Annotated in this window: 54 protein-coding genes and 1 other RNA gene (2 of these 55 cut by a window edge); 28 read left to right on the plus strand and 27 right to left on the minus strand. The window is 74.1% G+C overall.

Translation table 11 applies throughout. The features are described from left to right. From panB to ABT403_RS18470, 3 genes are all read left to right on the plus strand, one after another. Positions 1-611, plus strand: partial view of a 3-methyl-2-oxobutanoate hydroxymethyltransferase gene (gene panB / locus ABT403_RS18460; protein ID WP_344153476.1) — the 3' portion only. It extends 250 nt beyond the left edge of the window; the window shows 611 of its 861 coding nt (coding positions 251-861); the start codon falls outside the window, past its left edge; the stop codon is at positions 609-611. A 101-nt stretch (positions 612-712) separates the two neighbouring features. Beyond that, complete coding sequence (locus ABT403_RS18465) at positions 713-1,735, plus strand: ATP-binding cassette domain-containing protein (protein ID WP_344153473.1); 1,023 nt, start codon at positions 713-715, stop codon at positions 1,733-1,735. Beyond that, on the plus strand, positions 1,732-2,574 hold the full coding sequence (locus ABT403_RS18470; protein WP_344153470.1) for an ABC transporter permease: 843 nt from the start codon (positions 1,732-1,734) through the stop codon (positions 2,572-2,574). Before ABT403_RS18465 ends, ABT403_RS18470 begins: the two co-directional genes overlap by 4 nt. Positions 2,575-2,633: 59 nt before the next feature. On the opposite strand, the gene ABT403_RS18475 is transcribed toward ABT403_RS18470, so the two are convergent. Then, positions 2,634-5,969, minus strand: a complete 3,336-nt coding sequence (locus tag ABT403_RS18475) for an AfsR/SARP family transcriptional regulator (RefSeq protein WP_344153467.1) — start codon at positions 5,967-5,969, stop codon at positions 2,634-2,636. A gap of 62 nt (positions 5,970-6,031) precedes the next feature. On the opposite strand from ABT403_RS18475, the gene ABT403_RS18480 reads away from it, so the two are divergent. Continuing rightward, on the plus strand, positions 6,032-6,832 hold the full coding sequence (locus ABT403_RS18480; RefSeq protein ID WP_344153465.1) for a site-2 protease family protein: 801 nt from the start codon (positions 6,032-6,034) through the stop codon (positions 6,830-6,832). 8 nt (positions 6,833-6,840) lie between these two features. On the opposite strand, the gene ABT403_RS18485 is transcribed toward ABT403_RS18480, so the two are convergent. Next, the gene (locus ABT403_RS18485; RefSeq protein ID WP_344153463.1) at positions 6,841-7,020 is read right to left on the minus strand and encodes a hypothetical protein; all 180 of its coding nucleotides are present in this window, start codon (positions 7,018-7,020) and stop codon (positions 6,841-6,843) included. 219 nt (positions 7,021-7,239) lie between these two features. Here ABT403_RS18485 and ABT403_RS18490 point away from each other — a divergent pair, with 219 nt between their 5' ends. Beyond that, a complete protein-coding gene (locus ABT403_RS18490; protein ID WP_344153460.1) occupies positions 7,240-9,297 on the plus strand; it encodes a TerD family protein in 2,058 nt (685 codons plus the stop codon). A gap of 44 nt (positions 9,298-9,341) precedes the next feature. On the opposite strand, the gene npdG is transcribed toward ABT403_RS18490, so the two are convergent. After that, positions 9,342-10,064: an NADPH-dependent F420 reductase gene (gene npdG, locus ABT403_RS18495; RefSeq protein ID WP_344153457.1), complete on the minus strand. Its 723-nt coding sequence runs from the start codon at positions 10,062-10,064 to the stop codon at positions 9,342-9,344. A 95-nt stretch (positions 10,065-10,159) separates the two neighbouring features. On the opposite strand from npdG, the gene ABT403_RS18500 reads away from it, so the two are divergent. Beyond that, positions 10,160-10,777, plus strand: a complete 618-nt coding sequence (locus ABT403_RS18500; RefSeq protein ID WP_344153454.1) for a hypothetical protein — start codon at positions 10,160-10,162, stop codon at positions 10,775-10,777. Positions 10,778-10,787: 10 nt separating this feature from the next. Here the strand turns inward: ABT403_RS18500 and ABT403_RS18505 are convergent, their stop codons facing one another. Then, positions 10,788-11,045, minus strand: a complete 258-nt coding sequence (locus ABT403_RS18505; protein WP_344153451.1) for a hypothetical protein — start codon at positions 11,043-11,045, stop codon at positions 10,788-10,790. A 74-nt stretch (positions 11,046-11,119) separates the two neighbouring features. Here ABT403_RS18505 and map point away from each other — a divergent pair, with 74 nt between their 5' ends. Together map and ABT403_RS18515 are read left to right on the plus strand one after the other, a co-directional pair. Then, entirely contained in the window at positions 11,120-11,977 is an 858-nt protein-coding gene (gene map, locus ABT403_RS18510) for a type I methionyl aminopeptidase (RefSeq protein WP_344153448.1), read from the plus strand. A 129-nt stretch (positions 11,978-12,106) separates the two neighbouring features. After that, entirely contained in the window at positions 12,107-12,754 is a 648-nt protein-coding gene (locus ABT403_RS18515) for a biliverdin-producing heme oxygenase (RefSeq protein ID WP_344153445.1), read from the plus strand. 12 nt (positions 12,755-12,766) lie between these two features. Here ABT403_RS18515 and ABT403_RS18520 read toward each other — a convergent pair whose 3' ends face one another. Beyond that, a complete protein-coding gene (locus ABT403_RS18520; protein ID WP_344153442.1) occupies positions 12,767-13,417 on the minus strand; it encodes a PhzF family phenazine biosynthesis protein in 651 nt (216 codons plus the stop codon). A 403-nt stretch (positions 13,418-13,820) separates the two neighbouring features. On the opposite strand from ABT403_RS18520, the gene efeO reads away from it, so the two are divergent. Genes efeO through efeU form a run of 3 tightly spaced genes read left to right on the plus strand, consistent with a single transcriptional unit; the run spans position 13,821 to position 17,175 of the window. Further along, a complete protein-coding gene (gene efeO, locus ABT403_RS18525; RefSeq protein WP_344153439.1) occupies positions 13,821-14,972 on the plus strand; it encodes an iron uptake system protein EfeO in 1,152 nt (383 codons plus the stop codon). A 31-nt stretch (positions 14,973-15,003) separates the two neighbouring features. Beyond that, the gene (gene efeB, locus ABT403_RS18530; protein WP_344153436.1) at positions 15,004-16,308 is read left to right on the plus strand and encodes an iron uptake transporter deferrochelatase/peroxidase subunit; all 1,305 of its coding nucleotides are present in this window, start codon (positions 15,004-15,006) and stop codon (positions 16,306-16,308) included. 30 nt (positions 16,309-16,338) lie between these two features. Beyond that, positions 16,339-17,175: an iron uptake transporter permease EfeU gene (gene efeU / locus ABT403_RS18535; protein ID WP_344153433.1), complete on the plus strand. Its 837-nt coding sequence runs from the start codon at positions 16,339-16,341 to the stop codon at positions 17,173-17,175. Between the two features lie 78 nt (positions 17,176-17,253). On the opposite strand, the gene ABT403_RS18540 is transcribed toward efeU, so the two are convergent. After that, positions 17,254-18,015, minus strand: a complete 762-nt coding sequence (locus ABT403_RS18540; RefSeq protein WP_344153430.1) for an SDR family oxidoreductase — start codon at positions 18,013-18,015, stop codon at positions 17,254-17,256. Positions 18,016-18,122: 107 nt separating this feature from the next. Between ABT403_RS18540 and ABT403_RS18545 the strand changes: the two genes are divergently transcribed. Further along, entirely contained in the window at positions 18,123-19,439 is a 1,317-nt protein-coding gene (locus ABT403_RS18545; protein ID WP_344153427.1) for a multidrug effflux MFS transporter, read from the plus strand. 9 nt (positions 19,440-19,448) lie between these two features. Then, positions 19,449-20,465, plus strand: a complete 1,017-nt coding sequence (locus ABT403_RS18550) for a small ribosomal subunit Rsm22 family protein (protein WP_344153424.1) — start codon at positions 19,449-19,451, stop codon at positions 20,463-20,465. A 48-nt stretch (positions 20,466-20,513) separates the two neighbouring features. Here the strand turns inward: ABT403_RS18550 and ddaH are convergent, their stop codons facing one another. Then, complete coding sequence (ddaH, locus tag ABT403_RS18555) at positions 20,514-21,326, minus strand: dimethylargininase (protein WP_344153421.1); 813 nt, start codon at positions 21,324-21,326, stop codon at positions 20,514-20,516. 151 nt (positions 21,327-21,477) lie between these two features. On the opposite strand from ddaH, the gene ABT403_RS18560 reads away from it, so the two are divergent. Both ABT403_RS18560 and ABT403_RS18565 read left to right on the plus strand, forming a co-directional pair. Continuing rightward, positions 21,478-22,116, plus strand: coding sequence for a TetR/AcrR family transcriptional regulator (locus ABT403_RS18560; RefSeq protein ID WP_344153418.1), 639 nt, complete (start codon positions 21,478-21,480; stop codon positions 22,114-22,116). Between the two features lie 164 nt (positions 22,117-22,280). Beyond that, positions 22,281-23,030, plus strand: a complete 750-nt coding sequence (locus ABT403_RS18565) for a bifunctional DNA primase/polymerase (RefSeq protein WP_344153415.1) — start codon at positions 22,281-22,283, stop codon at positions 23,028-23,030. A gap of 67 nt (positions 23,031-23,097) precedes the next feature. Here ABT403_RS18565 and yaaA read toward each other — a convergent pair whose 3' ends face one another. Both yaaA and ABT403_RS18575 read right to left on the minus strand, forming a co-directional pair. Beyond that, the gene (gene yaaA, locus ABT403_RS18570; protein WP_344153412.1) at positions 23,098-23,898 is read right to left on the minus strand and encodes a peroxide stress protein YaaA; all 801 of its coding nucleotides are present in this window, start codon (positions 23,896-23,898) and stop codon (positions 23,098-23,100) included. A gap of 258 nt (positions 23,899-24,156) precedes the next feature. Then, a complete protein-coding gene (locus tag ABT403_RS18575; RefSeq protein ID WP_344153409.1) occupies positions 24,157-25,113 on the minus strand; it encodes an ArsR/SmtB family transcription factor in 957 nt (318 codons plus the stop codon). A 223-nt stretch (positions 25,114-25,336) separates the two neighbouring features. Between ABT403_RS18575 and ABT403_RS18580 the strand changes: the two genes are divergently transcribed. Further along, entirely contained in the window at positions 25,337-26,779 is a 1,443-nt protein-coding gene (locus tag ABT403_RS18580) for an RNB domain-containing ribonuclease (RefSeq protein ID WP_344153406.1), read from the plus strand. Here the strand turns inward: ABT403_RS18580 and ABT403_RS18585 are convergent. Then, the gene (locus ABT403_RS18585) at positions 26,776-27,582 is read right to left on the minus strand and encodes a hypothetical protein (RefSeq protein WP_344153403.1); all 807 of its coding nucleotides are present in this window, start codon (positions 27,580-27,582) and stop codon (positions 26,776-26,778) included. The two genes, ABT403_RS18580 and ABT403_RS18585, sit on opposite strands and share 4 nt — an antisense overlap. After that, complete coding sequence (locus ABT403_RS18590) at positions 27,579-28,313, minus strand: MerR family transcriptional regulator (RefSeq protein WP_344153400.1); 735 nt, start codon at positions 28,311-28,313, stop codon at positions 27,579-27,581. Before ABT403_RS18590 ends, ABT403_RS18585 begins: the two co-directional genes overlap by 4 nt. Before the next feature lie 89 nt (positions 28,314-28,402). Between ABT403_RS18590 and rnpB the strand changes: the two genes are divergently transcribed. Together rnpB and ABT403_RS18600 are read left to right on the plus strand one after the other, a co-directional pair. Beyond that, an RNA gene (rnpB, locus tag ABT403_RS18595) (RNase P RNA component class A) lies at positions 28,403-28,804 on the plus strand. Between the two features lie 69 nt (positions 28,805-28,873). Further along, positions 28,874-29,224, plus strand: coding sequence for a hypothetical protein (locus ABT403_RS18600; protein WP_344153397.1), 351 nt, complete (start codon positions 28,874-28,876; stop codon positions 29,222-29,224). Between the two features lie 6 nt (positions 29,225-29,230). Here the strand turns inward: ABT403_RS18600 and ABT403_RS18605 are convergent, their stop codons facing one another. Genes ABT403_RS18605 through ABT403_RS18615 form a run of 3 tightly spaced genes read right to left on the minus strand, consistent with a single transcriptional unit; the run spans position 29,231 to position 32,462 of the window. Further along, entirely contained in the window at positions 29,231-30,862 is a 1,632-nt protein-coding gene (locus ABT403_RS18605) for a histidine phosphatase family protein (RefSeq protein ID WP_344153394.1), read from the minus strand. Further along, positions 30,862-31,605, minus strand: coding sequence for a zinc ribbon domain-containing protein (locus tag ABT403_RS18610; protein WP_344154801.1), 744 nt, complete (start codon positions 31,603-31,605; stop codon positions 30,862-30,864). The genes ABT403_RS18605 and ABT403_RS18610 overlap by 1 nt, the downstream gene beginning before the upstream one ends. Then, the gene (locus ABT403_RS18615) at positions 31,602-32,462 is read right to left on the minus strand and encodes a Nif3-like dinuclear metal center hexameric protein (protein ID WP_344153391.1); all 861 of its coding nucleotides are present in this window, start codon (positions 32,460-32,462) and stop codon (positions 31,602-31,604) included. The genes ABT403_RS18610 and ABT403_RS18615 overlap by 4 nt, the downstream gene beginning before the upstream one ends. A 282-nt stretch (positions 32,463-32,744) precedes the next feature. Here ABT403_RS18615 and ABT403_RS18620 point away from each other — a divergent pair, with 282 nt between their 5' ends. After that, positions 32,745-33,842 carry a hypothetical protein gene (locus tag ABT403_RS18620; RefSeq protein ID WP_344153386.1) on the plus strand — a complete coding sequence of 366 codons (1,098 nt, stop codon included), beginning with the start codon at positions 32,745-32,747 and terminating at the stop codon, positions 33,840-33,842. A 107-nt stretch (positions 33,843-33,949) separates the two neighbouring features. Here ABT403_RS18620 and ABT403_RS18625 read toward each other — a convergent pair whose 3' ends face one another. The 4 genes from ABT403_RS18625 to chsH3 all read right to left on the minus strand — a co-directional run bounded on the left by ABT403_RS18625 (position 33,950) and on the right by chsH3 (position 37,988). Then, positions 33,950-34,843 (minus strand): Vgb family protein, encoded by an 894-nt coding sequence (locus ABT403_RS18625; protein ID WP_344153383.1) that lies wholly within the window; start codon positions 34,841-34,843, stop codon positions 33,950-33,952. A gap of 156 nt (positions 34,844-34,999) precedes the next feature. Further along, the gene (locus tag ABT403_RS18630; protein WP_344153380.1) at positions 35,000-35,941 is read right to left on the minus strand and encodes a 3-oxoacyl-ACP reductase; all 942 of its coding nucleotides are present in this window, start codon (positions 35,939-35,941) and stop codon (positions 35,000-35,002) included. A gap of 14 nt (positions 35,942-35,955) precedes the next feature. Next, positions 35,956-37,032: a Zn-dependent alcohol dehydrogenase gene (locus tag ABT403_RS18635; protein WP_344153377.1), complete on the minus strand. Its 1,077-nt coding sequence runs from the start codon at positions 37,030-37,032 to the stop codon at positions 35,956-35,958. Between the two features lie 83 nt (positions 37,033-37,115). Continuing rightward, positions 37,116-37,988, minus strand: coding sequence for an enoyl-CoA hydratase ChsH3 (gene chsH3 / locus ABT403_RS18640; protein ID WP_344153374.1), 873 nt, complete (start codon positions 37,986-37,988; stop codon positions 37,116-37,118). Positions 37,989-38,225: 237 nt separating this feature from the next. On the opposite strand from chsH3, the gene ABT403_RS18645 reads away from it, so the two are divergent. Next, entirely contained in the window at positions 38,226-38,606 is a 381-nt protein-coding gene (locus ABT403_RS18645; RefSeq protein WP_344154798.1) for a response regulator, read from the plus strand. A gap of 82 nt (positions 38,607-38,688) precedes the next feature. On the opposite strand, the gene ABT403_RS18650 is transcribed toward ABT403_RS18645, so the two are convergent. Continuing rightward, the gene (locus ABT403_RS18650) at positions 38,689-39,990 is read right to left on the minus strand and encodes a cytochrome P450 family protein (protein ID WP_344153371.1); all 1,302 of its coding nucleotides are present in this window, start codon (positions 39,988-39,990) and stop codon (positions 38,689-38,691) included. A gap of 186 nt (positions 39,991-40,176) precedes the next feature. Between ABT403_RS18650 and ABT403_RS18655 the strand changes: the two genes are divergently transcribed. Further along, positions 40,177-41,361, plus strand: coding sequence for an amidohydrolase family protein (locus ABT403_RS18655; protein WP_344153368.1), 1,185 nt, complete (start codon positions 40,177-40,179; stop codon positions 41,359-41,361). A gap of 53 nt (positions 41,362-41,414) precedes the next feature. Here the strand turns inward: ABT403_RS18655 and ABT403_RS18660 are convergent, their stop codons facing one another. Beyond that, positions 41,415-42,599 carry a thiolase C-terminal domain-containing protein gene (locus ABT403_RS18660; RefSeq protein ID WP_344153365.1) on the minus strand — a complete coding sequence of 395 codons (1,185 nt, stop codon included), beginning with the start codon at positions 42,597-42,599 and terminating at the stop codon, positions 41,415-41,417. A 12-nt stretch (positions 42,600-42,611) separates the two neighbouring features. Then, the gene (locus ABT403_RS18665; RefSeq protein ID WP_344153362.1) at positions 42,612-44,744 is read right to left on the minus strand and encodes an acyl-CoA dehydrogenase family protein; all 2,133 of its coding nucleotides are present in this window, start codon (positions 44,742-44,744) and stop codon (positions 42,612-42,614) included. 118 nt (positions 44,745-44,862) lie between these two features. On the opposite strand from ABT403_RS18665, the gene ABT403_RS18670 reads away from it, so the two are divergent. Continuing rightward, positions 44,863-45,213 (plus strand): hypothetical protein, encoded by a 351-nt coding sequence (locus ABT403_RS18670; RefSeq protein WP_344153359.1) that lies wholly within the window; start codon positions 44,863-44,865, stop codon positions 45,211-45,213. 40 nt (positions 45,214-45,253) lie between these two features. Here the strand turns inward: ABT403_RS18670 and ABT403_RS18675 are convergent, their stop codons facing one another. Continuing rightward, positions 45,254-46,246 (minus strand): helix-turn-helix transcriptional regulator, encoded by a 993-nt coding sequence (locus tag ABT403_RS18675; protein WP_344153356.1) that lies wholly within the window; start codon positions 46,244-46,246, stop codon positions 45,254-45,256. A gap of 114 nt (positions 46,247-46,360) precedes the next feature. Between ABT403_RS18675 and ABT403_RS18680 the strand changes: the two genes are divergently transcribed. The 5 genes from ABT403_RS18680 to ABT403_RS18700 all read left to right on the plus strand — a co-directional run bounded on the left by ABT403_RS18680 (position 46,361) and on the right by ABT403_RS18700 (position 50,865). Next, on the plus strand, positions 46,361-46,771 hold the full coding sequence (locus tag ABT403_RS18680) for a DUF3224 domain-containing protein (protein ID WP_344153353.1): 411 nt from the start codon (positions 46,361-46,363) through the stop codon (positions 46,769-46,771). Between the two features lie 141 nt (positions 46,772-46,912). Next, complete coding sequence (locus tag ABT403_RS18685) at positions 46,913-47,557, plus strand: class I SAM-dependent methyltransferase (protein ID WP_344153350.1); 645 nt, start codon at positions 46,913-46,915, stop codon at positions 47,555-47,557. A gap of 119 nt (positions 47,558-47,676) precedes the next feature. After that, positions 47,677-48,654 carry an N-acetylmuramoyl-L-alanine amidase gene (locus ABT403_RS18690; protein ID WP_344153347.1) on the plus strand — a complete coding sequence of 326 codons (978 nt, stop codon included), beginning with the start codon at positions 47,677-47,679 and terminating at the stop codon, positions 48,652-48,654. Positions 48,655-48,762: 108 nt separating this feature from the next. Beyond that, positions 48,763-49,548, plus strand: coding sequence for a DUF5336 domain-containing protein (locus tag ABT403_RS18695; protein WP_344153344.1), 786 nt, complete (start codon positions 48,763-48,765; stop codon positions 49,546-49,548). A gap of 306 nt (positions 49,549-49,854) precedes the next feature. Beyond that, positions 49,855-50,865: an LLM class F420-dependent oxidoreductase gene (locus tag ABT403_RS18700; protein ID WP_344153341.1), complete on the plus strand. Its 1,011-nt coding sequence runs from the start codon at positions 49,855-49,857 to the stop codon at positions 50,863-50,865. Here ABT403_RS18700 and ABT403_RS18705 read toward each other — a convergent pair. Both ABT403_RS18705 and ABT403_RS18710 read right to left on the minus strand, forming a co-directional pair. After that, complete coding sequence (locus ABT403_RS18705; protein WP_344153338.1) at positions 50,862-51,239, minus strand: hypothetical protein; 378 nt, start codon at positions 51,237-51,239, stop codon at positions 50,862-50,864. The two genes, ABT403_RS18700 and ABT403_RS18705, sit on opposite strands and share 4 nt — an antisense overlap. A 96-nt stretch (positions 51,240-51,335) precedes the next feature. Next, positions 51,336-51,977, minus strand: a complete 642-nt coding sequence (locus tag ABT403_RS18710; protein WP_344153335.1) for a hypothetical protein — start codon at positions 51,975-51,977, stop codon at positions 51,336-51,338. 181 nt (positions 51,978-52,158) lie between these two features. On the opposite strand from ABT403_RS18710, the gene ABT403_RS18715 reads away from it, so the two are divergent. Beyond that, positions 52,159-52,461, plus strand: coding sequence for a hypothetical protein (locus ABT403_RS18715; protein WP_344153332.1), 303 nt, complete (start codon positions 52,159-52,161; stop codon positions 52,459-52,461). A 27-nt stretch (positions 52,462-52,488) separates the two neighbouring features. Here the strand turns inward: ABT403_RS18715 and ABT403_RS18720 are convergent, their stop codons facing one another. The 3 genes from ABT403_RS18720 to ABT403_RS18730 all read right to left on the minus strand — a co-directional run. Next, positions 52,489-53,577 carry a prenyltransferase/squalene oxidase repeat-containing protein gene (locus ABT403_RS18720; RefSeq protein WP_344153329.1) on the minus strand — a complete coding sequence of 363 codons (1,089 nt, stop codon included), beginning with the start codon at positions 53,575-53,577 and terminating at the stop codon, positions 52,489-52,491. Next, positions 53,574-54,308, minus strand: a complete 735-nt coding sequence (locus ABT403_RS18725) for a class I SAM-dependent methyltransferase (protein WP_344153326.1) — start codon at positions 54,306-54,308, stop codon at positions 53,574-53,576. The genes ABT403_RS18720 and ABT403_RS18725 overlap by 4 nt, the downstream gene beginning before the upstream one ends. A gap of 182 nt (positions 54,309-54,490) precedes the next feature. Then, on the minus strand, positions 54,491-55,323 hold the 3' portion of the coding sequence (locus tag ABT403_RS18730) for a glycosyltransferase family 4 protein (RefSeq protein WP_344153323.1). 487 nt of this gene lie beyond the right edge of the window; the window shows 833 of its 1,320 coding nt (coding positions 488-1,320); its start codon lies beyond the right edge, outside the window; its stop codon occupies positions 54,491-54,493.

Genomic DNA, 55,323 nt, shown 5'->3' on the forward strand with positions numbered 1-55,323 from the left:
ACGAGATGACCCTGCTGTCGGCGGCCGTCGTACGGGGCACCAGCCGGGCGCTGGTCGTCGGCGACCTGCCGTTCGGCTCGTACCAGGAAGGCGCCGTACAGGCGCTGCGCAGCGCGACCCGGCTGGTGAAGGAGGCCGGGGTCGGGGCGGTCAAGCTGGAGGGCGGCGAGCGCTCGCTGGCCCAGACCGAGCTGATCGTGCAGTCCGGCATCCCGGTCATGTCCCACCTGGGCCTGACCCCGCAGTCCGTGAACGCCATGGGCTACCGGGTGCAGGGCCGGGGCGACGAGGCCGCGCACCAGCTGCTGCGCGACGCGAAGGCCGCGCAGGACGCGGGTGCCTTCGCGGTGGTGCTGGAGCTGGTCCCGGCCGAGCTGGCCGCCGAGGTCACCCGGTCCCTGCACATCCCGACCGTCGGCATCGGCGCGGGCGCGGAGTGCGACGCGCAGGTGCTGGTGTGGACGGACATGATGGGCCTGACCGGCGGGAAGATGCCCCGGTTCGTGAAGCAGTACGCGAACCTGCGCGCGACCATGGGTGACGCGGCGAAGGCCTTCGCCGAGGACGTGGTCGGCGGAACGTTCCCGCAGCCGGAGCACGCCTTCCACTGAGCACCCTCCGACGGCCCGCCGGCATCCCCCTCCGGGATGCCGGCGGGCCGTCGGTCCGCTGTCGGCCGGCTGTCGGGGCTTTGTCAGTGACGGCTGGTCCCATGGTGGACATGACGCGAAACGACAAGAACTCCCACGCCGTCGAAGTGCGGGGGCTGGTGAAGCACTACGGCGAGACGAAGGCCCTGGACGGGGTCGACCTCTTCGTCCGCGAGGGCACCGTGCTCGGTGTCCTCGGTCCGAACGGCGCCGGCAAGACCACCCTGGTGCGCTGCCTGTCCACCCTGATCGTGCCCGACGCGGGCACGGCGACGGTCGCGGGCTACGACGTGGTCCGCCAGCCGCGGCAGCTGCGCCGCACCATAGGCCTGACCGGCCAGTACGCCTCGGTCGACGAGAAGCTCTCCGGCTGGGAGAACCTCTACATGATCGGCCGGCTGCTGGACCTGTCCCGCAAGGAGGCCCGGTCCCGGGCCGACGAGCTGCTGGAGCGGTTCTCGCTGACCGAGGCCGCGAAGAAGGCCGCGATGCACTACTCCGGCGGTATGCGCCGCCGGCTCGACCTGGCCGCCTCGATGATCGGCCGCCCCGCCGTCCTCTACCTGGACGAGCCGACCACCGGTCTGGACCCCCGCACCCGCAACGAGGTGTGGGACGAGGTGCAGCGGATGGTCGCCGAGGGGGCCACCGTCCTGCTCACCACCCAGTACATGGAGGAGGCCGAGCAGCTCGCGAGCGAGCTGACGGTCATCGACCGCGGCAAGGTCATCGCCAACGGCAAGGTCGACGAGCTGAAGGCGCGCGTCGGCGGCCGCACCCTGCGGATCCGCCCGGTGGCCTCCGCCGACCTGCCGGACATGGCCCGCGCCCTGTCCGAGGCCGGTCTGGACGGGGTGGCCGGCGCCCAGGCCGTGCCCGACGAGGGCGTGCTGCTGGTCCCGATCCTCAGCGACGAGCAACTGACCGCCGTCGTGGGCCTGCTGGCCGGCCGCGGGTACGCGATCGCCGACCTCGGCACCTACCTGCCCAGCCTCGACGAGGTGTTCCTGTCCATCACCGGACAGCGGCCCGCCCCGTCCGAGGACTCCGTTCCCACCGAGAAGACCGAGGAGGTCGCGGTATGAGCACCGTCACCACCACCAAGCCCGCGGCCCCCCGGACGGCCTCGGCGGCCCCGTCCGAGGACGGCCGGATCGGCCTGCGGGGCAACCTGCGGCACATCGGCGCCCTGGTGCGCCGCAACGCCCTCCAGATCAAGCAGGACCCGGAGTCGATGTTCGACGTCCTGTTCATGCCGATCATCTTCACGCTGCTGTTCGTGTTCGTCTTCGGCGGCGCGATCTCCGGCAAGGGCAACCAGGGCGAGTACGTCAACTACGTCGTCCCGGGCCTGATGGCGATGATGGGCATGAACATCGCCATGGGTGTCGGCACCGGCGTCAACGACGACTTCAAGAAGGGCGTGATGGACCGCTTCCGGTCCATGCCGATCGCCCGGTCCTCGGTCCTCATCGCGAAGATCGTGGTGGAGCTCGGCCGGATGATGGTCGCCATCGCGATCCTGCTCACCGTGGGCTTCATCCTGGGCCTGTCCATCAAGACCTCGGTGCTGGACCTGTTCCTGGCCATCGGGCTGTCGGCCGTCTTCGGCGCCTCCCTGATGTGGATCTTCATCCTGCTGGGTCTGACCATGAAGACGGCGCAGGCCGTCCAGGGCATGGCGATGCTGGTGCTGATGCCGCTGCAGTTCGGCAGCTCGATCTTCGCCCCGCCGACGACCATGCCCGGCTGGCTGCAGAGCTTCACCGACGTCAACCCGCTGTCCAACCTGGCCGACGCGGCCCGGGGGCTGATCAACGGCACCCCGCTGGGCAGCTCCGTGTGGATCACGCTGGCGTGGTCGGTGGGCATCACCGCCGTCACCATGCCGATCGCGGTGCGCAAGTTCCGCCAGAAGACCTGATCCGGCCGGACGGTCCGTTCCGGATCGCGTCCCGGACCGGGCCCCGCGCGGGGGGCGGGTCAGTAGAGGGCGGCGGCCTCCTCCATGGTGAGGCCGCCGCCTTCGGCGCGCGCGGACTCGTACGCCGCGTCCCCGAGCGCCGCCCGTGCCAGTTCCTCGGCGCGGGCGGCGTCCTCGCGTTCCACGGCGACCGGGACGTGCCGGGGCGGCAGGTGCGCCCGGTACGCGCCGACGAGACGCGCCGCGTCGTACGCCCGCTCCCGGCCGCCGAGGGAGGCGAGGGAGACGGCGGCCGTCACCAGGAACACCGCGGGCAGCTGTGGGGCGACCATGGTCGCCAGCGGGTGGCGCATGGCCTTGCGGGCGTCGTGGATCCGGGTCAGGGCGTCCTCGTACTTGCCCTCACGGTTGTCCAGCCAGGCGGTCGTGGCGTACAGGAACACGTCGAAGACGGCGAACGCGCCGAGGGCGAACTCCTCGCGCAGGATCTCGATCTGAGCGCGGGCCTCGGGGATCCGGCCGGTGCGGCCGAGGAGTCCGGCGTAGAACATGCGGGCGGCGGGCATGGCCTCGTTGCCGAACCGCTGCTCGGTGGCGGTGATCCCGGCGAGGATCTCCTCGGCCTCCTCCAGCCGGCCGCTCTCGATGAACGAGCCGGCCATCCGTACGCGCAGCACCGTCACCTGCGCGCGGGCGCCGAGCCGTTCGGCGTACTCGATGGCTTCGAGGTAGTCCTGGCCGGCGAGGTCGTAGGCGCCGCTCTTCTCCCGGGACTCGGCGCGCGCGGACAGCGCCTCGGCACAGCCCCAGTCGTCGCCGAGCTCACGGAAGAGGGCGAGGCTCTCGTCGGCGTCGCGGGCGGCGTCACCGGCCCAGTCGGCCCGGTTGGCCAGGACGTTGGCCCGCAGCTGGAGGGCGGAGGCGAGCTCCCAGGTGTAGCCGAGCTCGCGGGACGCGGCGACGGTCTCGTCGACGACCCGCTTCAGCAGCCCGGCCTCTCCGGCGATCATGACGGCGTAGATCCACAGGGAGCCCGGGGTCCGGCAGGTCTGCGGGAGGCCGGGCCGGTAGGTGGCGAGGACGCCCTCCACCTCGGCGCGGACCTCCGGGCTGTCCCAGGTGCTGGACGTGTGGTCGCGGGAGGACAGGCGCACCAGGTGCAGGGCGCGCCAGGCCTCGGCGAGGACCTCGCCGGAGTAGGGCGGGGGCGAGTCGAGGAGCCGCTCGTGGACGGGCCCGGCCGGGATGTGGGGCGGGGCGAAGGGGTCGGGGCCGAGTGCGGCGGCGGCTTCGGTCCAGTGCCGGATCTCGGCGCGCAGGTCCTGCATGTGCCAGTACCAGCTCAGGGCGTGGACGAGGCACAGCACCTCGCCGGCGTCCCGGACGGCGAGGGCGCGGCGCAGGGCGGTGCGGAGGTTCTCGTACTCGGTGGCCAGGCGGTCGGCGGCGGCGCGCTGGCCGTGGCCGCGCAGCAGGGGCTCGGTGGTGCGGGCGAGTTCGCGGTAGTGGACGAGGTGGCGCTGCCCGGTCTCCTCGCGGTCGGCCTCGCCCAGTCGCTCGGCGGCGTACTCGCCGACGGTCTCCAGGAGCCGGTAGCGCATGTCGCCGGCCGGGCCCGGGGCGGCGACGACGAGCGACTTGTCGACGAGGGCCGCCATGACGTCGGCGACGTCGAGCCCGCCGCCGTCACCGCAGACGGCCTCGGCGGCCTCCAGGTCGCAGCCGCCGGCGAAGACGGACAGCCGGCGCAGGACGGCCCGTTCGGGCTCGTCGAGGAGGTCCCAGGACCAGTCGACGACGGCGCGCAGGGTCTGCTGGCGGGGCAGTACGGTGCGGGCGCCGCCGGTGAGCAGCCGGAAGCGGTCGTCGAGCCGGTCGGCGATCTGGCGGGGGGTCAGGAGCCGCAGCCGGGCGGCGGCCAGTTCGATGGCGAGCGGCAGCCCGTCCAGGCGGCGGCAGATCTCGGCGGCCGCCTCCGGGTCGTCGGCGATCCGGAACCCGGGCCGCGCGGCGGCCCCCCGGTCGCCGAGGAGGCGCAGTGCGACGGGGTCGGGGAGCGGTTCGACGGGCCGCAGCTGCTCTCCGGGCACGGCGAGGGGTTCCCGGCTGGTGGCGAGGATCCGCACGCTGGGGCAGTCCGTGAGGATCCGCTCGGCGAGTTCGGCGGCGGCGCCGATCACGTGCTCGCAGTTGTCCAGGAGCAGCAGGAGCCGGCGGCGGGAGCAGTGCTCGGCGAGGCGGTCGAGGGGCCGGTCGCCGGCGCGGTCGGTGAGGGCGCGCAGTTCCTCGGCGGCGGCGCCGCGCAGCTTGGTCTCGCGGGCGCCGAGGGCGGCGAGGGCGGCCTCGGCGACGTCCTCGGGGTCGTCCACGGGCGCCAGCTCGACGAGCCACACCCCGTCGGGCCAGTCCCCGGCGGCGTGCGCCTCGGCGGCCTCCTGCGACAGCCGCGTCTTCCCGGCCCCGCCGGGCCCGAGCAGCGTGACGAGCCGGGCCCGGGAGAGGTCGTCCCGGATGACCCGGATGTCCTCCTCCCGCCCGACGAAGGTGGTCAGCCGCGCCCGCAGGTTCCCGGCGGCGGAGCCGGGGGCGGCGGGGTGGCCGGACGGGCCCGGGTGCGGGGCGGTCGGCCGGGCCGGGGCGCCGGAGTGCGGGGACGCGCCGGGGATGGTGGGGGCCGGCGGGGTGGTGCCCGTGAGGAGTTCCGTGTGGAGGGCGCGCAGGGACGGGCCCGGGTCGGTGCCCAGGCGGGCGCCGAGCTCGCGCCGGACGGTCTCGTAGGCGGCCAGGGCCTCCGCGGGACGGCCCGCGGCGCTCAGGGCCCGGATGCGCAGGCTCTGCAGGGACTCGTCCAGGGGGTGCCGGGCGCACAGTTCGGTGAGCTCCGGCAGGGCCTGTTCCGCCTCGCCCAGCGCCAGCGCCGCGCCCAGCCGGCCCCGCCGCGCGTCCATCCGTACGGCTTCCCAGCGGGCGGACTCGGCCGCCGGGTCGGGGAGGGAGGCCAGCGCGGGCCCCCGCCACAGGGCGAGCGCCTCGTCGTACAGGGCCGCCGCCCGGGCGGGGTCCGGGTCGGCCGCTGCGGAGCGCACGAGCCCTTCGAAGCGGTAGAGGTCGACGTCCTCCCGGCGCGCCTCCAGCAGGTAGCCACCCTCGGCGGACCGCACGGCCGCGTGCCCCAGGGCCCGCCGCAGCCGGGCCACCAGCGCCTGGAGCGCGGCGACGGCGTCGCCCGGCGGGTCGGCGTCCCACACCTCGGCGACCAGCAGCCCGGCGGACACGGTCCGGCCCGGCCGCAGCGCGAGGGCGGTCAGGAGCGCCCGCAGGCGCGCTCCGCCGACGGCGACGGGGGTCCCGTCGTCGCGGATGGCCTGGGCGGTGCCGAGAATCGCGTAACGCACCGGCCCATTGTCCCCGGGCCCCGGGGCGCCACGGGCCGCGAGGCCGGGATAGGTTTCGCGGCATGGTTCACCAGGGCAGCCGCGGCGAGCGGCGCATCAGTTCCGTTTTCCTCGGCATCGTCGCCGTCATGGCGGTCACCGGCTGGGCGGTGTGGACGGGGTACGCGTCGAGCCCGGGGCTGGCCGTGTTCCTTTTCGTCACCTCGGCGTGGGTGGTGTCGCTGTGCCTGCACGAGTACGCGCACGCCCGTACCGCCCTGCACGGCGGTGACATCACCGTCGGCGCGAAGGGCTACCTCACCCTGAACCCGCTGAAGTACACGCACGCGCTGCTGAGCATCGTGCTGCCGGTGATCTTCGTGATCATGGGCGGGCTGGGCCTGCCCGGCGGGGCCGTGTACATCGAGCGGGACCGGATCCGGGGCCGCTGGCGGCACAGCCTGGTCTCGGCGGCGGGGCCGCTGACGAACGTGGTCTTCGCCGCGGTCTGCACCGCGCCGTTCTGGCTGGACGCCCTCGACGGGGTGCCGCCTGCGTTCCGCTTCGCGCTGGCGTTCCTCGCGCTGCTCCAGGTCTCGGCGGCGATCCTGAACTTCCTGCCGGTCCCGGGCCTGGACGGCTACGGGGTCATCGAGCCCTGGCTGTCCCACCGCGCCCGCCGCGAACTCGCGCCGCTGGCGCCGTTCGCGCTGATCGGGGTGTTCGCGCTGCTGTGGATCCCGGAGGTCAACGCGGTCTTCTTCGACGCGGTGCGGGCCGTCCTGCGCGCGCTCGGGGTCTCGGACCTGGAGACGTACTGCGGCCGCGACCTGTACCGCTTCTGGACCGACCAGGACGGCTTCTGCGCCGTCCCGACCGACTGACCGAAGGCTTAGGCCGTGCGCCGCTTCTCGGCCTTGGCCTTGCGCACGTAGAACCAGGCCATGTTGGACGTCACACCGGCCAGCAGCACCCACACGATCCCGAGGAAGCTGCCCTCCACGAAGGCGACCACGGCGGCGGCCACGGCGAGGACGCAGACGACAACGGCGAACACGGCAAGGCGGGGCATGCGGAACAGCTCCTCGGCGACACGGAACGGGGTAGAGCCCCTCCAGTGTCCCCCATCCGCCCCGCGTCCCCGCAGGGGCTCATTTCCCGCTTTGCCTGATCTTCCGCACTGCTCCCGGTTACGGTTCGCCGGACGCGCGGATCCGATCGCGCGTCACCGGAGCGACAGCCCGGCCCGCCGGCCACGTGACGGCGCCTCCGGGCAGGTGGGGGGAGTGCGATGCAGGAGATCCGCAAGGGTGCGAACGTCAGCCTGAACGCCTTGAGCGAGGACGTCGGCGCGGTCGTGTTGAGCCTGGGCTGGACCAGCGCGTCGGGTGCGGGGGACGCGGACGTCTCCGTGCTGCTGGTCGACGAGAACGGCAAGATCCGCAGCGAGAACGACTTCTACTTCTACAACAACCCGGCCGCCCCGGACGGGAGCGTGCAGCTCCTGGGCAAGACGGCCACCGACAGCGGCGACGAGGACCGCATCAGCGTCGACCTGACGGCGGTGCCGGCGGACGTGGCACGGATCGTGGTGGCGGCCAGCCAGTACGGCGGGGCCCGCTTCGGCGACCTGGACGACCTGCGGATGACGGTCGCCGACCGGTCGGGGGAGCCGCTGGTGGGCTTCTCCATCGACGACGCGGGCGTGGAGACGGCCTTCATCTTCGGGGAGCTGTACCGGCGGGGCGAGGAGTGGAAGTTCCGCGCCGTGGGCCAGGGGTACGAGACCGGGCTGGCCGGACTCGCCACGGACTTCGGCGTCGTGGTCGACGAGTCGGAGGAAGCCGACGGGGCGGATGGGGCCCCCGAGGCCGACGTGACGGGCGAGGGCGACGGCTCCGCGGACCGCGCGGCGGGCCCGGCCGACCCCGCGAAGGGGGCCGACCCGGCCGCTGGGGCCGACACGGCCCCGGACTCCGCCGACGGGGCCGGGGACGTCCCCGCCGCGCCCGTTCCGGCGCAGACGCGTGGCAGGAGCCCGCGGACGGCCCGGAAGAAGATCACGCTGCCCAAGGTCTCCGGCAAGTCCCTCGCCGAGAACGACTCCTGGCGGCCCGCGCGCCTCTTCCCCGTCCCCACCCTCAAGAGCGACCGGGAACGCGAGGTGCGCGCCACCTCCGTGCTGCTCGCCGTCATGGCGCAGGTCCCCGAGCTGGGGCGCCGACTGACCGCCGGGTTCGGTGCGCCCGCCGGGCGGATGCAGACCTTCACCGAGGTGTCCCTGCCCCACGGCGACACGCCCCGGCGCCCGGACGGGGTGATCCGGGTCGAGCGGGCGGGCAAGCTGTGGACGGCACTCGTCGAGACCAAGACCAACGGGAACCCGCTGCGGGCCGAGCAGGTCCAGGAGTACATGGACATCGCCGCGCGCCGGGCCTACGAGGCCGTGATCACGCTCTCCAACGACGTGGCGCTCGACGGGTCCCCCGTGGTGGACGTCAGGACCGACGGCCGGCGCAAGCACAAGGTCAGCCTGTGGCACCTGTCGTGGGCGGAGGTGGCGCACCAGACGCAGCTGCTGATCCGGCACGAGGGCGTGGCCAACGCCGCGCACGCCTGGCTGCTCCAGGAGCTGCTGGAGTACCTCCAGCACGAGAACTCCGGCTGCCACGGGTTCCAGAACATGGGGCCCGCCTGGGTTCCCGTGCGCAAGGGGATCGACGACGAGACGCTCAGCGTCGGGGATCCGCGTGCGGTGGAGGTGGTGGAGAGCTGGGAGCGGCTGATCCGGCAGGTCTGCCTGCGCCTCGGCGGGGAGCTGGGGCAGAAGGCGCTGCCGGTGCAGCGGGCACGGCGCGGCAGTGACCCGCAGGCGCGGCGGGTGGCCGCGGCGGAGCGGCTGTGCCGGGAGGGCCGACTGGCGGCGGAACTGCGCATAGAGGGGACGGACCGGGTCATCGCGGTCACGGCGGACCTGCGGACGGCGAAGGTCCGCACCTCCGTGGACGTCCCGGCGCCGGCCGGCTCCTACCCGCTGACCACGGCGAAGCGGCTGCTGCGGATGCTGGCCGAGGCCCCGGCCGACCTGCACGTGGAGAGTCTGGTGGAAGGGGGCGGCGGGCCGCGCGGCACTCTGGAGCGGCTGCGGCCGGAGCCGGCGGACCTGCTGCCCAAGGGCGGTGCTCAGCTCACCGGGTTCCGCTTGTCCCTCGTCAAGGGGACGGGCACGACCCGGGGCAACGCGGAGTCCGGGTTCATCCGCAGCGTGGACGAGGCCGTGGAGCGGTTCCACCACGGTGTGCTGGCGCACCTGGGCGGCCTGGAGCCGCGCACCGCTCGCAAGGGCTGAACCCCGCGCCCCGGGCCCGGTACGGGGCCCGGGTGCGGTGGGGCTCAGACGTCGGTGAGGCGCAGGCCCGCGTGGGCCTTGTAGCGGCGGTTCACCGAGATGAGGTTGGCGACCATCGCCTCCACCTGGTGAGCGCCCCGCAGACGGCCCGCGAAGACGCCGCGCATGCCGGGGATGCGGCCCGCGAGGGCCTGGACCAGGTCGGTGTCGGCGCGGGACTCGCCGAGGACCATGACGTCGGTGTCGATCTCCTCGACCGAGGTGTCCTGGAGGAGGACCGCCGAGAGGTGGTGGAAGGCGGCGGTGACGCGGGAGTCCGGGAGCAGGGCGGCGGCCTGCTGGGCGGCGCTGCCCTCCTCGACCTTGAGGGCGTAGGCGCCCTGCTTGTCGAAGCCCAGCGGGTTGACGCAGTCCACGACGAGCTTGCCCGCGAGGTCCTCGCGCAGGGCCTCCAGGGTCTTGGCGTGGCCCTCCCAGGGCACGGCGATGATCACGATGTCGCTGCGGCGGGCGCAGGTGGCGTTGTCCGCGCCCTCGACGCCGAGGCCCAGCTCGCGGGCAGCGGTCTCGGCACGGTCGGCGGCGCGGGAGCCGATGATCACCTTCTGGCCGGCCAGGGCGAGCCGGTAGGCGAGGCCGCGGCCCTGGTCGCCGGTGCCGCCGAGGACGCCGACGACCAGGCCGGAGACGTCGGGGAGGTCCCAGGGGTCCTTGGCCGGCGGCTTCTGCGTGCTGTCTGAGGAGGTCGGGGAAGTCGAGGAAGTCATGGGGGCGAGCGTACTGCCGGGTAGGCGGGGGCCGAAGGGGTGGCGCGGTGGGGAAGCGCCTTCCGCGGCGCGTCGGGTGCGGCAGGATGCGGGCCATGGATGCCGTGAGGGTGGCTCTGTTGCGCGAGGTGCTGGCGGGGACGCCGTGGCCGGGTGAGGCGCGGAGGTTCGCCGGGTCGCTGCGGCGGGCGGTGCTGCCGGCCGGCGGGGGCCTGCTGCTGGTGGGGACGGAGCGGTACGAGCCCTGGCACCTGGCGGCGCACCTGGTGGACGAGGCCGCCTGGTCCGGCCGGGCGGAGCTGGCGCCGACGCTCGTGCGGCACCGCGTGCTGCCGGACGCGCCGCCGCACCTGTCGGTCGGGCTGAGCAGGCTGGAGGCGGCCCGGCGCGGGCACACCCTGCTGGTGGTGGCCCCGGGGCCGCCGGGCGAGGGGCTGCTGGAGCGGGTGCACGACGCCCGGCGCGCGGGGGCGACCGTACTGTCCCTGGACGGCGGGGACGCGGACCTGGGGGCCCTCGCGCACGACGCGCTGTCGGTGCCGGCCGAGAACGGCGCCCTGGACCTGGACACCGTGCAGCACCTCGTCGGGGCCGCCGCCGGGGAGAACGGGCTCCCGGTGCGGCGGGGCGGGGGCACGGGCCGGCGCCGGCTGCGCGACCGGCTGGCGCGGCTGGCCGATCAACTGGCCGCGCCGCCGCCCAGCCGCTGGTAGGGGGGAGGCGTCAGGGCGTCGCGGTGCCCGTGCCGTCCCCCTCCTCCCCCTGACCCTCGCGGGTCTTGTCGTTCCAGTTGGGATCGTTCTGCCATTCGAGGTTGCGCTCCTGGGCCGTCTCCATGGCGTGCGCGGCCTCCTCGGGGGTCGCGTACGGGCCGAAGCGGTCCTTGGCGGGGCACTCGGGGCCCTCCTCGACCTTGTGGTGGACCAGGCAGTAGTACCACTCGCCCGGTTTGCCCACCTGGCGCTTCTTGAACAGGGCCATCGTCTCCCGGCTCCTCTCGGTCCTCGTTTCTCCAGCGCCATGCTGCCCCATGCCCGCTGGATACACTCGCTTGCATGTCTGGCCAGTCGCTGCTCGTACCAGGCGAGCTCTCTCCCGCCCGTTCCGTTCCCGGAAACATCCGCCGGCCCGAGTACGTGGGCAAGCCCGGCCCCAAGCCGTACACCGGCCCCGAGGTGCAGTCCGCCGAGACCATCGAGGCCATGCGCGTCGCCGGCCGCATCGCCGCGCAGGCGATGGAGGAGGCCGCCAAGCACATCGCGCCGGGGGTGACCACGGACGAGCTGGACCGGGTCGCGCACGAGTACATGTGCGACCACGGCGCGTACCCGTCGACGCTCGGCTACCGGGGCTTCCCCAAGTCGCTGTGCTCCTCGCTCAACGAGGTCATCTGCCACGGCATCCCCGACTCGACGGTGCTGCGCGACGGCGACATCGTCAACCTCGACGTGACGGCGTACATCGGGGGCGTGCACGGCGACAACAACGCCACCTACCTGTGCGGCGAGGTGGACGAGGAGTCGCGGCTGCTGGTGGAGCGGACCCGGGAGTCGCTGAACCGGGCCATCAAGGCGGTCAAGCCCGGCCGTCAGATCAACGTCATCGGCCGGGTCATCGAGTCGTACGCGAAGCGGTTCGGCTACGGCGTGGTCCGGGACTTCACCGGGCACGGCATCAACTCGTCCTTCCACTCCGGCCTGATCATCCCGCACTACGACAGCCCGCACGCGACGACGGTCATGGAGCCGGGCATGACGTTCACGATCGAGCCGATGCTGACCCTGGGCACGCACGAGTACGACATGTGGGACGACGGCTGGACGGTCGTGACCAAGGACCGCAAGCGGACGGCGCAGTTCGAGCACACGCTGGTGGTCACGGAGACGGGGGCGGAGATCCTCACCCTGCCGTAGCGGCACGCGCCGTAGGGGATTTTTTACCGACAACGCGTCGGGAACACATTGACTTAGGTATGCCTAAGCAGGAAGATCGGGCGTGGCGGCGGTGTCGCCGCGCCCGATTCCTCTCCCCGGAGGTCCGTTGTGGACGCCTTCTCCACGGTCATCCGCGTCGCCTCGCACGAGCAGCACACCGAAGCCGAGACCTCCACGTTCATGAGCGACCTGCTCGGCGGGCGGCTCGGGGTGGACGCCTACACCCGCTACACCGAGCAGCTGTGGTTCGTGTACCGGGCGCTGGAGGACGCGGCCGACGCGCTGCGCGCGGACCCGGTGGCGGGCCCGTTCATACGGCCGGAGCTGATGCGCGTCGCCGAGATCGAGCGGGACCTGGCGCACCTGGCCGGGCCCGGCTGGCGGGAGGCGGCGACGGCGCTGCCCGCGACGGAGGCGTACGCGGCCCGCGTGGCGCACTGCGCGCGGAGCTGGCCGGGCGGGTACGTCGCCCACCACTACACCCGCTACCTGGGCGACCTCTCCGGCGGGCAGATCATCCGGGACAAGGCGGAGCGGACCTGGGGTTTCGCGCGCAAGGGCGACGGGGTGCGGTTCTACGTCTTCGCGGACATCGCCAATCCGGCGGCGTTCAAGCGGGAGTACCGGGAGCTGCTCGACGCGATCGCCGCCGACGATCTGGAGAAGCGGCGGATCGTCGACGAGTGCAAGCGGGCCTTCGACTTCAACGGGGCCGTGTTCCGGGAGCTGGGCGAGGAGTTCCGGATCAGCGCGTAGGGCGCGTAGGGGCTACGACGCGAAGCGGACCCGGCCGCCCAGTTCCACCGTGCCGTCCGGGGCCGGGGCCGTCAGGAGCTGGGAGCCGGCGCCCTGGGTGATGTTCAGGGCGCGGTTCAGCTCGGCGGTGAGGAGGATCGCCGCCGAGCCGGTGGCCTCGTCCTCCGCGATGGCCCCGTCGGGGCGGCGCGGGAAGCCCCGGGCGCGGATCCGCCCGGCGGGCTCGTCCTCCCAGGCCCAGGCGTAGAGCCAGCCCTCGCCGGGCGGCGGGGTGGGCAGCGCGTCGACCTCGGCGGCGCTGGCGTACTGCCGCGTGCGCTTGGCGGTGACCCACTCGGGGCGGGCCGTGATCCAGGTGAACTCGCCGTCGTGGCGGGCCCATACGGATCCGGCGGCCGGCTGGAGCTCCTCGATGTCGAGCAGCCAGGCGAGTCCGACCAGCGGGTGCCCGGCGAAGGACATGCGCGTGCCGGGGGTGCGGATGTCGACGACGCCGCGCTCGGGGTCGTCGACGAACACCGTCTCGCTGTAGCCGAGTTCGGCGGCGAGGGCCTGCCGGGCCGCGTCGTCCGGGACGGTGCGGCCGTCGCGGACGACGCCGAGCAGGTTGCCGTGGCGGCCGTCAGCCGCGCAGAACACCTTGATCACGTCGAGATCGTTCACAGCGGCATTCAAGCACGGGCCGGCCGGACCCCGGTTCCGCGCGGCGGGGTCGCAGCCATGGCCGCGGCCATGGCCGCCACCGGGGTCAAGGGCCTCGCGCGGCGGCCGGTGGAGGTGCTCCCGCGCCCCGCGCACCGGTGCGCCCCCCGGTGCTCCCCGGCGCGGGCGAGACCGGGCGAAACCGGACGGTGACCCCGGTCCCGCACGGAATGCGGACGGGGACTTGACCCGCGCTTGACTTTCGCTTGAGCCGGTCATGGAGCGGCCGTGACGGCCCCGTGTCCGGGGCCGGAAGGTGAGAGCTGAATCACTGGACGAGTGGGTATCGGTCAGGTAAGCCTCGGTTAAGTTAGGTCCGCCTCACCAAGGCCGCCCCACGCCTCCACCCTCGCCAGGAGCCCCTATGCGCCCCGCCCGCCTCACCGTCCTCACCGCGGCCGCAGCCGTCGCCGCGCTCACCGCCGTCACCGGCTGCGCTGAGAAGAGCGACAAGGGCGGCTCGGACGCGATCCACGTGAACGCGACCGACAGCGCGTGCGAGGTCTCCAAGACCGACTTCCCGGCGGGCAAGGTCTCCATCGAGGTCGAGAACAAGGGCTCCAAGGTCACCGAGCTGTACGTGCTCTTCCCGGACGACCGCATCGTCGCCGAGCGCGAGAACATCGGCCCCGGCACCAAGGCCACCATCACCGCCGAGATCAAGGCGGGCGACTACCTCTTCACCTGCAAGCCCGGCATGAAGGGCGACGGCATCCGCACCAAGGTCAAGGCCACCGGCAAGGGCGGCGCCGAGAAGCGCAGCCCCGAGCTGGACGCCGCCGTGGCCGCGTACCGCAAGTACGTCCAGGAGCAGGCCGACGAGACCCTGCCGAAGGCGCAGGCCTTCGCCGACGCCGTCAAGGCCGGCGACCTGGAGGCCGCGAAGAAGGCCTACGCCCCCTCCCGCCTGGGCTGGGAGCGCACCGAGCCGGTCGCCGAGTCCTTCGGCGACATCGACCCGAAGGTCGACGTCCGCGAGGACGGCCTGGAGGCCGGCCAGGACCCGGCGAAGGACTGGACCGGCTGGCACCGCCTGGAGAAGTCCCTCTTCCAGGACAACAAGATCGACGACAACGACAAGAAGCTCGCCGACACCCTGATCACCGACCTCACCGCCTGGCAGAAGAAGGTCGGCGAGGCGGAGATCACCCCGACCTCCATGGCCAACGGTGCCAAGGAGCTCCTCGACGAGGTCGCCACCGGCAAGGTGACGGGCGAGGAGGAGCGCTACAGCCACACCGACCTGGTCGACTTCAAGGGCAACGTCGAGGGCGCCGAGAAGTCCTACGAGCTCCTCAAGGCCGTCACCGCGAAGAACGACCCCGAGCTCGCCAAGCAGCTGGACACCCAGTTCGCCGCGCTGAACACCCTCCTGGACAAGTACCGGGCCGACAAGAACACCTACGAGTTCACCTCGTACGACAAGGTCGGCGAGGCCCAGCGCAAGGAGCTCTCGGACGGCGTCAGCGCCCTGGCCGAGCCGCTCTCGAAGCTGGCCGCAGCGGTCGCCAAGTAGTCCACAGCCAGGCAGAGCGGGAGATCCCACCATGACCGACGCCCAGGAGCCGAAGGTGTCCGAGGCCCAGGAGTCCGCCCAGGAGTCCGCCCAGGAATCCACCGGGGGCGCGACCGCGCCGTCGCGCCGTTCCGTCCTCGGCTGGGGCGGTGCCGGGCTCGCGCTCGGCGCGGCCGCCGCCGGCGGCGCCGTGGCCGCCCTGGGCGGCGGCTCGGACATCGCGCCGGCGGCCTCCGCCGGCGCGGCCGTGCCCTTCCACGGCGAGCACCAGGCGGGCATCGCCAGCGCCGTCCAGGACCGGCTGCACTTCGCGGCCTTCGACGTGAAGACGAAGGACCGCGAGGAGCTCGTCAAGCTCCTCAAGGACTGGACGGCCGCCGCCCGGCTGATGACGGCCGGCCTGCCCGTCGGCGACGTGTTCGAGGGCGTGCCCGAGGCCCCGCCGACCGACACCGGCGAGGCCCTGGGCCTCAAGCCCTCCCGCCTGACCCTGACCTTCGGCGTCGGCCCGGGCCTGTTCGCCAAGGACCGCTTCGGCCTGGAGGGCAAGCGCCCCGAGGCCCTGGTGGACCTGGAGGCCTTCCCCGGCGACAACCTGGACCAGGCCCGCTCCGGCGGCGACCTGTGCGTCCAGGCCTGCGCCGACGACCCGCAGGTCGCGGTGCACGCCATCCGCCAGCTGGCCCGCATCGGCTTCGGCAAGGTCGCGGTCCGCTGGTCGCAGCTCGGCTTCGGCAAGACCTCCTCGACCACGCCCGACGAGCAGACCCCGCGCAACATGATGGGCTTCAAGGACGGCACCCGGAACATCTCCGGCACCGACACCGCCGCCCTCGACAAGCACGTGTGGGTCGGCGCGGGCGACGGCAGCGACTGGATGACCGGCGGCTCGTACCTGGTCGCCCGCCGCATCCGGATGCACATCGAGACCTGGGACCGCACCTCCCTGCGGGAGCAGGAGGACATCTTCGGCCGCGACAAGGGCGAGGGCGCCCCGGTCGGCAAGTCCAAGGAGCGCGACGAACCGTTCCTGAAGGCGATGAAGCCCGACTCGCACGTGCGCCTCGCGCACCCCGACAGCAATGACGGCGCGACCATCCTGCGCCGCGGCTACTCCTTCACCGACGGCACGGACGGTCTGGGCCGGCTCGACGCGGGCCTGTTCTTCCTCGCCTACCAGCGCGACGTCCGCAAGGGCTTCGTCGCGATCCAGCGCCGGCTGTCGAAGAACGACGCGCTGAACGAGTACATCCAGCACGTGGGCTCGGCCGTCTTCGCCGTCCCGCCGGGCGTCCGCGACAAGGACGACTGGTGGGGCCGGGCGCTGTTCGCGTAGTCGCGTAGTCCCTTCCGGAGAGGAAACGCCGTGTTCGGCAACTATCTGATCGGCCTGCGCGAGGGCCTCGAAGCGAGCCTGGTCGTCTGCATCCTGGTCGCCTACCTGGTCAAGACCGGGAACCGGGCCGCGCTGCGGCCCGTGTGGCTCGGCATCGGCATCGCCTGCTCGATCTCGCTGGCCTTCGGCGCGCTGCTCACCTTCGGCACGCAGGAGCTGACCTTCGAGGCGCAGGAGCTGCTCGGCGGCAGCCTGTCGATCGTCTCGGTCGGCCTGGTGACGTGGATGGTCTTCTGGATGAAGAAGACCGCCCGGCACCTGAAGAGCGAGCTCCAGGGCAAGCTCGACGCGGCGCTCGCCATGGGCACCGGCGCGCTGGTCGCGACCGCGTTCCTGGCGGTGGGCCGTGAGGGCCTGGAGACGGCGCTGTTCGTGTGGGCGTCGGTGCGGGCCAGCGGGGAGGGTTCCTCGGCGCCGCTGATCGGTGTGCTGCTGGGCATCGGGACGGCGATCGTCCTGGGCTGGCTGTTCTACCGGGGCGCGCTGAAGATCAACCTGTCGAAGTTCTTCACGTGGACCGGCGGGATGCTGGTCATCGTGGCGGCGGGCGTCCTCGCGTACGGGGTCCACGACCTCCAGGAGGCCGGGTTCCTCGGCGGCCTGCAGAACAAGGCGTTCGACATCAGCTCGGCGGTCCCGCAGGACAGCTGGTACGGGGTGCTCCTCAAGGGCGTCTTCAACTTCCAGCCGGACCCGACGGTGGCGCAGGTCGTCGTCTGGACCCTGTACCTCGCGGCGGTCCTGACCCTGTTCCTGCTCCCGGCGGGCGTGCGCGGCGCGGCCAAGACCCCGGCCGCGGTGAAGTAGCCTCCGCCCGAAGAGCCCGGCGCCCGGTTCGCTCCCCCCTCCGCGGGGACGAACCGGGCGCCGTTTTCCGTTCCGCGGCTAGCCGCGGCCGATGTACGGCATGGCGGTCGCCATCACGGTGGCGAACTGGACGTTGGCCTCCAGCGGGAGCTCGGCCATGTGCAGGACCGTGCGGGCCACGTCCGCCGCGTCCATGACCGGCTCGACCGCGAGCTGCCCGTTCGCCTGGAGGATCCCGGTCCGCATCCGCGCCGTCATGTCCGTCGCCGCGTTGCCGATGTCGATCTGCCCGCAGGCGATCCGGTACGGGCGCCCGTCCAGCGACAGGGACTTCGTCAGGCCGGTCATGGCGTGCTTGGTCGCGGTGTAGGCGATCGAGTTCGGGCGCGGGACGTGGGCCGAGATGGAGCCGTTGTTGATGATGCGGCCGCCCTGCGGGTCCTGTTCCTTCATCACCCGGAAGGCCCCCTGCGCGCAGAGGAAGGCCCCGGTGAGGTTGACGTCGACGACCTGGCGCCACTCCTCGTACGCGATGTCCTCCAGCGGGACCCCGGCCGGGCCGAAGGTGCCGGCGTTGTTGAACAGCAGGTCGAGGCGGCCGTACCGCTCCCGTACGGTCTCGAACAGCGTGGTGACGTCGCCCGGGGCGCTCACGTCCGCCCGTACCGGAAGGACGTCCGCGCCCTGACCGGCCGCCGCGGCGGTCTCCTCCAGGGGTCCGGTCCGGCGCCCGGCCACGGCCACCGACCAGCCGGCCCCCGCGAGGGCGAGGGCCACGGAGCGGCCGATACCGGAGCCGGCCCCGGTCACTACAGCGATCTTGTTCCCACGTGCGCTCATGGGGCCGCAGAGTACGTCACACCGGACATCCGTCCCGGAACGTTCCGCCAGCTGAGAGCATGGGTCGGTCAGGGGCACATAAAGCAGATGAAAAGACTGGAGTGCGTATGTCGGAGAGAGGCCCCTCGGCGGCCCCCTCGCACGGGCCGCAGCCTTCCCCCGTGGCCCCCGCCACCGTCCCCCTGACCGCCGCGCGCCGCACCGGCCTGCTGGTCACCTTCATCCTCGGCGGCCTGACCGCTCTGCCCCCGCTGTCCATGGACATGTACCTCCCGGCCCTGCCGGAGGTCACCACCGCCCTGGGCAGCCCGGCCGCGACCGTCCAGCTCACCCTGACCTCCTGCCTCGCCGGCATGGCGCTCGGCCAGCTGGTCATCGGGCCCATGAGCGACAAGTGGGGGCGGCGCCGGCCGCTGCTCACCGGTATGGCCGTCTACGTCCTCGCCACCGCGGTGTGCGCCCTCGCCCCCTCCGCCGGACTGCTGATCGGCTTCCGGCTGCTCCAGGGCCTGGCCGGGGCGGCGGCCATCGTCATCGCGCGGGCCGTCGTCCGCGACCTGTACGACGGGGTCGAGATGGCCCGCTTCTTCTCCACCCTGATGCTCATATCCGGCACCGCCCCGATCATCGCCCCGCTGATCGGCGGCCAGGTGCTCCGCTTCGCCGACTGGCGCGGGGTGTTCGTCGTCCTCACCGCCGTCGGCCTCGCGCTGACCCTCGTGGTCTGGCGCGGCCTCGGCGAGACGCTGCCGCCGGAGCGGCGGCAGACCGGCGGCGTGGGCGCCGCCCTGCGGACCATGCGGGGGCTCCTCGCCGACCGGGTCTTCGCCGGCTACACCCTGGCGGGCGGGTTCGCCTTCGCCGTGCTCTTCTCGTACATCTCCGCCTCGCCCTTCGTCGTCCAGGAGATCTACGGCGCCTCCCCGCAGGCCTTCAGCCTGCTCTTCGGCCTCAACTCCGTCGGGCTGATCGTCGTCGGCCAGGTCAACGGCAAGCTGCTGGTCGGCCGGGTCAGCCTGGACAAGGTCCTCGCCGTCGGCATCGCCGTGCTCACCACGGCCTCGGTGGCCCTGCTGCTGATGTCCACCGGGGTGTTCGGGGAGACCGGTCTGGTGCCCGTCGCCGCCGCCCTGTTCGTGCTGATGTCGGCGATGGGCCTGGTGCTGCCCAACACCAACGCGCAGGCCCTGATGCGCACCCCGCACGCCGCCGGATCGGCGTCCGCGCTCCTCGGCACCTCCTCCTTCCTCGTGGGCGCGGTGGCCTCCCCGCTGGTCGGGATCGCGGGCGAGCACACGGCCGTGCCGATGGCCCTGGTCCAGCTGAGCTGCTCGCTGCTGGCGGCCGGCTGCTTCCTCGCCCTGTGCCGCCCCTGGCGGGACCGGGAGCCCATGGCCGTACCGGGCGCCCCGGCCGCGCCGTAAACTTCGCTGGTGAACGCCACCGCCCCCACCACCGCCGAAACCCTCCGCAGCGCCCTCGGCGGGCTGCTCGACGGACTCCCGCCGAAGCAGGCCACGGCCGCCGTCGAGCGGCTCATCGCCAACTACCGGGGCACCATCCCCACCGACGCCCCCGTCCTGCGCGACCGCTCCGACGTCGCGGCGTACGCGGCGTACCGGATGCCGGCCACCTTCGAGGCCGTACGGTCGGCGCTGGACGGGCTGGCGGAGGCCGCGCCCGCGTGGGTGCCGGGCTCGCACGTGGACGTGGGCGGCGGGACGGGCGCCGCGACCTGGGCGGTGGACGCCACCTGGGACGGGCCCCGCACGACGACGGTGCTGGACTGGGCGGAGCCGGCCCTCGCCCTCGGCAAGGAGCTGGCCGCCCGCTCGGCCTCGGACACCCTGCGCGCGGCCGACTGGCGCCGGGCCGTCATCGGGACCGGGATCGCCCTGCCCGACGCGGACCTGGTCACCGTCTCGTACGTACTGGGCGAGCTGACCGAGCCGGCCCGCCGGGCGGTCGTCGCGGAGGCGGCCCGCGCCGGGCAGGCCGTCGTCCTGATCGAGCCGGGCACGCCCGAGGGGTACCTGCGCATCCGTGAGGCCCGCGACCAGCTGATCGCCGCTGGGCTGAAGGTGGCCGCGCCCTGCCCGCACGACGGGACCTGCCCGATCGACGTGGGCCGGGACTGGTGCCACTTCGCGGCCCGGGTCAGCCGCTCCTCCCTGCACCGGCAGGTCAAGGGCGGCTCCCTGCCGTACGAGGACGAGAAGTTCGCCTACGTGGCCGCGACCCGTTTCCCCACGGCGCCCGTCCCCTCCCGGATCACGCGCAAGCCGCAGATCCGGAAGGGGCTCGTCCTGCTGGACCTGTGCGGTCCCGAGGCGGAGGGGCTGGGCCGGGCCACCGTCACCAAGCGCCACGGCGACCTCTACAAGGCGGCCCGGGACGCCGAGTGGGGCGAGCAGTGGCCCCCGGCGGACGCCCCGGACCGGGACCTCTAGGGGTCCCGGGGGGGGCGGGGCGCCGCGGCCCCGGGCCGCCGGGCCGGCCTAGGCCGGCCGCAGCTCCTGGGTGCAGCACTTCACGCTGCCGCCGCCCTTGAGCAGCTCGCCCAGGTCCATGGGGACCGGTTCGAAGCCGCGCTCGCGCAGCGGTGCCAGCAGCCCGGTCGCGGCCTGCGGGAGCAGCACGTGCCGCCCGTCGGAGACGGAGTTGAGGCCGAAGGCGGCCGCGTCCGGGGCGTCCACGAGCAGGGCGTCCGGGAAGAGCCGGCGCAGCACGGCCCGGCTGCCCGGGGAGAAGGCCGGCGGATGGTACATGATCTCGTCGCCGTCGAGCACGCACAGCGCCGTGTCCAGGTGGTAGTAGCGCGGGTCCACCAGGTCGAGGCCGATGACGGGGCGGCCGAAGAACTCCTGCGCCTCGTCGTGCGAGAGCGGGCTGGAGCGGAAGCCGCGGCCCGCCAGGATCCAGCTGGCGGTGACGGCGAAGTCCCCCTCGCCCTCGTTGACGTGCGAGGGCTCGTGGACGTCGGTGAAGCCGTGCGTCCGGAACCAGTCGAGGTGGATCTCCGCCTCGGCGGCGCGTTCCGGGTAGGCGAAGCGGGCGCCGAGGACCCGGCCGTCGACGACGAGGGCGCCGTTCGCGGCGAACACCATGTCGGGCAGGCCCGGGTCCGGTTCCAGGGTCTCGACGGTGTGCCCGAGGGAGAGGTAGCGGTCTCGCAGGTCCTCCCACTGCGCGAGGGCGAGGGGCAGGTCCACCGGTTTCGTGGGGTCCATCCACGGGTTGATGGAGTACGTGACCTTGAAGTGTGCGGGTGGGCACATCAGGTAGCGCCGGGGTGTGGCGTCTCTGCGCAAAGAAGGCTCCTCACGACTGCGGACTCACGGTACGGGTGTGTACGCAGAGAATCGTCCCTCCTCGGGATGCGGTCGCACAGTGAACCGATCGGGTGGTTTACCACAACGGCCGGGAGACGAGACGTCTCGCCGGGGTTGGTACGTTGGGCCGGTGACCAAGGCCCCCGACTCCAGCCGCCGCAGCGAGCACTCCCGGCGCGCCATCCTCGACTCCGCCCTCGCCCTCGTCGGCGAGGTCGGCTACAACAAGCTGACCATCGAGGCCATCGCCGCCCGCGCGGGCGTCGGCAAGCAGACCATCTACCGCTGGTGGCCCTCGAAGGCGGCCGTCCTGCTGGACGCCTCGCTGGCGCTGTCCGGGGAGGCCTGGACGGACACGGGCTGGTCCGGCTTCCCCGATACGGGTGACCTGGCGGCCGACCTGAAAGCCGTCCTGCGAGCCACCGTCGACGAGTTCTCCGACCCCCGCTACGAGGCCCCCGCGCGCGCCCTGACGGCGGCCGGGGCGACCGACCCCGACCTGTCGGCGCGCTTCACCGAGCAGCTGCTGGAGCCCCAGCTCGCCCTGTACGAGGCCCGGTTGCGGGCGGCCCGGGACGCCGGCCAGCTCGCGGCGGACGCCGACCTGCGGCTGGTGACGGAGATGCTCGTGGGGCCGCTGACGTACCGGTGGCTGCTGCGGACGGCGCCCCTGACGCACGCCTTCACGGACGCGCTGGTGGATTCCGTGCTGGCCGGTGTGGGCGGCGCGGGGGGTGCGGACGGCGTGGCAAAAGTCACCGTCCGATAGCCGGACGCCCCGTGACCTCGGCAACGCCGGGAACATATGGCCGGATTGTGCGTTTTTGGCGGGAAGTAGGGGCTGGGGCGGGAACGGGGGGTGCGGTCACCCGGCCCTCGGGATGGTGGGACCATGGATCGGTCTGCCGGGGCAACGGTGAGGTGAGGGGATAGATGGGGTCTGAGTCCGGCCGCGTCAAACGCGGCGAGCAGAGCAGGATTTCCCAGTGGCTGCGCCGCCGCTCGAAGGCCGCTCCCGAGGACCCCGGCAGGGAACGCGAAGCGCTCCTCCTGGCCGTCGCCGCCGCCGGCCTCCCGGTCGCCCCGGCCGCCCATCCCGCCGGCTACCGATGTTCGTGCGACCGCATCGGCTGTCCCACGCCCGCCCGGCACCCGGTCTCCTTCGCCTGGCAGACCCAGTCGACCACCGACCGCGCCCAGATCGAGCGCTGGGCCCGCAACCAGCCCCAGGCCAACTTCATCACCGCGACCGGCATGGTCCACGACGTCCTGGACGTCCCCCTCGAAGCCGGCCGCAGCGCCCTGGAACGGCTGCTCGCCGCAGGCGTCGAGGTCGGCCCCGTCGCCGAGTCGGGCGGTACGGGCGACCAGGCCCGGATGCTCTTCTTCACGGCCACCCGGGGTACGCCCGAGGACGAGGACGAGTGGTGGCCCTGCGAGCTGGACTGCCATCCCGAGACGATGGACGAGCATCCCGGTCTGCGGTGGCACTGCCGTGGCAGCTACGTGCTGCTGCCGCCGGCGGCGCTGCCGGGTGACTTCGCGGTGACGTGGGTGCGCGACGTCCGCCACCCGCTGCCGGACCCGCTGACCCTGCTGGAAACCCTCACGGACGCCTGCGCCCAGTACGCCGGCACGGCGGACCAGACCCCGTCGGCCGTCGCCTGGCCCCTCGGGCGCTGAGCCGCTGAGCCGCTGAGCCCCGTCTCAGACACCGCCGGGGCTCCGCGGGGCCCCGGCGGCGACCGGTTCAGTGGATCTGGGTGACGACCACGTCGAGGGACCACGCCCGCCCCGCCTTCGCGGGAGCCCCGGCCTCGACCACGTACCCCAGGTCCCGCAGCGCGGCCACCAGCTCCGCCGGGTCCCCCGGCTCGATCCCCGCCACCAGCAGGTCCCGCACCAGCCGCCCCTTCGTCGCCTTGTTGAAGTGGCTCACCACCGACCGCTTCTCCACCCCGTCCACCGTCTGCGAGTGCAGCACCCGCACGGTGGCCGTGCGCCCGGCCGTCTCCCCCTTCGGCTTCCACGCCGACGCGTACGCCGACGAGCGCAGGTCCAGCACCAGCCCGTCCCCCGCCGCCTCCGGCATCACCTCGGCCATCGGCGTGCGCCAGTACGCGCCCAGCGCCCCGAGCCCCGGCAGCTTCACGCCCATCGAGCACCGGTACGAGGGGATCCGGTCGGTCACCCGCACCGCGCCCCACAGCCCGGAGAACACCAGCAGCGTCCGCTCGGCCAGCGCCCGCGCACCGGCGGGCAGGCCGGCCAGGTCCAGGGCGTCGTAGAGGACCCCGGTGTAGATCTCCCCCGCCGGCCGGGCCGGCGCCGACCGCAGGCCCGCGTTCTTGGCGACCTCGCCGCGCAGCCCCTCGCTGAGCCCCAGCACCTCGCGGGCCTTGAGCTCGTCGCCCGCGCACAGCTCGACCAGCTCCTCCAGCACGGCCGCCCGCGCCCCGGCGAGCCCGGGCAGCGACAGCGAGGCGGGGTCGAGCGGAGCGCCGGAGCCGCCGGCGGCCTTTCCCTCGGAGGGCGGCAGCAGCACGAGCACGGTGGTTCTCCTATCGATGGCACGACGCGGGGGTGCGGCCCCCGGGCCAGGGTAGACGGCCCGCCGTCGGCCGGTCACGGGCGAACGGCCACGGCCGCGCCCGGGCCACTGGGGCCGGGGCGGGTCGTGGCCGCCGGTGGGGGGTCCGTGGTGGGCGGTGCCTCGTCGCCCTCGTGCTGCGGTGCAGGACGACTGTCCGGCCCGCCACCGGTCCCCGTCCAGGTGTTTCGAGCAGGTTCGAAAGAGCTGGACGCCGCCTCACCCGCGCAGTAGGAGGGAACCCAGGGAGGTCACCGCGTGCAGCACCGAGTTCCGGTGCCGGGTCGAGCTGATCAGGCCCGCCGCGCGCAGCACCGAGGTGTGGTGGCTGACCGAGGCCTGGGACATGCCCACCAGCCGGGCCAGTTCCGAGGTGCTGCGGGAGCCCTCCGAGGTGTGGTGCAGGATCTCGCTGCGGGTGCGCCCGATCAGCGGTACGAGTTTCCTCCCGGCGGAGTCGTCCGGGGAGACGGTGCGCCGGGCGGGATAGGTGAGGACCGGCGGCAGCTCCGGGTCGAGGAGCGAGACGGGGGTGCGGGCGCGGAACAGGGTGGGGACGAGGAGCAGGCCCCGCCCGGCCAGGTGCAGTTCCTGGTCGACGGGGTACTGGACCTCCAGCACGGGCGGCCTCCAGCGCATGCCCGGCCCCAGTCCCGCCAGGACCCCCTCGATCCCCGATTCGGCGGCCGTCTTCGCCTGCGCCGCGTACTCCGCCCGGACCGTCGTCCGCATCGTCTGCTCCAGCGGCGCCACCGCCGCCGCGTGGTAGCCGCGCAGGGCTCCGGCGAGCCCCCGCAGCGCGTCGGGGCGGCCGGCGCCCAGGTCCCGCGTCCAGGAGGGCAGGGTGCCGCCGGAGGCGAGGACCTCCAGGTCGCCGCTGAGGTGGCGGGCGGGAGTGGCGGCCAGGGCGTCGAGGCCCCGCTCGATGTCCGGGGACCCGTCGGACGGGGTGAGGAAGTCGGGGAAGTAGCCGAGCGGGCGCACCAGGGGCAGGAGCGTCCGCAGGCCCTCGGGCCGCCGGGCCAGGACCGCCCGGCCCCAGGCCTCGGCCGCCGGGTTGCCGGTGCGGTGCTGGAGCATGCGCAGGCTCAGCACCGTCTCCCACAGGGGGTCGGGCCGGCTGGCCACGCTCGTACGCGCCAGGTCGGCGCCCGTGAAGTGAATCCGCAACAGCATGTGCCGCCCCGTGGATGAGTTCCGATCGGTTCCGGTGGTTTCGGGTGATCCGCCCACCACATTGCGCCCCGGCCGGGCTCCGCGTTCCAGGAGGTTTCACGCCGTCGTGCGCGGCCGTTCCGCGCCGTGTTCCGCTCACCGGAACACGGCGCGGGAATCCGGACAGCGGCGGGCCGCGCGCGGCCGCCGAGAAGATCTCCCGGGCAGGACATACGCTCGGTCCATGCCACGCCGTCACATGCACATGGCCGGTGCGGACGGTGCCGCTCTGGGCGCCGCGCTGCGTGAGCTGCGGACGCGTCTGGGCGTGCCCGACGCCTTCCCGGCGGAGGTGCTCGCCGAGGCCGAGCGGGCCGCCGGCGCTCCCCGGCTGCCCGACGAGGACGCCACCGACCTCCCCCTCTTCACCATCGACCCGCCGGGCTCGGTCGACCTCGACCAGGCCATGCACCTGGCGAAACGGTCCGGCGGGGGCTACCGCGTCCACTACGCGATCGCCGACGTCGCCGCCTTCGTCATCCCGGGCGGCGCCCTGGACGGCGAGGCCCACCGCCGGGTCACCACCCTCTACTTCCCCGACGGGCGGGTACCCCTGCATCCGCAGGTGCTCTCCGAGGGCGCGGCCAGCCTGCTGCCGGACCGGACCCGTCCGGCGCTGCTGTGGCGGCTCGACCTGGACTCCGACGGCCGGGTGCAGGCCACCGACGTCCACCGCGCCCTGGTCCGCAGCCGGGCCAGGCTCGACTACGACGGCGTCCAGAAGGCCATCGACACCGGCACCGCCGAACCCGCCCTGGCCCTGCTGAAGGACATCGGGACCCTGCGCGAGGCACTGGAGGCCGAACGCGGCGGGATCTCCCTCAACGTCCCCGAGCAGGAGGTCGTCGGACAGAACGGCTCCTACCGCCTGGCGTACCGGGCTCCGCTGCCGGCCGACGGATGGAACGCCCAGATCTCCCTGATGACCGGCATGGCCGCCGCCGACCTGATGCTGGCCGCCGGCACCGGGATCCTGCGCACCCTGCCGGCCGCCCCCGACGGCGCGGTGGGGCGGCTGCGGCGGGCCGCGCAGGCCCTGCGGATCGACTGGCCGCACCACGTCCCGTACGCCGCGCTGGTGCGCTCCCTGGACCCGCGCGTCCCCGCGCACGCCGCGTTCCTCCAGGAGTGCACGGCCCTGCTGCGCGGCGCCGGGTACACGGTGTTCACCGGCGGGGAGCGGCCCGAGCACGCCGTGCACGCGGCGGTGGCGGCCCCGTACACGCACTGCACGGCCCCGCTGCGGCGGCTCGTCGACCGGTACGCGGGCGAGCTGTGCGTGGCGGCGGTGGCGGGGGCGGCGCCGCCCGCGTGGGCGGTGGAGGCCCTGGCGGGGCTCCCGCACGAGATGCGGGAGGGGAGCAGGCTGGCCAACTCCGTGGAGCGCGAGTGCGTGGACCTGGTCGAGGCGGCCCTGCTCAAGGACCGGGTCGGGGAGACCTTCGACGCGACGGTCATCGACGTGGAGGAGCGGGACCCGCAGGCCGGGACGGTGCACCTGGAGGACCCGGCGGTGGTCGGCCGGGTCGAGTCCCCGGCGGGCCCCCTGCCGCTGGGCGACCGGATCCGGGTCCGCCTGACGCGGGCGGACCCGGGCACGGCCAAGATCCTCTTCGCGCCGGCCTAAGCCGCCGCCTTCCGCAGGGCGGTGACCAGGGCGCGGGGGTCGTCGGCGTGGAAGCGGACCGTACGGGCCCGCGCGCGGGCGCCGAGGGGGCGGCGGAAGTCCAGCGGGCGGTTCAGCTCCAGGGTGACCGTCGTCTGGCTGCCCACGATCAGGTCGAGCACGCCGTCCTCGGTGAGGGTGACGAGCCGCCCCTCGGGGTAGCGGCGGTCCACCCGGGCCGAGGCCACCGCGTCCGGCGGGACGGTGAGGTCGAACAGGGCCCCGTAGCGGATCCGCAGCGTCCCATCCGGCCGTACGACGTGCGGGCGGGTCACACAGGCGGCGTGCAGGGCCAGCACCAGCAGCACCCCGTAGACGTCGAGGACGAGCACCACGCGGTGCACAGCGGGCCAGGGGATGAGCAGGGCGAGCCCGACGGTCTCGATCACCGACACGAAGAGCAGCCCGTACATCATCGCCGTCTGCGGCCCGGTGTAGGCGGCGGCGAGGTCCCCCGGCCGCACCCCGTGCGGGCGGCGCGCCACCCACCGGCCGAGCGAGGCGCAGGCCCGCAGCTCGTGCAGCAGCAGCCGGCGCACCGGCTCCGGCACCACGGCCCGTACGGCCTCCCGCCAGGAGCCGGTGCGCCGTCGCAGCGAGCCCAGCACCCACCCCTCCAGCAGCAGCACCCCGAGCACCAGCCCCTCGACGCCGCCCGTCACCCAGCCGGGCGGGCGCACCCCGGCCGCGAGGCACAGGACGAGGACCAGCTCGCCCGGTATCGCGGCGGCGGCCCCGAACCGGGCCGCGCGCACGGCGCTCACGCGGGCCCCCTCCCCACGAAGGCCGCCATCACCCGGCGGACGACCTCCGCCTGGGCGGGGGCGTACTCGGCGAGCAGCGCCTCCCCGAAGCCGGGGACGACGGGCCCGCCGGCCGGGATCGCGTCGAAGGCGGCGGCCGGGACGGCCGCGACCATCGCCTCCGCGAGCGGGCCGATCCGGGGGTCGTCGACGGGGGCGTCGGCCAGTGCGTCGAGCCGCTCGTAGAGCGCGAGGACGGCGGGGTCGGCGGCGAGCGTCCCCAGGACGGCGTACAGCTCCTCCCCGGCCGCGCCGGTGGCGTCCAGCAGGGTCAGGTGCTCGCGGTCCTTCGCGGCCGCCGGGGAGTGCGTCGGCGGCGCCTTCGCCAGCAGCGCGGCGAGCGCGGGCGACACCGGCTCGGCCTCGCCGGGCCCGGCGGCGAGCAGCACGGCGAGCCGCCTGCGCCGCCCGGCCAGCTCGGCCTCCTGCCGGGCGAGGTCGGCGTCGAGCTCCGCCAGCACGTCGGCCAGCTCCCGCCCGGCGTCGTCCGCGAGGACGTCCCGCACCTCGTCGAGGCTCAGCCCGAGTTCGGTGAGCCGGCGCACCCGCGCCAGGAGCACGGCGTCGCGCACGGTGTAGGCCCGGTACCGGTTGGCCCGCCGCGCCGGCTCCGGGAGCAGGCCGACGTGGTGGTAGTGCCGGACCGCCCGGGTGGTGGCCCCGACCAGCGCGGCGATCTCTCCGATCCGCATGCCCCTCAGTAGAAACCCTGCCGCCGCGTCAAGGTCAAGCCGCCGCCGGGAGCCGCCTCGGCAGCCGGTAGCATGGTCGGCACGACAGACGAGTCGGCCGGGCGGCCGCGTCGGGGTCTCCGGATCCCGCCGAGGAACGTCCGGGCTCCACAGGGCAGGGTGGTGGCTAACGGCCACCCGGGGTGACCCGCGGGACAGTGCCACAGAAAACAGACCGCCGGGGGCTTCGGTCCCAGGTAAGGGTGAAACGGTGGTGTAAGAGACCACCAGCGCCTGAGGTGACTCAGGCGGCTAGGTAAACCCCACCCGGAGCAAGGTCAAGAGGATCCGTCCCCGGACGGGTCTGCGCGAACGCTTGAGGGCTGCCCGCCCGAGTTCGCGGGTAGACCGCACGAGGCCGGCGGCAACGCCGGTCCTAGATGGATGGCCGTCTCCCCGGCGACCGCGAGGTCTCCGGGTGACAGAACCCGGCGTACAGGCCGGCTCGTCTGCCGTTCCCTTCCCCGCCGGGTGGCGCGAACACCCCTCGGCGGGGCGCGTCATGGGGCACGCTCGCACCCATGACCGATCGCCCCGCGGCCGCGGCCGCCGCCTCCGCGCACATACGTGAGCTCGCCGAAGCCACTTCCGATCCCCACGACGCCTACGCGGGCCACGCCGACGTGGCCGCCGTGACGGCGAGCCTGCACGGCCTGGCCCGGGACCTCGAAGAGGTACTGGAACACCTGGCATGCCACGTCGGGCGGCACGACGACGCCTGGGCCGTCGTGGACGGCGAGCGGCGGCTGCCCGGCCAGCTCGCGCGGGAGGCGGGCGGCCAGCTTCTGACCGCCCGGGCGCAGGCCCACAACATGGCCCGCGCGCTGGAACGGTCCGTGGAGACCCTGGGCCGGCTCAGGCCCGCGCCCTGACGCGGCCTACCGCAGGTGCGAGGTGTCGTTGAGCAGCCGGACCGAGGCGTTGCCGTCGGCGTAGTAGGCCACCGCCGAGAGGGAGGCCGCGGAGAGCTCCATCTTGAACAGGGACTCCGGCGGGGCCCCGAGGGCGAGGCGGACGAGTGTCTTGACCGGGGTCACGTGGGTGACCAGCAGCACCGTGCGGCCCGCGTACGCGGACAGCAGCCGGTCCCGGGCGGCCGACACCCTGCGGGTGACGGCGGCGAAGCTCTCGCCGCCGCCCGTGGGGGCGGCCTTCGGGGAGTCCAGCCAGGCCTGGAGGTCGTCGGGGAAGCGTTCCCGCACCTCGGCGAAGGTCAGCCCCTCCCAGGCGCCGAAGTCGGTCTCGCGCAGCCCCTCCTCGACGGTGACCGGCAGCCCGAGGCGGTCGCCGACGGCCTGGGCGGTCTCGCGGCAGCGGAGCAGCGGTGAGCTGACGACGGCCTGCACGGTACCCCGCGCGGCCAGCGCCTCGGCCACGGCGGCGGCCTGCCGGCGCCCGGCCGGGGACAGCTCCGGGTCGGTGCCGCCGCTGCCGGAGAACCGCTTCTGCGGGGTGAGCGCGGTCTCCCCGTGCCGCAGCAGCACGAAGGTGGCGGGAACACCCATGTCGGGCCCGCCCCAGCCGGTACCTCCGGCGGTGGCACGGGTCTGGCCGGCTCCGGCCGGGGCCTCGGTGCCGGCCTGAGCGTTCGCCAAGGCCTGGGCGGAGCCCTGGGCGGGGGTCAGGGCCTCGGCTTCGTCGAAGAGGGTGTCCGCCTCAGGGGCGGCCGCGCTGCGGGCCGCGCGCACGTCGGCGGCGGCGCCCGTCGGGGCAGCCGTGCCGGACGCCGTCCCGGCGTCGCCGAACAGCGTTCCCGTCCCGGGCGCGGCCGCACTCCGGGCGGCGCGCACGTCGGTGGCGGCGGTCCGCGCCGCGCCGGGCGTCAGGCCGGCATCGCCGGCCGTGCCGGAGGCCGTCGCAGACCCGGCGGCAGCCGCGGCGGTTCCCGGAGCGCCGGTGGCGGCGGGCGCACGGGAGCCGGTGGCGGTGGCGGAGTCGCCGGATGCGTCCGGGCGCCCGGCTGCGCCGGCGGCCAGCGCGGCGCGGACCGCCGCCGCGCCCTTCGCCGCGTCGCCCGGAGGCCCGGCCGGGGCAGGGGCGTTGCCCGGGGACCCGGCCGGGGTGAGGGCTGCCGTGGAGGCGGAGGGTTCCCACTGCCGGCCCCGGCGGCCCGCGTCCATCGCCTCGTTGGCCAGGCGGTCCGCGTGCTTGTTCCGCTCGCGCGGGATCCACTCGTACGTGACCTGCGCGCGCGGCAGGATCGTCGCGGCCTCCGCCGCAAGGGGCCTCATGTCGGGGTGCTTGATCTTCCAGCGGCCCGACATCTGCTCCACGACGAGCTTCGAGTCCATCCGGACCCGGACCTCCGCGTCCGGGGCCAGCTCACGCGCGGCCTTCAGCCCCGCGATCAGGCCCCGGTACTCGGCGACGTTGTTCGTCGCGACGCCGATGAACTCGGCGCGCTCGGCCAGGGTCTCCCCCGTGACCGGGTCCAGGACCACCGCGCCGTAGCCGGCGGGCCCCGGGTTGCCCCGGGATCCGCCGTCGGCCTCCACGACGAAACGCGGCATCAGATGCCCGAGTCCGCCGTACGGACCAGGATGCGGCCGCAGTTGTCGTGGCGTACGACCTGGTCGCGGGCGGCCGCCTTGATCTCGTTGACCTCGGCCATGTCGAGCTCCAGGCGGCAGCCCTCGCAGCGGCGCTGGTACAGGCGGGCGGCGCCCACCCCGCCCTGCTTGACGCGGATCTTCTCGTACAGGGCCATCAGGTCGGCCGGCATGGAGCCGACGATGACCTCGCGGTCCTTGGTGACCTTCGCGGCCTCGGCGTCCAGCTCACCGGTGGCGGCGTCGCGGCGCGCGGTGGCGTCGGCCAGCTTGGACTCCAGCGCGGAGACCCGCTCGGTGATCCCGGTGACGCGCTCCTGCGCGCCCTCCAGGCGCTCCATGACCTCCAGGACCACGTCCTCCAGGTCGGCCTGCCGCTTGGCGAGCGAGGCGACCTCGCTCTGCAGGTTCGCCAGGTCCTTGGCCGAGATCCCGGCGCCCGACTCCAGGCGCTGCTGGTCACGGGCCGCGCGCTGGCGCACCTGGTCGACGTCCTGCTCCGCCTTGGTCTGCTCGCGGGCGGCGTCGCTGGCCTGCGTCTGGGCGGCGACGAGCAGGTCGCGCTGCTGGCTGAGGTCCTTGGTCAGGGAGTCGACCTCGGCGTGCTCCGGCAGCGACTTGCGCTTGTGGGCGAGCTGAGACAGCCGGACGTCCAGGGCCTGGACGTCGAGGAGTCGGATCTGGTCGGCGGGCTCGGCGTTCAGTTGGGGGCTCCAGAGACACTAGAAGGGGTGGTTTCGGACGGCGCGTGCGCCGTCCACGGGTCGGTGACCGTGCGCGAGACGTGGGTCCGCAGACCCCAGCCGTGGCGCTCGGAGACGGCGTCGAGCTCGGCCGCGGCCTGCTCGCACCAGGGCCACTCGGTGGCCCAGTGGGCGGCGTCGACGAGGGCGAGCGGGTTCTGCTCGCGGGCCTCGGACACCGGGTGGTGGCGCAGGTCGGCGGTGAGGAACGCGTCCACGCCGGCGGCGCGGACCTGCGCGAAGAGGCTGTCACCGGAGCCGCCGCTGACGGCGACGGTGCGGATCAGCGCGTCCGGGTCGCCGGCGACGCGGATGCCCTGGGCGGTGCGCGGGAGCCGGGCGGCGGCGCGGGCGGTGAACTCGCGCAGGGTCTCGGGGCGGTCCAGCTCGCAGATCCGGCCGAGGCCGCGGCGGCCGGACGGGTCGGTCGGGTCGGGCACGAGGGGGCCGGTGACCCGCAGGTCGAGGGCGCCGGCGAGGGCGTCGGAGACCCCGGGGTCGGCGGTGTCGGCGTTGGTGTGGGCGACGTGCAGCGCGATGTCGTTCTTGATCAGCGTGTGCACGACACGGCCCTTGAAGGTGCCCGCCTCGACGGTGGTGGTGCCGCGCAGGTAGAGGGGGTGGTGGGTGACGACCAGGTCGGCGCCCAGCTTCACCGCCTCGTCGACGATCTCCTGTACGGGGTCCACGGCGAACAGCACCCGGGTGACCTCGGCGTCGGGGTCGCCGCACACGGTGCCGACGGCGTCCCACTGCTCGGCCCGCGAAGGGGGCCAGAGAGCGTCCAGCGCGGCGATGACTTCAGAGAGAGAGGGCACGGGCCAAGGCTACCGTCCGTGGCGACCGCCCAGCCTGTCCCCCGGGCGGGGGGCGGACGGGGGGCGGACGGGAGCACGGTCCGCCCCGCGCGGGCGCCGCCTTCGCACACTGAGGCAAGGCTTACCAGATCTGACCACAAACGCCCCGATATCGACAGCACATCCACCCCCTCCGCCACCGGCGAATCGCGGGGGCGCCACCCGTACGTGTGAAGCGTGCGGGGTCGTGTTGTCCGGCCGGAAGCGCGAAACCTAGTTTCCTCCCCGGAGGTGACGTCCCGGATGACCGTCTGTGCCACCGAGAAGACCACGACCGCCCCGCTCACGATCACCGCCGACGGGGCCTACGCCGCGCGGCTGGCCGGGGAGGGGGACGCCCGGTATCCCGAGCGCTGGACGCTGGGCGGGCCCGAGCCGTACGCGGTGCCGTTGCCGCTCGCACAGCCCGAGGAGGCCGACACCGAGGTGCAGCCGCTGGCCGACGGGCGGGTGCTGATCCGCCGGCGGGTCGCCGACCGGCACGCGTTCGCCCTGCTCTACCCCTCGGGCACCTACACCGGCCCCCGCCCCTCGGGCCCGGACGCGGGACCCCGCACCGGGGAGCTCCCGCTCGGCGGGATCGACGACGAGGAGGGGCTCTCGGTCCGGCTGCTGCCGCCGGCCCCCGACGGGGCCTCGGCCTACGCCCTGGCGGTGGCGGGCGAGGAGACCACCGTCTGGCAGGTGGCCGGACACGGCTCCGGCGGGCCGCGCCGGGCCGCCGTGCTGCCCGGGCGCTGCTCCGGCGGGGTCTGGCTGGACCGCGCGGGCCGGCTGCTGTCCCTGGACCGGGAGCGGGAGGGCCGCGTCAAGGCCGTCGCCGTGGACCTGACCCGGGGCGGGGTGGTCACCCCGCTGCTCCAGATCGCCGAGGACAGTGACGACCGGCTGCTGATGGCGGCTCCCGACAGCGGGCTGCTGCTGATCCGCTCGGACGCGCCGGGCGAGCCCCGGCTCGGCTGGGGGGTGCTGGGCAGCGCGCGTCCGGTCCGCTTCCCGGAGTGCCTGCGGCTGGAGGACGCCCACCCCTTCGCGGTGCAGCCCGGCCAGGTGCTGATGCCGGAGGCCTGCGGGGTCGCCCTGCGCGTCGGGGAGTCCGGGCTGGCCCTGTGGCGGCCGGCCGACCGGTACGTGTTCCGGCTCGGCGCCCCGGCCGGCTGGCTCGGCACCGGCCTGTGGACCCCGCAGGGCCGGCTCCGGCTCCCGTACGCCACGCCGGAGGTCCCCTGTGGAATCGTCGGCCTGACCCAGCCGGTCGCCCCGCCCCCACCCGTCCGCCTGGACCCGCCGCCCAAGCCGGCCCCCCGCCCGGTCCCCCTCCAGCAGGCCCCCCTGGGCTGATCGCCTTCCCCGACCGCTCCCGCCCGGCCGGTCCGGAACGCCGCCCGGCCCGGAAGGCCACCCGGCCCGCGATCGCCGCCGGACGGCCGGGCGCCGCACCGGCTTTCCTACGGCACGACCGCCAGCCCCGTCAGCGCCTTGAACTGGCCTCCCGAGGCGAGCACCTTCTGGGCGCCGGTGACCGGGTCCACGCGGAACAGGATGCGGTCGGTGCCCATGGGGTCGCTGTCGGTGACCAGCAGACTGCCGTCGGCCTCGATCGCGATCGCGGCAGGGGCGGCGAATCCGCCGCCGGAGGCCACGGTGGTCTGGGCACCCGTCGCCGGGTCCACCCGGATCACCCCTCCGCCGAAACCGGGGAAGGCGTTGGCGTCGACGACCAGGAGGCGGCCGGCGGCGTCCACCACCACTCCGCAGGGGCTGCGGAGTTCACCGCCGGAAGTGACCGTCGTGCGCGCACCGGTGACCGGGTCGACCCGCACCACGCGGGACGTGAGGTCCTCGCCCCCGATCATGTTCTGCTCGACCACGTAGACGGAACCGTCGGGAGCCGCGCACAGCCCCACCGCCCGGACCGGCGGATCCCCCTGACCGTCACCCTGTGACAGGACGGTCTGCTCGCCCGTGGCGCGGTCGACGCGGATGACGGCCCCGAACCCGCCCGAGGCGGCGTCCGCGACGAGGACGCCCCCGTCGGCCTCGACGGCCACGTCGAGGGGGGCGGAGAACTTCCCGCCGGACGAGACCTCGGACTGTTCCCCGGTCGTGGCCCGGAGGCGGAGGAGACTTCCGGTCCCGGGGAAGTGCCGGTCCTTGCTCACCAGGACGTTGCCGTCGGACTCGACGGCGATGCCGGTTGCCCCTTGCAGGTCGCCGCCCAAGGCGAACTGCTCCACCTCGCCGGTCAGCGGGTCGACGCGGAACACCGCTCCGGAACAGCCCAGGGCCTCGGAGTCGGTGATCAGGATCGTGCCGGAGGGGAGGTGCTCCTGAACGGTCATGGCTGAGTACTCCTCGGAGGTGAGGGGGGTGACCCCCCTCACTCAACCGCAGCCCCTCCGGGGCACGTCGGCGAGCGACCCGCCACGCCGACCGTGCCCGCGACGAACCGCCCGTTCGCAGCACCGGCACCGCGACGGGCGGCCGCCACGCCCGGCTCAGTCGTGCTTGAGACCCAGGACCTCGGCCGCCGCGAAGGTCTCGTTGGGCGGGCGGGAGTCGTAGTGCGGGCTGAGGAGGGAGTCGAGCTCCTCGAAGGAGAAGACCTCCTTCGAGGTGTCGAACTTGGCCGCCACCCGCGGGCGTTCCATCACCACGACGATCCCGCCGTGCACGACGAAGAGCTGGCCGTTCGCCTTCGCCGAGGCGGGCGAGGCGAGGTAGCCGACCAGCGGGGCGACGTGCTCGGGGGCGAGGGCGTCGAGCTTGCCCTCCTCGGGGACCTGGAAGCCGGCGAAGACGTCCTCGGTCATCCGGGTGCGGGCGCGCGGGCAGATGGCGTTCGCGGTCACCCCGTACTTGGCCAGGGCCAGGGCGGTCGAGGTGGTCAGGCCCACGATGCCGCCCTTGGCCGCCGCGTAGTTGGGCTGGCCCGCCGAACCGCCGAGGAAGGCCTCGGAGGAGGTGTTGACGATCCGCCCGTAGACCGGGCCGCCCGCCGCCTTGGAACGCTCCCGCCAGTGCGCGGAGGCGAAATGGGTGGTGTTGAAGTGGCCCTTGAGGTGGACCCGGATCACCGAGTCCCATTCGTCCTCCGACATCGAGAACACCATCCGGTCGCGCAGGATGCCCGCGTTGTTGACCAGGACGTCCAGCTTCCCGAAGCTGGAGACGGCCAGCTCGACCAGTTCCCGCGCCTGCGCGAAGTCGGCCACGTCCCCGAGGTGCGCCACCGCCCGGCCGCCCGCCGCGCGGATCTCCGCGGCGACCTCCTCGGCCGGGGCGGCGGAGGCCTCCCCGGAACCGTCGCGGCCGCTCTGGCCGAAGTCGTTGACGACCACGCTCGCGCCGAGCCGGGCCAGTTCGAGCGCCTCGGCCCGGCCGAGCCCCCGGCCGGCGCCGGTGACGATGGCGCTGAGCCCCTCAAGTGGCAGTGACATGTGCCGGGTTCCTCTCAGATCTCTATGCAGGTGCGCAGGGCCGTGCCCGTACGCATCTGGTCGAGGGCGTCGTTGATCTCGGCGAGCCGCACCCGGTGGGTGATCAGGCCCGCCAGGTCGATCCGGCCGGCCCGCCACAGCTCGATGGTGCGCGCGTAGGAGCGGAGCACGTCCCCGCCCCCGTACATGGAGGGGAGGATCTTCTTCTCGTCGAAGAAGAGCGAGAACATGTCGATCTGGAAGTTGTCGTCGAGGGCGCCCGCACCGACGATCACCACGGAGCCGCCGCGCCGGGTCATCCGGTAGGCGGTGGCGGCGGTGGCGGACTTGCCGACGACCTCGAAGACGTAGTCGAAGCCCTCCCCGGAGGTGATCCGGGCCTTGGCGTCGTCGAAGGCGTCGGGAGCCACCGCCTCGCTCGCCCCGAAGCGCAGCGCCGCCTCGCGCCGGGACTCCACCGGGTCGACGGCGATGATCTGGGCCGCGCCCTGCACCTTGGCGCCCTGGATGACGGAGATGCCGACGCCGCCGCAGCCGATGACGGCGACGGAGGAGCCCGCCTCCACCTTGGCGGTGTTGATGGCCGCGCCGAGTCCGGTGGTGACCCCGCAGCCGATGAGGGCGGCGATGTCGAAGGGCACGTCGTCGGGGATCGGGACGGCGCAGTTGGCGGCGACGACGATCTCCTCGGCGAAGGTGCCGGTCGCGGCGAAGCCGAAGATCTCCCCGCCGGCCCGGCGGAAGTTGGGGATGCCCGCGTTGACCAGGCTCTCCAGACACAGGTGCCCCTGGCCTCGCTTGCAGGCGGCGCAGTGCCCGCAGGGCGGCAGCCAGCAGACGAGGACCCGGTCGCCCTCCTTGTGGCCGGTGACCCCCTCACCGACCCCGGTGATCACCCCGGAGCCCTCGTGGCCGGGGATGAAGGGCGCGGGCTGCAGCAGGACGCCGCTCATCGCGGAGAGGTCGGAGTGGCACAGGCCGGTGGCCCTGATGCGGATCCGCACCTTGCCGGGGCCCAGGCCCACGGCTTCCATGTCGTCGACGACCTCTAGCTTGTCCTGGCCTATCTCGCTCAGCAGTGCTGCGCGCACGGTGCGGCTCCTTGGGTGCGTGTGCCGGGGACGGGTGCCTGTGACGGGGGCCTGTGGCGGGGGGCGGTGGCGGGGGCCTGTGGTTACGCGTGCTCGACGACGGTGTCGGCGAGGACCGGGGCGTCGTCGCGTTCGGCGGCGGTCACCGAGACCAGGACGCGGCCGGGCTCCTGCCACATCCGGATGCGCAGGGTCTCGCCGGGGAAGACGATCCCGGCGAAGCGCGTGCGGTAGGCGCGGACGCGGGAGACGTCCCCGCCGAGGGCGGTGTCGACCACGGCCTTGAGGGTCATCCCGTACGAGCACAGGCCGTGCAGGATCGGCTTGTCGAAGCCGGCCAGCTTGGCGAACTCGGGGTCGGCGTGGAGGGGGTTCCAGTCGCCGGAGAGCCGGTAGAGCAGGGCCTGTTCCTCGCGGACGGGCCGCTCCTCGGTGCGGTCGGGGGCGCGGTCGGGCAGTTCTCCGCGCACGGAGGGGCCGCGCTCGCCGCCGAAGCCGCCCTCGCCCCGGACGAAGATCTGCGCGTCGCTGGTCCACAGCGGGCCGTCGGCATCGGCGACCTCGGAGCGCAGCACGATGACGGCCGCCTTGCCCTTGTCGTAGACGGCGGCGACCTTGGAGCTGGAGGTGGCCCGGCCCTTGACGGGGATCGGGCGGTGCAGCTCGATGGAGTGCCCGCCGTGCAGGACGTTGGCCAGGTTGACCTCGATGCCGGGGGCGGCGAGCCCGCCGAGCATGGCCATGCCGGCGCCGGCGACGGTGGCGAAGCTGGGGAGCACGTGGAGCTTGGACTCCAGGGTGTAGCGCAGTTCGTCGGGGTCGGTGGCCAGGCTGTTCCCGTGCAGGGAAGAGCCGGCGCCGAGGCCGAGGTGGTAGAGCTGGATGTCCTTGTGGTCCCAGGCGATCTCCCCCTGGCGGGGGTCGGCGGCGAGGGCCCTGGCGGCATCGATCGGCATTCGGACGCTGCTCCTTCTGCTCTCTGGAAGACCTCGGCGCGACCGTCCGCACCGTCGGCCGCACCGAGGTCGCATGCGGAGCCGGTTCTAGAACGCGTTCTAGGAAGCGGCTGAGGGAATGTATAACGCACGCCCCCATGGTTGGGAAGAGCGCTGACGTCACGTCAGATGATCGTGGTGCGGGGCGTGTTGCCGGTGCCGGGGTGGGCCGGCCGGTAGCCTGCGGCGGTGGATGAGATGCCCGTGGCCCACCGGCCCGCCCGTTCCCTGCGCGTCCTGCTGGACCCGCCGAACCCGCCGCTCGCGGTCCGCCTCGGGCTCCAGCCGGACATCGAGGTGGTGGCCTCCCTGACGCAGCGGCCGGCGGTGGCGCTGGTCGAGGACCCGGCGTCGGTGGCGGCCCTGCTGGCCGAGGATCCGGAGTGCCGGGTCCTGGTGGCCACGGGCTCGGCGCACCCGGGGCTGCGGGAGGCGGTCCTGGCGGCGGGGGCGGCGGGGCTGGTGCTGCGGGACGGGCCGGTGGAGGAGCTGGCGGAGTGCCTGCGGCGGGCGTCCACGGGCGAGACGGTGGTGGACCCGGCGCTGGCGGGACCCGAGGGGGCGGGCCCGGACGCGTGAGGCCGTACGGGTGAGGGCGTACGCGGGCGGGAGCCCTCCGCCGGTCAGCGGCGGAGGGCTCCCCTCGGGGCTCGGGCCCCGGTCAGTCCCCCGCGGTCCAGTCGTCCACCGTCCGCGAGGGGTCCAGGGCGACGGGCAGCTTCTGGAGCCCGCGGAAGGCCGGGAAGGGCCCCTTGAGCCAGTCCCCCTCCGCCGGGGTCGGCAGGGCGAGGACCATCTCCGGGAAGCGGTCGAGCAGCGCCGTCAGGCAGATCTCCAGCTCCAGCCGGGCCAGCGGGGCGCCCAGGCAGTAGTGGGCGCCGTAGCCGAAGCCGAGGTGGCTGCTCTGCAGCCCCTCCCGGGTGAAGTCCAGGGTGTCCGGGTCGGGGAATTTCTCCGGGTCGCGGTTGGCGGAGTTCAGCGCGATCTGCACGACCGCGCCCTTCGGAATGACCGTCCCGCCGATTTCCACGTCCTCCAGCGCGTAACGGAAGGTGGAGGTTTCCACCGAGCCCTCGAAACGCTGCATTTCCTCGATCGCCTGCGGCAGCAGTTCCCGGTTCTCCTGGACCGCCCGGAGCTGGTCGGGGTGGGTGAGGAGGCTGAAGACGCAATTGCCGATCTGGAGGGTGGTCGTCTTGTGTCCGGCGAAGAGCAGGACCCAGATCATCGAGACGAGTTCGTCGTCGGTGAGCGGTTCCTCCTCGTGCGGCGTCTCCACCAGCATGCTCAGGAAGTCGTCCGTGGGCCGCTGCCGGGTGCGGTGGATGTGCCGGGCGAAGTAGTCCCGCAGCCAGATCTCGGCCTCTTCCAGGTCGCCCTTGAGATCCTTGCTGAACCGCGAGCGGGTCACGACGGCGAACCACTCGAGGACCTCGGTCCGCTCCTGCCCGACGATGCCGAGCAGCTCACAGATGACCATGACGGGCAGCGGCAGGGCGAAGGCCTGCATCAGGTCGACGGGCCGGTCGGTGGGGCAGCGGTCGAGCAGCTCGTGGGCGAGCTCCTCGATGTGCGGGCGCAGGGCGTGGATGTGGCGGGGGGTGAAGGCGGTCTTGGCGATGTGGCGCAGCCGGGTGTGGCGGGGCGGGTCGGCGAAGAGGAGGTTGTCGTCGAGCGCCTCGCACAGGTCCCCGAAGAGGGCGTGGTAGAGGTCGATGCCCTCGTGCATGTCCTTGCCGATGCGGTGGTCGGACAGGAGGGCGTGGGCGTCCTCGTAGCGGGTGATCAGGTACGTGTCCACGCCGTGGGCCGGGGTGAGGCGGGCGATGGGGGCCTGTTCGCGCAGGGTCCGGTAGACCGGATAGGGGCACTGCCGGTATTCGGGCGTGCTCTTGGTCGCGGCGGCCACCGCTTCGTGCAGCGTGAGACCGTCTTCCGCCGCGGTCGTCGGTTCAGTCGTCACGCGCCCAGACCTTTCGGGTAACCCGGAATTGACATGCGGCTGCTTTCCCGTACCGGATCGGAGGCGAAACCCGATTGACCCGTTCGGAGCGGAAAGCTCCCCCTGCGGAATGTTCCGGACGGCGGTTCGCGGTGGCCGTCCTAGGGTGAGCGGTGGATTTCGGGCCGACGAGAGGGAAATGCGCACATGCCGGAATACGGTGCGGGCGGCCTGGCCGTCGGCGGAGCGGCACATCCGGAGGCGGCGGCCGGGGAGGCGGATGACGGCAGCCGCGCGGTGATCGACGTCCACCACCACTTCTGCGCCCCCGCCTGGCGCCGGTGGGCGCGGGACCAGGGGCTGGTGGGTCCGCGGTCGCTGCCGCCGTGGGCGGGGTGGGAGGCGGAGGACGCGCTGGCGCTGATGGACCGGGCGGGGATCGCGGTGGCGGTGCTCAAGCCGATGCTGCCCGCGCGCTACGAGAGTTCCGCGCAGCTGCGGGAGGCGGTCGCGGTGACGCTGGAGGCGGCGGCCGGGGTGGTGGAGGAGCACCCGGGGCGCTTCGCGTTCCACGCGCCGCTGTTCCTCGACGAGGAGGAGGTCTCCTCGTGGACCCTGCGGCGCGGCCTGGACGAGCTGGGGGCGGTGGGGGTGAACGTGACGGCGAACTACCGCGGGGTGTACCTGGGGGACCCCGCGTACGACCGGATCTTCGCGGAACTCGACGAACGCGCGGCGCTCGTGGACACCCACCCGCACGTCCTCCCGGACGGCCCGGCCGGCGGCCACCCCACGGTGGGAGCCGGCGGCCCGGGCGGCATCGCCGGCAACGCGGCCGGCCGGCCCGGAGGGCCTGGAGCACGGCCGGACGGCATGGCCGGGGGCCAGGGCGGCGGGCCCGGCGGACCGGGCTCCGGCGGGGGGCCCGGGGGGACCGCCGCCGTGCCCGGGGTGCCGAACTTCCTGTGCGACTTCCTGCTCGACACCACCCGGGCCGCCGTCAACATGATCCGGACCCGGACCCTCGACCGGTTCCCGAACCTGTCGGTGGTCCTCCCGCACGGCGGCGGCTTCCTCCCGCAGATCGCGACCCGGATGGAGGCCTTCGGGTACGCCTTCGACCCGCCGGTGGAGCCCGCGGCCGTACGGGACCACCTGCACCGCTTCTACTACGACACGGCAGGCCCGCTCTCCCCGGCCGGCACCCTGCTGGCCACCGTCGACCCCGCCCGGATCCTGTTCGGCAGCGACTGGCCGGCCTGCCCGGCCGGGGTGGTCACGGACCTGGCCGTCCCCGCCCTGGCCGCCGACCCGGCGTTCACCCCGGCGCTGCGCCGGGGCATCAACCGGGAGAACGCGCTCCGGCTGATGCCCGGCCTGGTCCGCGCCTGACGCCCCGGCCACCCCCTCCGTGACGCCCGCTGACGGGCCCGGACCCGGGCCCGTCAGCGGCGCAGCAGCGTCACCACCGCCGCCCCGCCCAGCCCGATGTTGTGCGCCAGGCCCACCCGGGCGGCGGGGACCTGCCGCGGCCCCGCCTCGCCGCGCAGCTGCCACACCAGTTCCGCCGCCTGCGCGAGACCCGTCGCCCCCAGCGGGTGGCCCTTGGAGATCAGGCCGCCCGAGGGGTTGACCACCCAGCGGCCGCCGTAGGTGGTGGCCCCGCTCTCGACGAGCTCGCCGGAGGCCCCGTCCGCGCACATGCCGAGCGCCTCGTACGTCAGCAGTTCGTTCACCGAGAAGCAGTCGTGCAGTTCGACGACGTCGACGTCCTCGATGCCGAGCCCCGAGTCCTCGTACACCCGGCGGGCGGCGGCAGCCGTCATCGGCTTGCCGACCACGTCGATGCAGGAGCCGCCGAAGCTCTCCTCCGTGTCCGTGGTCATGGCCTGGGCGACGATCTCCACGGCCTTGCCGTGCAGCCCGTGCGCCACGACGAACCGCTCCGAGACCACGAGCGCGGCGGCCGCGCCGTCGGAGGTGGGCGAGCACTGGAGTTTGGTCAGCGGGTCGTGGATGGTCTTGGCGGCGAGGACCTCCTCCACCGTGTAGACGTCCTGGAACTGCGCGTTCGGGTTGTTCGCGGAGTGCCGGTGGTTCTTCGCGCCGACCGCCGCGAGCTGCGCGGGCGTGGTCCCGTACCGCTCCATGTGCTCGCGGGCGGCGTTGCCGAAGATCTGCGCGGTGGGCGGGGACATCTCGAAGCCGTGCGCGGCGGCCATGATCCCGTAGTGCCGGGCGACCGGGGACGTCGTGAAGTCGCCGCCGTCGGCGCCTCCGCCCAGTGCGCCCCGCTTCATCTTCTCGAAGCCGACGGCGAGCACGCAGTCGGACAGACCGCCCTGGACGAACTGGCGGGCCATCATCAGCGCGGTCGAGCCGGTCGCGCAGTTGTTGTTGACGTTGTAGACGGGGACGCCGCTCAGGCCGAGTTCGTACGCCGCCCGCTGGCCGGCGGTGGAGGGCTGGAAGCAGTAGCCCACCGGCACCTGCTCGACGAGCCCGTAGTCCACCCCCGCGTCCGCGAGCGCCGCCCCGCCGGCCTCCCTGACCATGTCCCAGTACTGCCAGTCCCGTGACTCCGGCTTCTCGAACCTCGTCATGCCGACGCCCACGATGTACGACTTCATCTGCGCTGACTCCTAGTCCCTGGGAAGGCCGAGGATCCGCTCGGCGACGACGTTGAGCTGGACCTGGGTGGTGCCCCCGGCGATGGTCAGGCAGCGCGACATCAGCATCCCGTGCACCGCCCGCTCCCCCGCCCCCTCCCGCACCGCGCCGGCCGGGCCCAGCAGTTCGAGCGCGAGCTCGGCGGTCCGCTGCTGGTGGGAGGTCTGCACGAGCTTGCGTACCGAGGCGCCCGCGCCGGGCTCCAGCCCGGACACCTGCTGGAGCGTGGTGCGCAGGCCGATGCAGGCCAGCGCGTGCGCCTCGGCGGCGAGCGCGCCGATCCGGGCCCCGTACGAGGCGTCGAGGCCGGCGGAGCGGGCGATCAGCGCTTCCAGTCCGGTGTCGAAGGTCATCTGGTCGGCCATGTGGACGCGTTCGTTGCCGAGGGTGTTGCGGGCGGCCTTCCAGCCGCCGTCGGCCGCTCCGACGAGGGCGTCCGGCGGCAGCAGGACGTCCTCGAACCAGACCTCGTTGAAGAGGGAGTCGCCGGTGATCTCCTTCAGGGGGCGGATCTCGATCCCCGGGGTGTTCTTCATGTCGACCACGAAGTAGCCGAGCCCCCGGTGCTTGGGCGCCTGCGGATCGGTCCGGGCCAGCAGGATCCCGAGGTCGGCGGTGTGCGCGGAACTCGTCCACACCTTCTGCCCGTTGATCCTCCAGGAGCCGTCGGCGGTCCGTTCGGCCCGGGTGCGCAGAGAGGCGAGGTCGGAGCCGGCGCCCGGCTCGGAGAAGAGCTGGCACCAGGTGGTGTCCCCGCGCAGGGTGGGCAGGACGTAGGCCTCGCGCTGCGCCTCGCTGCCGAAGGCGATCAGCGAGGGCACGATCCAGGTGGCGATCCCGAGGTCGGCGACCTTGACTCCGGCCTCCTTCAGCTCCTGCTGGATGACGATCTGTTCGGCGGGCCCGGCGCCGCGCCCGTACGGCGGGGGAAGGTGGGGGGCCGCGTACCCGGTGGGTGCGAGCGTCCGGCGGGCGGCGGCCGGGTCGAGGCCGCGGGCGGCCCCGATGGCGGTGCGGGCCCGCGCCCGGTGGGCCTCCGCCTCCGCCGGGAGTTCCAGGCGCAGCTCGCGCCGGGCGCCGGCGGCCGCGAGGTGTACGGCGCGCAGCCGGTGGCGGTCGCCGGGGCCCAGGAGCTGGCGGGCGACGAGGGCGCGGCGCAGGTGGATGTGGGCGTCGTGCTCCCAGGTGAAGCCGATGCCGCCAAGGATCTGGATGCAGTCCTTGGCGCAGGAGTACGAGGCGTCGAGGGCGGTCCCGGCGGCGAGGGCGGCGACCAGGGCGCGCACGCCGGGCTCCTCGTCCGCGGCGTTTGCGGCGTCCCAGGCGAGGGCGCGGGCCTGTTCGAGGCGGACCAGCATGTCGGCGCACAGGTGCTTGACGCCCTGGAACCGTCCGATGGGGTGGCCGAACTGCTCACGGTTCTTCGCGTACTCGGCGGCCGTGTGGAGCGCCCAGGCGGCGGTGCCGCAGGCGTCGGCGGCGAAGAGCACGCAGGCCAGGTCGCGCACCAGGGCCTCGTCGAGGTCCAGGAGCCGCCCGGCCGGGAGGGTCAGCGCGTCCGCCCGCACCTCTGCGGTGGGCCGGGTCGGGTCGGCGCTCTCGTGCGGCCGGACCTCCAGCGCGGCGGCGTCCACGGCGAACCACCGGACCCCGTCCTCCGCCTCGGCGGCGAGCAGCACCAGCTCCGCCTCGGCGGCGCCGAGCACGGGCGGCGCGAGCCCGTCCAGCCGCCAGCCGCCCCCCTCGGCGGCGACGGCGGTGACCCCGCCGGCCCCCAGGGCGACCGCCCCGACCCGCCCGTCGAGCGGCTGCGCCCCGGCCCGGTCCAGGAGTACGGAGGCCAGCGCGCTCGGCAGGAACGGCCCGGGCAGCGCCGCCCGGGCGGCCTCCTCCACGACGACGGCCAGGTCCAGCAGGGTCCCGCCCTCCAGGTGGGGCGTGGCCAGCCCCTGCGCGCACATCCCGTCCCAGTAGGCGGGCCGCTCCCCGGCCCGGGGCGGCCCGTCGAGCAGCTTGCGCACCGCCTCCCCGGGCACGGCCCGCGCCACCCAGCCGCGCACGGCGTCGGCCAACTCCCGCTGTTCCCGCGTGATTCCGATGCCCATGCGCGGCACACTAGAACACGTTTCAATCTGACGGAAGGTCAGTTACGGCTGTTCTTCGGCGGGGTTGCGCCGGGGACGGCGGATGGGATGGGCTGCCCCGGGAAGAGGGAGGTGTGCCGTGACGTCGATCCCCGCGTGCCCGCGCTGCGGGCGGGCGCCGCTGACCGCGCTGCGCGTCGCGTACACCCGCAACCGCTGGGGCGGAGGCGGGCCGAGGCCGAGACCGGAGCAGTGGTGGGAGTGCCCGGCGTGCGGCTGGGTGGGCTACCGGGACACCGAGACGGCCCCGCTGACGACCATGCGACGGCCGGAGGGCGGGGAGGCCGACTGCTTCTTCTGCGGCGAGGAGGACGGCAACGTCGTCAGCGAGCCCTGGCGGCAGGAGGACGGCGAACTCCGGGACTGGATCGTCTGCCTGCACTGCGGCACGAGCAACCAGCGCCGCGTACGGCCTCCCGCCGGGGGGTGAGGGGCGGCGGGGTGAGGGCTGGCGGGGTGAGGGGCCGCACTCAGCGGTTCGGCCCCTGGGGGAGGTAACGGGTCGCCAGTGCCGCCACCGCCTCCGCCACGGCCGCCCGCAGCCCCGGCGGGCCGAGGACCTCCGCCTCCGGGCCCAGCCTGAGCAGGTCCCCGACCGCGACGGCCCGCGACTCCACGGACAGCTCCACCTCCACCCACCCTGCCCCGTCCGGCTCCCCCGCCCCCTCCAGAGCCCGCACCCCCGGCGCGCCGAACTGCATGGGCAGCAGCCGCTGCGCGCGCGGGGAGATCCGCAGGAGGGCCGTCTCCTGGTGCAGGGCGGCTTCCAGCCGGCGGGAGGACTCCTCCCAGTGGGCGGCCAGGTCGAAGCCGGCCGGTCGCTCGAAGGTGCCGCCGGTCTCCGCCACCGCCAGCAGCCGTGACACCCGGTAGGTGCGCAGGCTCCCGGCCGTTGGGGCCGCCCCCGCGACCAGGTACCAGATGCCGCCCTTGAGGACGAGGCCCAGCGGGTGCAGCTCCCTGCGGCGCGGCTCGCCCGACCAGCGCCGGTACTCCACCCGCAGCGTGCGCTGCTCCCACACCGCCCGGGCCACCTCCGCCAGGTGCGGTACGGGGTCGGCGTCCCGGAACCAGGCCGGGGCGTCCAGGTGGAAGCGGTCCTGCACGAGCCGGGCCCGGTCCGCCAGGGCGGCGGGCAGCGCGGCCTCCAGCTTCAGCCGGGCGGTGGCCACCACCGCACCCAGGCCCAGGTCCCGGGCAGGGCCGGGCGCCCCGGCCAGGAAGAGGGAGCCGGCCTCGGCGTCGGTGAGGCCGGTCAGCCGGGTGCGGTAGCCGTCCATCAGCCGGTAGCCGCCGGCGGGCCCCCGGTCGGCGCAGACGGGCACTCCGGCGGCGCCGAGCGCCTCGACGTCCCGGTACACCGTCCGGACGGACACCTCCAGCTCGGCGGCGAGTTCGGGGGCGGTCATCCCGCCACGGCTCTGGAGCAGCAGGAGCAGGGAGAGGAGTCGGTCGGCGCGCATGCGGCCATTCTCGGCGGCGTACCTGACAGGAGGTGTCAGGTATCCCGCCGAAGCTGGTCACACGCCGTACGGGAGGAGCCCGTACGGCTGCGACCCCCTTACGAGAGGACCCCCATGCCCACGCAGCGGACGACCGGCCTGTTCACCTTCGCCGACTGGCAGGAGCGCACCATCAGCCCGGACGGGGTCCGCCCGAAGCTCGCCCACGCCTCGGTCGTCAACTCCTTCTCCGGCGGCATCGAGGCCGCCGGCACCACCTGCGAGTACACCATCGCCTACGTCACGGAGAAGACGGGCACCTTCACCGGCATGGAGCTGCTGGCCGGCCGCCTCGACGGGCGCGAGGGCAGCTTCGCGGTCGAGGAGCGCGGCTCGTTCGCCGAGGACGGCTCCGTGCGCTGCGAGTTCGAGGTCGTCGCGGGCTCGGGCACCGGCGAGCTGACCGGACTGCGCGGCACCGGCGGTTTCGTCGCCCGTCACGGCGAGCCGTCCGTCCCCTACACCTTCGACTACGAACTGGCCTGACGACCCACCCCACGGCCAACCCACCCCACGGCCGACCCGGCCCCGGGCACGGGACTCCCGGCGGGAAGGCCCCCCGGCCTGGTCGGCTACCCGGCGGTAGGGCAGCATGGGCCGCCACACACCACCACCGCCGGAGGAACCATGGCCGCCACCCCCAAGCCGGAGACCCTCGCCGCCTTCGAGGCCGCCAAGGGGTTCATGCCCGTCGGCGAGGGCCTCGCGCTCCACGCGGCCGCCTCCGCCGCCGCCGCGCTGGGCCTCCCGCTGCTGGAGGTCGGCACCTACTGCGGGCGCTCCACGATCCTGCTGGCCGACGCCGCCCGCGAGGCGGGGGTCGCCGCGATCACCGTCGACCACCACCGGGGCAGCGAGGAGCAGCAGCCCGGCTGGGAGTACCACGACCCGACGGTCGTGGACCCGGAGGTCGGGCTGATGGACACCCTCCCCACCTTCCGCCGCACCCTGCACCGGGCCGGCCTGGAAGAGCACGTCATCGCGATCGTCGGCCGTTCCCCGCAGGTCGCGGCCGCCTGGGGCGGCAAGCTCGGCTTCGTCTTCATCGACGGCGGCCACACCGACGAGCACGCCACGGGCGACTACGAGGGCTGGGCCCCGCACCTGGCGGTCGGCGGCACCCTGGTCATCCACGACGTGTTCCCGGACCCCGCCGACGGCGGCCAGGCCCCGTACCGGATCTACCTGCGCGCCCTGGCCTCCGGCGCCTTCGAGGAGGTCTCGGTGACGGACTCCCTCCGCGTCCTGCGCCGCACCGGCGAGGGCGTCTAGGGAACCGCCCGGGGGCGGACGGGACACCCCCAGCCGGTCCTACAGGACGACAATCCGACCACGCCCTCGGATGGCCCAGGGTGCGGACGGGTACCGGCCGGGCGTTCTAGCATCGCGACGTGCGCTACGACGACAGCCCCCCGCCGCCCGAGTCCGCCTCCTCCATCAGCCCCGACCGGCCCTGGTTCGCGCGCCGGCCCGCCCTCGCCGTGACGCTCGCGGCGCTGGCCCCGACCTGTCTGGCGGGCTGGGTGCTGACCCAGGTGCTGTCCGGCCCGGCCTCCGGCGCCCCGCAGCCCGCCGCGGCGCCGCTCGCCGCCTCCTCTCCGGCGGCCGCGGCGGACGCCAAGCCCAACGCCTCCCCGTCCTCCCCGGCCCCGCCGGCCGCCCCGTCCGCCTCCTTGGCCGCCGCCCCCGCCAAGGGCCCGCTGACCGGCCGGACCGTCGTCCTCGACCCCGGGCACAACACGGGGAACTTCAAGCACGGCCGGGAGATCGACCAGCAGGTGGACATCGGCACCAACCGCAAGGAGTGCGACACCACCGGCACCACCACCAACTCCGGCTACATGGAGGCCGAGTTCTCCCTCGACGTCTCCCACCGGGCGCGCGCCCTGCTGGAGGCCAAGGGCGCCAAGGTGGTCCTCACCCACGACGGCGAGCGCCCCTGGGGCCCTTGCATCGACGAGCGGGCCCGGATCGGCAACCAGGCCGCGGCCGACGCCGTGGTCTCCGTCCACGCCGACGGGGCCTCCGCCGGGAACCGGGGCTTCCACGTCATCCTCCCGGCCCGGGTCAAGGGCGGCGCCGCCGACACCGCGAAGATCGTCGGCCCCTCCCGCGACCTCGGCGAGCGCATCGCCTCCAACTTCGCCCGGGCCACCGGCTCCTCCCCCGCCAACTACCTCGGCAGCGGCACCGGGTTGGTCGTCCGCGACGATCTGGGCGGGCTCAATCTCTCCACCCGGCCCAAGGTGTTCATCGAATGCGGCAACATGCGTGACGACAAGGACGCGGCGCAGCTGATGAGTCCGCAGTGGCGGCAGAAGGCGGCCCAGGGCATCGCGGACGGCATCACCGGCTTCCTGGGCGGGTAGCCCTCCCGGGGCGGCGGCGGGCCGCCCCGGTCCTCTCGGCCGCGGAAACCTCCGTACCATGGGGGCGCCCGATCCGCCCCTGCCAAGACCGAGAAGGACACCAGAGACGTGAACATCCGCTCCCTCACTCGAGGCGACGGCGTGGTGATCGGAGCAGCGGCGCTGCTGTTCATCGCCTCGTTCCTCGATTTCTACTCCGTGACCGGCGCCGACCTCCCGAGTGCCTGGGACACCGATTCGTACGGGCTGGCCCTCCCCGCCATCTTCCTGACCGGCTTCATCGCGGCGGGCCTGCTGATCGGGGCCCGCTTCCAGCCCGAGGGCCGCAAGATCGGCGGGCTGCCGCTGACGGCCTGGGGCACGGTGCTGGCCGTGGCCGCCGCCTGGAACGCCCTGTGGTCCCTGATCACCATGCCGTCGCGGGCCGATCTCGGCGTCGGCAGCATCCTCGCGTTCCTCGCCGCGCTCGCCCTGGCCGGCGTGGCGGTCGCCGGCGGGAAGGTCCCCGCGCTCGCCGGGCCGCTCGTCCCTGAGCCCAAGCCCGTCACCGCCCAGCCGTACGGGGGCCAGCCCGGCACCGGCTACGGCTACCCGGGCGGCCAGCAGCCGCAGGGCTACGGGGCCACCCCGCAGCCGGTCCCGCCGTACGGGGGCGCCCCGCAGGACCAGGCCGCCGGCGGGTTCCCGGCGGAGGAGTTCACCCCGTTCTGGTTCGCGGTGCCGGTGGCCCGGCCCCTCTTCGCCGAGGACGGCTCGCCCTCCCCGATCGCGGAACTCGCCCCGGGCACCTGGTACCTGGCCGTCGACCAGCGCGGCCCGTCCACGCTGATCGCCCAGACCCAGGACGGCCGCCGCGGCGTCCTGAACGACACCTCGGGCATCCAGCGCGGCTGACACCCCGCGCGCCCGCGCACGTACGGCCCCCCGCCCACCCGGGCGGGGGGCCGTCGCACGTCCGGGCCGGAGGCCGTCGCACGTCCGGGCCGGAGGCCGTCGCACGTCCGGGCCGGAGGCCGTCGCGCTTCCGGGCTGGAGGCCGTCCCGCTTCCGGGCTGGAGGCCGTCGCACGTCCGGGCGGGGGCCGTCGCGTGCGCGGGCGCGCGGGGCCGTCGCACTTCCGGGCGGGGCCCGCGTGCCCTACAGTCGCCCGGACGGATTGCCTGACGGATCGTCAGGTCAGCCTTCGCGGAGGGACCGCCCATGCGCCTCGGACTCGCACTCGGCTACTGGGGCCGCGGCCCCGGCCCGTCCCACCTCGACCTCGCCACCGAGGCCGAACGCCTGGGCTACGACTCGGTGTGGACCGCCGAGGCCTGGGGCTCCGACGCCTTCACCCCGCTCACCTGGATCGCCGCGCACACCTCCCGCATCCGCCTGGGCACCGCCATCGCGCAGATGGCCGCCCGCACCCCGACCGCCACCGCCATGCACGCCCTCACCCTGGACCACCTCTCCGGCGGCCGGATGATGCTGGGGCTGGGGCTGTCCGGGCCGCAGGTGGTGGAGGGCTGGTACGGACGCCCGTTCCCCGCGAGCCCGCTCACCGCCACCCGCGAGTACGTCGACGTCGTCCGCCAGGTGCTGCGCCGCGAGGCCCCGGTGGCCCTGGACGGCCGCTTCCACTCCCACCCCTACCGGGGCGAGGACGGCACCGGGCTCGGGAAGCCCCTCAAGCCGATCACCCACCCGCTGCGCGCGGACCTCCCGCTGCTGCTGGGGGCCGAGGGCCCGAAGAACATCGCCCAGACGACCCGGATCGCCGACGGCTGGCTGCCGCTGTACTGGTCGCCCACCCGCACGGACGTCTACCGGGCCTCCCTCACCGACCTCCCGGCCGGGTTCATGATCGCGCCGATGGTCCGGGCCCACGTCTGCGAGGACGTCGCCGAGGGGCTGCTCCCGGTCAAGGCGATGCTGGGCTTCTACATCGGCGGCATGGGCCACGCGGCCCGCAACTTCCACGCCGACCTGATGGCCCGCATGGGGTACGAGGCCGAGGCCCGGCGGATCCAGCGGCTGTTCCTCGACGGGCGCAGGCAGGAGGCGGTGCTCGCCGTCCCCGACGCCTTCGCCGACGAGATCTCCCTGATCGGCCCCCGCGAACGCATCGCGGAACGCCTGTCCCTCTGGCGCAAGGGCCCCGTCACCGACCTCCTGATCACGGCACCCGACCCCCACACCCTCCGGGTGATGGCGGAGCTGAACGGTTAGGGCAGCCCGGCCAGCAGCTCGTCCAGGTCCGGCGGCATCACCGCGATCTCCACGTCCGGGCCGCCGTCCGCCGCCGCGCAGGCGACGATCCGCGAGCCGGGGTTGATGGCGAGCCCCTCGCGTACGGAGGGGGCCCGGACGGACCCCTCCCGGGCGCCGGCCAGCGGTACCGCCGGGCCCCGGCCGGGTTCCCAGCGGGCCGCGCCCCCCTCGGCGTACACCCGGCCCGGGCGCCAGCGGCCCTCGCCGGCCGGGCGACGGGCCATGCCCGGGATCCCGGCGGGCGGGCCGGCCGCCACCCGCTGACGGTGCTTGCGGCGCAGCAGCCAGCCGGTACCGGCGGCGACCAGGGCGAAGAACAGGAACTCGATCACGCGCCCTATTCAAACAGCCCGCACCAAACTTCCCCAAAAGGCCTGAATCCGCCCACAGGAGGTTCCTGTGGGCGGATTCAGGTGGCGGTCCGGTCGTCAGCCTCCGAGCTGCGAGACGCTCGGGACCTTGTCCGTCACCGGGGCGCCCGCGCTCCTGCCCGCCTCCTTCACCCCGTTGATCACGTTCTCGAAGGAGCTGATGTCGGCGTCACCCGCGTCGCCCTTGCGCAGCTTGCCGCCCAGGTTCTTGAGGGAGTCGATGCCCGCCGTGAGCGGCCCCATCGCCTTCGACAGCAGCGGGTCGCCCTTGGCGTTGTCGGCCGCCGCCTTCAGCCGGTTGTACGCGAACGCGCCCGCGAGACCCGCCTTGATCAGCGCGAACGTACGGCCCTTCGCGCCCTTCTTGAACTTGCCCGCCCGGTAGGGCTTGATGATCCACTGGTAGGTGGCCCCCGCCGCGAGACCGGCGTTGGCGACGAAGCGGGTCTTGGCGAACTTCTGCCGCTCCTCCGACGTGCTCGGCTCGGGCGTCGCCGCGGCCAGCTCGTCCGCCTCGGCCGCCTCCGGCTCCGCCACCGCGAGGGCGGCCAGCTCCGCCGCCGTCGCGGCCGACGAGACCTCCTCCCGTCGGCCCCGGTCGCCACCGGTACCGCACGCGGTGGCGCCGGCCAGCAGGGAGGTGGACAGGAGCACGGCCGTCACGGCGCGGCGGAATCGGACGGTGGTGGGAACGCGCACGGTTGCCTCCGGGGACTGAGGTGTCCCCCGCAGCCTCACCCGGCCACCGCCACCCCGCCACTCGGGTCGCCCGTTCGGACAGGGGGCGCGGCGGTCGCCGTGGGGTGCCGTGGGCTGGTGCGGGCTGCCGTATCCGTTGCCGTACGGGTTTCAACCGCGCGGCAGCGGCAAGACGCCCGGCATGCACGCAGAACGCATCTCAGGACGCCGGGCCGGCTGGTCGGCCGGCCGGATCGTGGCCCTGGCCGCCGACGTCGTGGCGCTGATCATCGTCGTGTGGATCGTGATGGACCTGCTGGACGCGAACCGCTCCAACGACGTCGTCGCATGGTTCCACGACGCGGCGACCTGGCTGGCCGGCTGGTCGCTCGACATCTTCCACCTCGGCCGCCACTGGGCCCAGGTGATCGTCGGCTACGGCGTGGCCGCCCTGGTCTACCTGGTGGCGGGCCACGCCCTGGCCCGCCTCCTCCACCGCGTCTAGGAACGGCCGTCTAGGAACAGCGGCCGTCTAGGAACAGCAGCCCGGGTCCAGGCCCGGCGGGAGCCGGTCGCCGCCGAAGACCACGGCGGTGGCCTCGTCCCCGCCCAGCGCGGCCACGGCCAGCAGCAGCGAGCCCGCCGTCCAGGTCGTCTGCTCCACCGGCCACACCGCCCGGTCCTCGAAGACGTAACCCGTCCAGTACATGCCGTTCTCGGCGCGCAGGTGGCCGATCGAGCGCAGGATCTCCAGCGCCCGGTCCGACTCCCCCATCACCCACAGGGTGAGCGCCAGCTCGCAGGACTCCCCGCCCGTCACCCACGGGTTCGGCAGCACGCACCGCACCCCCAGGTCCGGGACGACGAACTCGTCCCAGCGCTCCTCGACCCGCGCCTTCGCGTCCGCACCCGTCAGCGCGCCGCCCAGCACCGGGTAGTACCAGTCCATCGAGTAGCGGGACTTGTCCAGGAACCGCTCCGGGTGCCGGCGTATCGCGTGCCCCAGCGCGCCCGCCGCCAGCTCCCAGTCGGGCTGCGGGTCACCGCGGTGGTCGGCGATGGCCAGGGCGCAGCGCAACGCCTGGTGGATGGAGGAGGACCCGGTCAGCAGGGCGTCGGTGACGGCCGTGCCGTCCGCCTCCCGCTTCCAGCCGATCTCGCCGCCGGGCTGCTGGAGGCCGAGGACGAACTCGACGGCCGCCACGACCGCGGGCCACATCCGGTCGAGGAAGGTGTCGTCGCCGGTGGCCAGGTAGTGGTGCCAGACGCCGACGGCGATGTACGCGACGAAGTTGGACTCCCGGCCCGCGTCCTGCGGTTCGGCGGTGTCCACGCCGTCGGGCCGGTCCGCGTAGGCCGCGTACCAGGAGCCGTCCGGGTTCTGGTGGCGGGCCAGCCAGAGGTAGGCCCGCTCCGCCGCCTCGTGCTCGCCGGCCGCGTCCAGGGCCATCGCGGCCTCGGTGTGGTCCCACGGGTCGAGGTGGTGGCCCCGGAACCACGGTATGGCCCCGTCGGCGCGCTGGACGCCGAGTATGCCCTCGACCGTGCGGGCCGCCTGTTCGGCGGTCAGCACGCCGTCCAGGACGAGGTGTTCGGGTACGGTGCGCCCCGGCGAGCTCACTTCGCCGCGCCGACGGGGAGGTGGGGCTTGGTCGCGTACGCCACGAAGCTCTTGCCGATGAGCGGGTTGAGGGCCTGCTCGGCGAGGCGGGTCGCGAGGGGCTTCTTCATGATGTCCCAGACCAGGAGCTTGTGGTACGCCTTGACCGGCAGCGCCTTGTCGTTGTCCACGCCGAAGGCGCACTTGAGCCACCAGTACGGGGAGTGCAGGCCGTGCGCGTGGTGGGTGCCGTAGGGCTTGAGGCCGGCCTGCTTCATCTTGCCGAGCAGCTCGTCCGCCTTGTAGATGCGGATGTGACCGCCCTCGACCTCGTGGTAGGCGTCGGACAGCGCCCAGCAGATCTTCTCCGGGCCGTAGCGCGGGACGGTGACCGCTATGCGGCCGCCCGGCTTGAGGACGCGCACCATCTCGGCGAGGACGCCCTTGTCGTCGGGGATGTGCTCCATCACCTCGGAGATGATGACGACGTCGAAGGACTCGTCCGGGAAGGGCAGGGCCAGGGCGTCGCCCTCCATGGCGGTGGCGGTGGCGCCGGCCGGGGCCTCACCGGCCTCCTTCATGGCGGCGAACCACTTGGCGACCTCGCGGATCTCCTCGCCATTGCGGTCCACGGCGACGACCTGGGCGCCGCGCCGGTAGCACTCGAAGGCGTGCCGGCCTGCGCCGCAGCCCAGATCGAGCACACGGTCGCCTGCGGCGAGCGGGAACCGGGAGAAATCGACGGTCAGCACGGGGTCCTGCCTTCGCGGTCACGGGGGTGAAGGGTGGTGCGGGTGGTGCGGGTGGTGCGGGTGGTGCGGGTCGTGCGAGGTGGTGCGGGTCGTGCGTGGTGCGGTCGTGCGTCGTGTGGGGGGGTGGTGCGTGCGGGCGGGGTGCGTTCGCGTGTCGCGCTCGCCGTTCGGTGGTGCGGCGGTCACCGGGTCCGGGCGGCGGCGGTCCGCGCGATGGCGGCTCTGTAGTGCGCCACGGTGCCCTCGGCCGCCTTGGCCCAGGTGAACCGGGCCAGCACCCGCTCCCGTCCGGCCGTGCCGAGACGGGCGCGCAGGGCGGCGTCGCCCAGCATCCGGCCCAGGGCCGCGGCCAGCGCCCCCGCGTCGCCGGGCGGCACCGCCAGACAGGTCTCCCCGTCCGGGCCGGCCACCTCGGGGATGGCCCCGCCGGTGGTGGCGACGAGCGGGGTGCCGGTGGCCATGGCCTCGGCGGCGGGGAGCGAGAAGCCCTCGTAGAGGGAGGGCACGCAGGCGACCTCGGCGCTGCGCACCAGGTCGACGAGTTCGGCGTCGGTGATGCCCTTGACGAAGCGCACCGCGCCCTGGAGGTCGTACTTCTCGATCGCGCGGGCCACCGGGCCGCTCTCGGCGCGCTTGCCGACGACGACGAGGTGCGCGTCGGGCCGTTCGGTGCGCAGCTTGGCGAGGGCCTCGACGAGGTGGACGAGTCCCTTGAGCGGGACGTCGGCACTGGAGGTGGTCACGATCCGGCCCGGGACCTCGGCCACGGAGGGGTCGGGCGACCAGAGGTCGGTGTCGGCGCCGATGTGGACGACGTGGATGCGGTCGTCGCGGACGCCCAGGTGCTCGGCGATCTCCTGCCGGGAGGAGCCGGAGACCGTGAGGACGGAGGGCAGCCGGCGGGCGACGCGGCCCTGCATGCGCGTGAACGCGTACCAGCGGCGCACGGAGGCGCGCTTCTTGCGGTCCTTGGCGGCGGCGAGGTCCAGCTTCCGGTCCACGGTGATGGGGTGGT

This window comes from Streptomyces sp. NPDC000075, assembly GCF_040301925.1.
Lineage (GTDB): Bacteria > Actinomycetota > Actinomycetes > Streptomycetales > Streptomycetaceae > Streptomyces > Streptomyces polychromogenes.

Coding starts and splice junctions, on each gene's coding strand:
- ABT403_RS18500 (WP_344153454.1), top strand. CDS start 10,160: ATGGATGCCGTGAGGGTGGCTCTGTTGCGCGAGGTGCTGGCGGGGACG.
- ABT403_RS18580 (WP_344153406.1), top strand. CDS start 25,337: ATGCCACGCCGTCACATGCACATGGCCGGTGCGGACGGTGCCGCTCTG.
- ABT403_RS18655 (WP_344153368.1), top strand. CDS start 40,177: ATGCCGGAATACGGTGCGGGCGGCCTGGCCGTCGGCGGAGCGGCACAT.
- ABT403_RS18685 (WP_344153350.1), top strand. CDS start 46,913: ATGGCCGCCACCCCCAAGCCGGAGACCCTCGCCGCCTTCGAGGCCGCC.
- ABT403_RS18590 (WP_344153400.1), bottom strand. CDS start 28,313: ATGCGGATCGGAGAGATCGCCGCGCTGGTCGGGGCCACCACCCGGGCG.
- ABT403_RS18545 (WP_344153427.1), top strand. CDS start 18,123: ATGTCGGAGAGAGGCCCCTCGGCGGCCCCCTCGCACGGGCCGCAGCCT.
- ABT403_RS18700 (WP_344153341.1), top strand. CDS start 49,855: ATGCGCCTCGGACTCGCACTCGGCTACTGGGGCCGCGGCCCCGGCCCG.
- chsH3 (WP_344153374.1), bottom strand. CDS start 37,988: ATGCCGATCGATGCCGCCAGGGCCCTCGCCGCCGACCCCCGCCAGGGG.
- efeB (WP_344153436.1), top strand. CDS start 15,004: ATGACCGACGCCCAGGAGCCGAAGGTGTCCGAGGCCCAGGAGTCCGCC.
- ABT403_RS18540 (WP_344153430.1), bottom strand. CDS start 18,015: ATGAGCGCACGTGGGAACAAGATCGCTGTAGTGACCGGGGCCGGCTCC.
- ABT403_RS18480 (WP_344153465.1), top strand. CDS start 6,032: ATGGTTCACCAGGGCAGCCGCGGCGAGCGGCGCATCAGTTCCGTTTTC.
- ABT403_RS18675 (WP_344153356.1), bottom strand. CDS start 46,246: ATGCGCGCCGACCGACTCCTCTCCCTGCTCCTGCTGCTCCAGAGCCGT.
- ABT403_RS18470 (WP_344153470.1), top strand. CDS start 1,732: ATGAGCACCGTCACCACCACCAAGCCCGCGGCCCCCCGGACGGCCTCG.
- ABT403_RS18565 (WP_344153415.1), top strand. CDS start 22,281: ATGGGGTCTGAGTCCGGCCGCGTCAAACGCGGCGAGCAGAGCAGGATT.
- ABT403_RS18485 (WP_344153463.1), bottom strand. CDS start 7,020: ATGCCCCGCCTTGCCGTGTTCGCCGTTGTCGTCTGCGTCCTCGCCGTG.
- ABT403_RS18605 (WP_344153394.1), bottom strand. CDS start 30,862: ATGCCGCGTTTCGTCGTGGAGGCCGACGGCGGATCCCGGGGCAACCCG.
- npdG (WP_344153457.1), bottom strand. CDS start 10,064: ATGACTTCCTCGACTTCCCCGACCTCCTCAGACAGCACGCAGAAGCCG.
- ABT403_RS18505 (WP_344153451.1), bottom strand. CDS start 11,045: ATGGCCCTGTTCAAGAAGCGCCAGGTGGGCAAACCGGGCGAGTGGTAC.
- ABT403_RS18645 (WP_344154798.1), top strand. CDS start 38,226: ATGCCCGTGGCCCACCGGCCCGCCCGTTCCCTGCGCGTCCTGCTGGAC.
- ABT403_RS18715 (WP_344153332.1), top strand. CDS start 52,159: ATGCACGCAGAACGCATCTCAGGACGCCGGGCCGGCTGGTCGGCCGGC.
- ABT403_RS18630 (WP_344153380.1), bottom strand. CDS start 35,941: ATGTCACTGCCACTTGAGGGGCTCAGCGCCATCGTCACCGGCGCCGGC.
- ABT403_RS18660 (WP_344153365.1), bottom strand. CDS start 42,599: ATGAAGTCGTACATCGTGGGCGTCGGCATGACGAGGTTCGAGAAGCCG.
- ABT403_RS18665 (WP_344153362.1), bottom strand. CDS start 44,744: ATGGGCATCGGAATCACGCGGGAACAGCGGGAGTTGGCCGACGCCGTG.
- ABT403_RS18575 (WP_344153409.1), bottom strand. CDS start 25,113: ATGCTGTTGCGGATTCACTTCACGGGCGCCGACCTGGCGCGTACGAGC.
- efeO (WP_344153439.1), top strand. CDS start 13,821: ATGCGCCCCGCCCGCCTCACCGTCCTCACCGCGGCCGCAGCCGTCGCC.
- map (WP_344153448.1), top strand. CDS start 11,120: ATGTCTGGCCAGTCGCTGCTCGTACCAGGCGAGCTCTCTCCCGCCCGT.
- ABT403_RS18620 (WP_344153386.1), top strand. CDS start 32,745: ATGACCGTCTGTGCCACCGAGAAGACCACGACCGCCCCGCTCACGATC.
- ABT403_RS18465 (WP_344153473.1), top strand. CDS start 713: ATGGTGGACATGACGCGAAACGACAAGAACTCCCACGCCGTCGAAGTG.
- ABT403_RS18600 (WP_344153397.1), top strand. CDS start 28,874: ATGACCGATCGCCCCGCGGCCGCGGCCGCCGCCTCCGCGCACATACGT.
- ABT403_RS18490 (WP_344153460.1), top strand. CDS start 7,240: ATGCAGGAGATCCGCAAGGGTGCGAACGTCAGCCTGAACGCCTTGAGC.
- ABT403_RS18680 (WP_344153353.1), top strand. CDS start 46,361: ATGCCCACGCAGCGGACGACCGGCCTGTTCACCTTCGCCGACTGGCAG.
- ABT403_RS18625 (WP_344153383.1), bottom strand. CDS start 34,843: ATGACCGTTCAGGAGCACCTCCCCTCCGGCACGATCCTGATCACCGAC.